This is a genomic window from Sediminibacterium sp. FW305-C-61 (assembly GCF_058231065.1).
The window spans coordinates 1-57671 of sequence record NZ_JBIQXR010000006.1 but is presented as its reverse complement, the minus strand read 5'-3'; the positions used below and the strand labels follow the sequence as shown (position 1 = coordinate 57671).

The following is a 57671-nucleotide window of genomic DNA, read 5'->3' as shown; positions in this document are numbered from 1 at the left end:
TACATAGGTTAGAAGAAGAGGGCTTACTTGAAACGGAAATAGAATCGGTAGGAAATAGAATGCGTAAATATTATTCATTGACAAAAGCGGGCAAAAAACAAACGGTGCAGGTTCAATCAGAGTTACAATCTTTTTTAGATAACCTGACCTTGATTTTTCAACCTAAAACTGTATAATGATGTTGTCTGACGAGCATATAAAAGAGCTATACGCTTATTGTGAGCGAAAGAGGATAATATATTATGATTTGCAGGTAGAGATAGTAGATCATGTTGCTAATGCAATAGAGGAAAAAATGAGTAATAACCCCTCCATCTCATTTAAAGAAGCTTTGGAAGAAGTGCATCGCTCATTTGGTATTTTTGGCCTGAGGGAAATGGTAGAGGAGAAAACAAATGCAATGCGCAAGCAATATGGAAAAATGCGTAGAAAACTTTTCTGGTCTTATTTTACTATGCCCAAAATTATATTTACTGTTTTTCTTGTAGTCGTAGCGATAAGCATAGAACGATTATTACCTGAAACTGTTTTACCTTATATGGTATTGGTAATAGGAATGATAATGGTTTTTTATATTTTCTGGTTCGAATTTGCCAAACGTAAATACAGGAAACAGCGGCTGAAAAAATTAATGATGACCGATACCCAATTTTTTGAGTATAGTTTTTTTCCTTTCTATTTTATGATTCAGATGGTTATAAGAGCTAATGAGAAAGGATTTTTATATTTTATCGATAAGGAAGTGGTGCATATATATGATTATTATTTTGTGATGCTGATATTCATTATCTATACCATCTCTATGTTAGTGCGTAAAGAAATGTTGGTTCATGTAAATGATTCGGCAAAGAAGCAATATCCTGCTGTGTTTGCACAATAAAATAAGCCACAGATTCACAGATTGTGATTTTTGGATGTCAGATGGCAGATGGCAGATTTGAGGTTGGCACTTTTGGAAAGTTCTTAAACCTTCAAAAAGTTTGAGTTTAGCGGGGTGAGATTTATTAAGCCACAGATTCACAGATTAATCGTTTATAATCTGTGGCTTAATAAAATCAACCTTAATTTTTCAGATCCAGTTTTATTTGTAATTCATCGAATTGTTGTGCATCAATAGTGCTTGGTGCATCCAGCATCACATCTCTGCCACTATTATTTTTTGGGAAGGCAATAAAATCGCGGATACTTTCACTTCCACCTAAGATGGCACAAAGGCGATCGAAGCCATAAGCAATACCACCATGAGGTGGGGCTCCGTATTCAAATGCACCCAGTAAGAAACCGAATTTATGTTGTGCTTCTTCTTCACTCATGCCCAGTGCTGCAAACATTTTCTCCTGTAACTCACGCTGATAAATACGGATAGAACCACCACCAATTTCATTACCATTCAACACCATATCATAGGCATTAGCTTTAATATTGGAATAGGGGTGTTCCAGGTATTTATCTGCATTTTCAATAACAGGATTGTTATTGATCATCGTAGCAATCTGATCAGGCTTAGGAGAAGTGAATGGATGGTGACGAGCTACCCATCTGTTTCCTTCTTCATCGTATTCAAATAAAGGGAAATCGAGCACCCATAATAATTTAAACTCATCGTCTTTGCGCATGCCCAGTCTTCTACCCATTTCAAGGCGTAATTCACTGGTAGCTTTCCTGGTTCTTTCTTCTCTTCCTGCGAGAATCAATACCAGATCGCCTGCTTTAGCACCGGCGGCATCTGCAATGGCTTTGAGTTTATCTTCGGTATAAAATTTGTCTACACTGCTTTTATAAGTACCGTCTGCATTGCATTTGATGTATACCAATCCCTGCATACCAATCTGTGGTCTTTTTACCCATTCGGTTAGCTCATCGGTTTGTTTACGGGTATATTCACTACAGCCTGGTGCTGCAATAGCCAATACGGTTTCTGCATTATCAAATACCCCAAAACCTGCGCCATTGATCAGTTCTCCGGTAGCATTTATTTTACCACCTTTCAGGAAAGCAGATTTCAGGTTGGCGATCTGCATGCCAAAACGGATATCTGGTTTATCATTACCATAGATCCACATGGCATCTTCCCAGCTCATGCGTTCTACTTTTTCTGTATAGTCGATATTTTTTACATCCTTGAATATACGTTTCACCATTCCTTCAAACATGTTCAAGATATCTTCCTGTTCTACAAAAGCCATTTCACAGTCTATCTGAGTAAACTCTGGCTGACGATCAGCACGAAGGTCTTCATCCCTGAAACATTTTACCACCTGATAATAGCGGTCGTATCCACTTACCATCAACAATTGTTTAAAGGTTTGTGGTGATTGAGGTAAGGCATAAAACTGCCCTGGATTCATTCTGGAAGGAACCACAAAATCTCTTGCACCTTCCGGGGTAGATTTAATCAGGAAAGGAGTTTCGATATCCATGAAATTATTTTCATGCAAATAATTTCTTGCAGAACGGTTTACTGCATAACGCAGTTCCAGGTTTTTCTTAATGGCATTCCTGCGCAGATCCAGGAAGCGGTATTTCATGCGAAGATCGTCGCCACCGTCGGTATCATCCTGTATGGTAAATGGTGGTACGGCAGATTTATTCAATATGGTAAAACTGCTGATATTAATTTCAATATCACCGGTAGGAATATTCGGATTCTTATTGCTACGTTCAGCAACAACACCTACAGCCTGCAGAACGAATTCGCGGCCTAATGGTTGTGCATCAAGTTCTGCATTCAATTCTTCTCCAAATAATAACTGCGTAATACCATAGCGGTCACGAAGGTCAACAAAAGTAATTGCGCCAAATTTTCGAACGGTTTGTACCCAACCGGCAAGGGTAACATTTTTCCCTGCGTCACCGGCCCTTAACTCTCCACATGTGTGTGTACGGAACATAAGAAATCTTTGATTTTTTGATTTGATGATCTGTGATTTGCAAAATGCGTTGTAAGGCATTCTTTTTCTACTGGCTCAAACAGAATCATTCACTGAACAAGGTCGCAAATATACTTTAAAAGGGGGAAGCCGCGCATACGGAAGTCTTGAAAAAACAGCGGTTTTATCTCATCTTTGTTGCATGCAGGCAACCAGAACACGTACGGCCCACCGGATAGCGGTGGCTATTTTCTTTTTTATGGCAGGTTTATGTTTCGCCAGTTGGGCCAGTCGGATACCCGATATCAAACTTAAATTGGGGCTGAGTGATGCTGGTTTAGGAGCAGTATTACTAGCCTTGCCTTCCGGTCTTATGCTGAGTTTGCCTTTATCGGGTTGGGCAGTAACCCGCTTTAGCAGTAAAACCATGATAACGATTGCTGCAGTTCTTTATCCGCTTATGCTGATACTGATAGGTGCAGTAACCTCCAGTTGGCAGCTCGCCGCGGTATTATTTTGTTTCGGTGTTTTTGGTAATATGTATAATATTTCGGCCAATACACAGGCAGTTGGGGTAGAGTTTTTATACCAACGATCTATCATGGCAACTTTCCACGGAATCTGGAGCCTAGCTGGTTTTTCAGGTGCAGCTATCGGTACATTCCTGATTGCCCAAGGCATTAATCCTTTGTATCATTTCATCATAATCTGTATTTCCTCATTGATAGTAGTGCTTATTGCACAGAGATATATTCTGCCAAATGATACCAAACCTGAAAATAAACAACCCATTTTTGCCCGACCAGATGCTACAATTCTTAAACTTGGTCTGATAGCATTTGGGTGTCTGGTATGTGAAGGAACCATGTTTGATTGGAGTGGTGTATACTTTCAGAAAGTAGTAGAAGCGCCAAAAGAAATGGTTACCCTCGGCTATACCGTTTTTATGGCTACAATGGCAACGGGTCGTTTCCTTGGCGATAGACTGGTAACCCGTTTTGGAATTCAAAGGATGTTGCAGGTTAGTGGTATTGTGATTAGTAGTGGTCTGGCGGTTGCCGTATTATTTCCCACAATTGTATTCGCAACTACTGGTTTTTTTCTGGTTGGACTAGGTGTATCTTCCGTTGTACCTCTGGTATATAGCACTGCGGGTAAATCTAAAACTATGGCGCCGGGCGTTGCACTGGCAGCAGTTTCTACCATTGGCTTTCTGGGTTTTTTGATAGGTCCCCCCCTGATAGGTTTTATTGCTGAACTAGCTGGACTACGATGGTCTTTTACCATCATTGCAATTATTGGATTTTCAACCACTATTACTGCAACGGTTATGAAATGGGAACGTTAATTAAAATGTAAAAGCCGATAAAAAACAGACAAAATCAAATTCTGGTAAAAGAATTGAATTACCTGTAGTGTAAGCAATTCATTCACCCTGAAAATGATTTTGTATGAAAAAACTGCTACTCTTAACTACACTTATTGTTTTCTTCACCAGTTGTACCAAATCGGTTGTTGATATTAGTCCAAGAACCATCTCCGGTACATGGGTAGTAACAGATGCTGCACGCAGCGATGGATATGGCTGGCAGTATTTCCGCTCTGGCTTAGAAGAGGGGGTATTCGATTTTTACCGTGATGGTAGTGCCGAATACGATGACGGTTATAACCTGATGCGTGGATCATGGCATATCCGCACGATAATTGGAGGTTATTACGATCAATACGGCAATTACTACGATCGTTCACATGATATATGGGAAGTAAATGTGTACGATAGATATACTGGTGCATCTGTTGACATGTACTTTGATGATATAGCCGTGTACAGCAATAGAATTGTTGCAACGAGTTATGATGGAAGATATATTACGAGGTATACGTTTAGGAGAATATAGCTTCAAGCCGCAAGCTACAAGCTACAAGCCTTGATGGGTGCTTATTTTAGACTTTCTGCCTTTAATGGAATTAAAGGGGGCTTGCGGCTTGCAGCTTGAAGCTTGCAGCTCTATCTCCTCACCATACCCGCAACCGACAAGGTGATTGTTTTTTTATTCAAGGATAAAGTCGATTGCTTTTTCTGTTGCTTAGGATTGTTAAAACAAATTAATAATAATGCTGCACCGGCAATCGCCACTACAAAAGGTTTCATCTTAGTTATGGTTGTATAATTTTTTTAAATGGATACAAGACTCCCTTACCGTCGCTGACGGCACCATTGGGTACTGATCATCATGTATAAGCGTATAGCTGTAGCTAATGCTTACATTAGATTCATCAGTGTTCTTTTCCGGAAATGGTGAACGGGAAAGTTTAGAAGATGAGAACTTCTGGTGGTTTCACGCGCTGACGGAAACGGGCAAACAGAAATTCAGTGTGGTGGTTCATATTACATGGGAGCGAGGCTCCATTTACTTTGATACAGTAAAGATATATGGAGGCTAAATATGCAGGAATATTAACCGGGATAAACGGTATCAGGACTTTCACAAGCGGTAAAGTACCTGTTATGAACGGCAAAATGAGTGCGCTGGCGGCAATATAGCTTGTTCAGCGGTTTATTTGCTACATAGTTTCATTTTCTTCCCTATGTTTAGGTCGCCAGATCAGGTAGTAGAATCCTAGTATGATTACACCAATCCCAAAAGGGATCAAAGCAAGGTGTTTATACGTATAATTATTCCAGAAAATCAATTCATCAAATCCAAGGAATTCACTAATCATCCAATATGAATTCGCACTGATCCAAACAGCTATGGCCAGATTATGACAAAGTTCAGAGACCATTTTTCTGGTACGCCAACTAATTACAATGGCAATAGTTAACGTAGGTACAATCATCGTAATACCAAGCACTTTAAATCCGAGGCACCAGGCAATATCTTTGAATAACCAGAAAACAATATGCAGGTTTTCCATTTTCCGATATTTCAATGGAATACTGTACTGTGGATTAGGTTTGGTTGACATGAGTGGGAGTTAGGTGTTAGGTATTAGGTATTAGGGGTTAGCCTTTAGCTGTTAGCAATTAGGTTATGCATATTGGATTGTGAAGGTAAAATCGAAAACACTTTCGACTTTATTCTTCCTAATACCTAACACCTAATACCTAACCCCTAATAGCTTCTCCAACCACAATATTAACTTTTTTCCCGACTTAAAATTTTACGGAAACGCTGAACATCAGCCGCTGGCATGATAGGGGTGTTTTGTGCCAGGTAATTGGAAAATTGATGTGCAAAATAGGGCGCCAGTGAACAGCCTTTTGTACCCATTCCATTGAATACCCCGACTGTAGTATGTACAGGATGCATACCCACAAACGGTCTTCGCTCCATATTGGCGGGTCTTTCAGAAGCAATATGATCTACAATATTGTAGGGTAGTTTTAGCCAGTGCTGCAATTGCATATCAACTTTTTGTCTGAAATCGGGGGATGGATTGGTATCCGTAAAATCCCATTCATAAGTAGAGCCAATCCACCATAAATTGTCTTTCCAGGGAACAAGGTTAATGCCTTGCTTGTAAATATTGGTTGCAGGTAAATCATTGATCTCTGCTATAATTGCCTGTCCCTTATTGGGGGCATAGGGTAACATCTGGAAATAAGGATTCTGAAATCCAGCAGCCCCTTCACAACAAATAATGGCATCGGCCTTAATGCCTTTGAAATTTATTCCTGTTTCAGAAACAATACAATCATTCCAATCGAAGGTATCTTCCATCAAGGCATTTTCTTCTTTCAAACGTTTCCGCCATCCGTGCATCAATGTATGCAGGTCGATAAGCCAGCATGGATTGATTTCACCCGCACCAAAACTGAAATTAAATAACCGGGAAAGTTCATCTAACTGTTCAGGTATACGCAAATAGGTCGTTTCTTCCGGTAACCGCTCCTTAAAAGCCAGCATCATTTGAGGGGTAGGATGGAAGTCTAGGATATTACACTGGCGAATCAGTGAAGCTCCAAGTTCCTTTTCCAATTCCTGGTAAGCAGCCACAGCAAAGGGCATGATAGTATCAATCTCCCAGGTACGCACAATCCTTCTACCCGTAACCGGATTGATCACACCGCTCGCTACTTTCGATGCAGTGTATGGTTTGTCTTCATCTACCACCATCACCGTCTTCCCCGCACGCAACAGGTTCCAGCTCAACATTGTTCCGCAAATGCCTTGTCCGATGATGAGATAGTCGATGGTCATGATGTCTGATGTCTGATGTCTGATGTCTGATGTCTGATGTCTGACATTTTTGGAAATGCAAGTTAATAAAGTTCCAGAAATGTCCTATAAATCCGACATCCGACATCAGCCATCCGACATCAGACATCACTCCTCCACACTAATTTTCATCCCACCCGAATTAGCTGTAAACTCTGGGGCATACATGCATTGGATGCTGGCATTTCCTGTGGTGAATATGCCGGTATGGGTGATGAATACAGGGTAATCAAAAACATAAGTGCCTTTGTACAGATTACTGATAAAGAAATTGGTGCTGGCATCTTTGGTGCTTTCGTAGTACCCAAGTCCGCCCTGCCATTTGTAACCACTCAGTACATTCACCGGCTCCATACTTGCTGCACGGGTATCTTTCAGGTGCAGGTATTCCATGTCGCGGTCAGTTTTTAGTATGAGGCGAATCACTACTTTGTCACCAGGTTTCAGGGCATCATTTTCTTTCACCGGATCAAGTGTTTTTCCCTTGTCACTATTGCGTTCAACAAATAATTGTTTGGTGATTGATAACGGAGTAGCAGAACGGGTAATCTTATCCATGTCTTCAAAATACTGCCAGTACACACTACCCCAGGATGGTCCCTGCGCTTGACTAGTGCCCTTGGTTTGAACGGTTACTTTTATATTTCCCATTTCCGGTTTTACCAATCTTCCTTCAATTCTTTGCTCGAAATATCCTGTGCCGGCTTCTGTTGTTTTATTTTGATTTGAATAGCTGGTATTTCCTAACTGAATGTTTACATATTTATCTGCATATAATAAATCAGAACCGGTCATTAATAGGGCATAGCAGGCTTCGGCCGTGGCTATGGTGGTATTCCAATGATTGGTTTGTTTATTCAGCAGCAACCAGTTACGGGCCTGGTCGATCGATTTATTACCATCCGACATAGGCTGCCCCTGTTGCAGTTCCTGTAAGAACTGAATCATGGTTGCCTGGTGCTCAATTGGCGTCTGATACCAGGAGTAAGTATACCTTTCTTTCCAGTACAAAGAAGCTTTACCTTTTTCCTGAACAGCATTTTCAAGTATGGCATTACGGATGTTTACATTCACATAGCGAATTTCATTGTTCCTGTAATAAACCAGACCAAGCAGCGCTCTGTTATAAATTGACTGGCGCTGAATCTGAAACTTGCCCCTATCGTAAAAAAATTGATAAGCCTCATTGTTTTTTGGTGGAGCGATGTCTCTGAAGAAACTACGCATGTAGAGGTATTGGATATGCAGGTTTGAAATGAGTGTTTGCGTGGTATCCAGTTTTGATTTTTTCCAGTACTGGTAATCTGTGTTAATGGTTGCATCAAGAAACTTCACAGCTTTTTCAATTATTGGTTTCAGTTGAATAGCGATGTCTGGTGTAAGCGCACCGATTCGTTTTAATTTACCAAGTCCTGTAACCACATAATTAGTCATATATCGATCGCCTGATCCACCTTTGAACCAACTGAAACTGCCGTCTGTTGATTGCATATCCTGCAGTTTTTTAATCAACTGGCTGGTTTGTTCATTTAAACGGAATACATCGAATAAACGAGCGATGTTTTGCTGTTGTTCGGTTTCACTTTGGGCAGCAAATACCCATGGAGTTTCTTCCAGCATAATCTGTTTGAGCGATTCATTTAACTGGAGCTTGCTTTTTGCTGTTGCTGTGTCTTTGCGCCATGCTTCAAATACCTTTTTAATTTTGGGATCTCTGTTAACGATATAATTGCCCAGTGTGTTTGCATAGAAGCGATTGAAGGTTTGTTCAACACATTCATAAGGGTATTCCATCAGATAAGGTAGGGCGCGTATGGCTTCCCAAATAGGATTCGATGTATACTGAATAGCAATGGCTTCGTGTGTAAGACTTGGACTATTAGCTTTTACCAGTTTTTCAAAATAGAATGATTGAGTGGTGTCTTTGGTTATTAAGATTGGCAAGCTCTCAGTAACCAACTGGCGATTGGTTAATACGGGCAGCATATTTTCTTCCCCATCACTATAGTTCTCTGCTCTCGCGGTAATGCGCCAGCTCAGCGTTTTGTTGAAGCTAAAAGGAACCTGGAAGGGGAATTTGATGGTAGTGCTTTGTCCTGCGCCAGCTGTAAAATATTGCACAGGGAATACATTCTGAAACCATCCGTCAACAGGGTTGCCCGTAGCAGCATCTATCAGTTCCAGTGTTGCCTGGCCCGATAATTCTTTTTCACTTAGGTTCGACAGTTTTGCACTGAACTCCAACTGGTCGCCTTCTCTTACAAAGCGAGGGGCATTGGCTTGTATCATCACTGTTTTTTGTGAAGTAACATAGCTGTTTGTAGTTCCGAATGCCAGTTCTTTTGTATGTGCCAGACTCATCCATTTCCATTTGGTGAGGGCATCGGGCATAGTAAAACTAAATTTATAAGTACCCAAAGAATCGGCATACAGGTGCGGGAAGAAGAAGGCCGTTTCATTAAAATTTTTGCGGATGGTTATTGGAGATAGCTCATCTGCTGTCGTAATCACAATGGCTCCATTGGCTCCGGCTGGTCCATACAATGCAGTTGCGGCTTCAGGACTTAATGCACTGGTCTGTAAAATTTTCTCTGGTGAAATCTGGGGAATGCCGCTAACAGGTTTTCCGTTAACAACATAAAGCACATTTAAGTCATTAGTGTTTGCTAAACTGCTATTTCCACGTATTTGCACACCGGAAGCTCTGCCGGCTAATACTGTTTCATATAATGGAGCAGGTGGGGGAGCATTAGTATCATTTCGAAAGCTTGCGGCTGCTGTAGAGCCTGCAATGGCCTTGCTCGATACCATATTGTATGAGTACCGGGCTGTTAACATCTGGTCAACATACTTCACCAGTTTATCTGAAATAACCGGTTTTCTCAATGTAATCCAGTTCCTGATATTTTCTTCCAGAAAATCATTGTAATGTTCTGCCAGCCGGTCAATGGTTGTATAGCTTGGAGGTAAATAATTCCATGACGGAGTATAATTCTCTGAAGCGCCAACCTGAATAAAGTTTCTTCCGGAAGAAAAAGTATTATTGAAATAATTGTTCTGCCAGATGCCAGGTGAAGTAAGTTGATGTGGCTTAAACTGGTCGAGCGATGCATCATACATGGTTGTCAATAACTCGGCGGCAACTTTGTTGTTATCTGAACCTTTAACCTCCACCGTCCATGTTTCTTCGCTTCCTGGTTCTGTTTTGTTTCTAAAACTACTGTATTGAACTTCCAGCGATTTATTCGTCCAGGGCACTTCAATATTTGTCTGGGTTATATACACACGGTTATGTAATACATAGGCTTCCGCAACTGCGAAGCCTCCTCTGTCTTTTTCAACAGGAATAAATTGGTTATTGGCAAAACCTGCTTTCCTGTTCTGATAGCCTATTAAAACAGGCTGATTTTTTCTTTCTGTTTTTTGTATTACATATACTTCATTAGCCGATGTGCCTACAGTATAAGCTGCAGTATCACCTGGAACCGCGGTTGTTTTTTCCAAATGAATTAACTGATAGCTTAGGTGTGGTATTTGATTTGAAGCAAGGTTCATTATACTCATATATTGAACTGCTTTTACCGTTTTACCATCTTTATCTTTGGTGCTTGCTTCAATTTTGTATTCTCCGGCCGGTAATGCCTGTTTTAGCATAAGGCCTGCGCTGTTCCCGGTATTGATGGATTCCTCTGACACTAATGACGCAATTGGCCATGTAGTTATTTCGGTTTCAGCAGCATATTCATCGTGAGGAAAGAGGCGTAAAAATTCCTGTTCTGTCATCAAAAACTGATCAGGTTTTTCCCATAACCTTTTTCTGACCAGTCTCTCAGGTGTTTTTAATGAAAATATTTGTACCTGTACGTTTGCGGGATCAGCTTCGCCGCTTAGGTTGGTGGTTTTAATACCAATTTGTTTGAGGTCTTTGCTGTCGGCTAAACGCGGGGAGTTGATGTCTAACTGCAATGATTGGTAACCCATTGTAATATCTGTATTCGCAGTTCTGGTCTCACCATTACCATCAGTAACGGTAGCCGACACGGAAAATGTAAACTGTGTGTTGGTGTTTTCATCTTCGTTTATGTCATCAGCATTAGCCTTAAAATGAACCTTGAAATTACCCGAAGCATCTGTAGTTAATGTTCCATTTGCAATTTCTCTTTTGTCATCACCTCTTGAAGGACCTCTCCGGTACCAGGGGTAAAATCTTCTGGTAAAACGGGTTATGCTGTAACGAACTTTTGCACCATCGATATTATTGCCCGCAAATGCCTTTGCATTACCTGTAAGTGTAATACTGTCGTTTAGCCGGTAACTGCCTTTTACTTTTTCAAAGTTTACCGAGTAAGTAGGGCGCTTATATTCTTCTACTGAAAAATAAGTGTAGCCATTTGGTATGCCGGTTGTATACAATCCAAAGCTACCTGTTAATGTTTTTGCAGGTAGTTTGAAACTGCCGCTGAATGATCCGTATTCATTTAAAACAAAACGTATGGAATCCAGTTTTTTTCTGTTAACATCACGCAGAATAATCCAGCCTGAATCTTTTGTAAGTACTTTACTATTACGTGTTTCATACGACTTTGTAACGCCAATACCTTTGAAGTATACGGTTTGTCCGGGGCGGTAGATAGACCTGTCGGTAAAAAAGAAAATGCGTCTTGCATCTTTTTCAAAACGTATCATTTCTTCTGTATTAGGGTCTATCACCACATCATCATTTGACGCAGAAGTGAAATATTCATATTCTCCGCTATTGAATTTTAACTGGTCATTCTTTGTTTCAAAATGATACCTGAAATACCCGCTGTTGTATTTTTCAACAAAACTGAAATGCCCGTTTTTATCCGTAAGTATTTTTAGTGCAGTTTTGAAATCGTATCTGCGTTTTACTCCATCATAGAATTGTTGTTGAACGGTTACGTTTACATTAGCCAAAGGCTTTCCTGTTTCACGGTGCACAACAAAAAAATCGCTGCCATTCTTTATATAGCTGATATTAGACACCATTACCGGGAGGTACCTGAGTTTACTCAGGCTATCGTTGAAGAATGGGTCATTAGAGCAAAGAATGGCATAATTGCCTGCTGCTAATCCAGGCAATGCTATTTCTGTACTGTGTAACTGATGATCATTAGTTTTGGGTAATGCGAAGGATAGTGTTTTAAAAATTTTATGCTTTACTATTTTTTTCCAAAACCCGTTTTCCCAAACACGGTCCATATTATTGAATGTATCATCAACACGGAGTATACGGATATATACACTATCCATATTCCGGTAATCAAGTTTTGCCCTGAAGGGTAGTTGTACACTATTTACCTGTTCGGCAGTAAGACTCATTTGCACCTGCTGAATCTGGGCCAATTGGTTATTCATAAGTTTTACACCATAAACACTGTCGTTATACTGATGAATAACAGACGCTATTATTTGTTTCGCCCTGATATATTCAAAACGATTGGTGGTATCGCCCGATGCTGAGTAATTATATGCTTTGTTGATATGAATCTGGGCCACCTGCGACCAGATTTCTGCCGTTGCATTATTAGCTGGGTACTGTTCTGCAAGCCATCGGTAATTTTTTTCGCGGAGTATTTCCTGTTTATCAATCTGGCTATTCAGACTAACCCAGTTTAATCTTTGCAGATCCAGGAATATAAGTAGACTTTTATCTGCATCCTGTATATGGTGCTTGAGTATTTGCTGGTAGAGTCTGAGGGTAATCCATACACCCGAGCTACTGTCGGTAGTAGTAAATGAATGTTGAATGAATTCGGGTAAAATAGCGAGCGCCTTTACATCTTTTAGAGTAAACCTATTAATAGGATTGATCTGATACAGGTCCGACAGCTTGAAAAACTCCATCGATTCATTTATCGCAAGATCATAGATGCTGGTGTTGGGAAATCTTTTAGTACCTCTTTTCAGAACAGCATCATAAGAGCTGATCGATACTCTTTTTAGTAAAGCATCCTGTTCAAGTACGGTGAAATATAATTTCGAAATAAACTGGTAAAAATTATCCAGTGACCAGGTGTCAATAGTTAACTGTTGATCATTTTCAACAGGGGTTCTGTCTAATATCTGGTAGCGTTTTTGTGAAAAATAGGATGCGGTTTTTTTAGCCAGTAATAGCTGAAGTACTGCTTTTGCAACCGGGTCTTTTGCAGTTTCAATTTCTTTTGTTAGCGCAGCTACTGCATCTTTGGTTGTTTTCTCTGTTGCACTGTTTTCAAGAGAGTACCGGTAAATAAGACATTTAATCTGTTGCGCCGGTAATTGTTGTTGAACGGCCTTTGTATATAGTGCATTTACCTTTTCTAACGCAGTTTTGGGAAGTCCTCTTTCCAGGATCAGGGTATCGATGGAGAACCACTCATTTAAAAAACTAGTATCGGTTTGTTGAGCCTGGGTTTTAAGGATAAAAGAACAGCTCAGTAAAAGGAGTAACAAACTTGATCGCATGCAATGGAATTTGGTCGAAAAATACGTTCTATTTATAGGAGATGCAAACATCATTCATATTCATAGCTAAAGTATTGGATTAACAAAAGTTTAGCCGAAAAAACGAAAGCTTGTGACTTTCGCCACAAGCTTTACCCCCAATTTGTAATTGTTTGAATACTCCTTTGAGTTTCTATAACAAGTGCAAATTGCAAACTTGTTTCCAATCGACCTATACCGTTTAGTTGGTATTTTATTTGGTAATGATTAAATAATAAGAAATATGAAATAAGGAATAAGGAATAAGAAAGGGTGGGGGGAACTTATTAATGTCCAAATCAATCTGCTATTAGCTAATGGACTATGGACCAATAGCGTTCTGTTAAATTTCGCGTGACTGCAATGCATAAAAAAGCCTGCTTGTAGGCAGGCTTTCTAAGATATAAAGTTACGACTTTTATTTTTTTAGGGCGGCGGCCATGGTTATGCCGATATCTGCTGGACTGGCCACTACATCAATGCCACATTCAGCCATGATTTTCATTTTTGCTGCTGCGGTATCATCGGCACCACCGATGATTGCACCTGCATGACCCATACGACGGCCTGGAGGGGCAGTTTGACCTGCGATAAAACCAACAACAGGTTTTGTTTTATTGTCTTTGATCCAACGAGCAGCATCCGCTTCCATGCTACCACCGATTTCACCAATCATAATGATACCATCAGTTTCAGGATCATTCATCAAAAGTTCAACGGCTTCTTTGGTTGGGGTGCCGATAATTGGGTCACCGCCAATACCAATAGCGGTGCTTATGCCTAAACCAGCTCTAACAACCTGGTCGGCCGCTTCATAAGTGAGGGTACCACTTTTTGAAACGATACCAATACGTCCTGGTTTGAAGATAAAACCTGGCATAATACCTACTTTGGCTTCTCCAGCAGTGATAACACCAGGGCAGTTAGGTCCGATCAGGCGGGTAGGTTTACCCAGCATATAATTTTTTACCCTTACCATATCCTGAACAGGAATACCTTCTGTAATACAAACAATCAGGCCAATTCCTGCATCCGTAGCTTCCATAATTGCATCGGCTGCAAAAGCAGGCGGTACAAAGATGATACTTACATCAGCACCTGCTGTTTTTACTGCATCTGCTACTGTATTGAAAACAGGACGATCGAGATGTGTGCTTCCGCCCTTACCAGGTGTTACACCACCAACCACATTGGTGCCGTATTCAATCATCTGCGTAGCGTGGAAAGTACCTTCTGTTCCGGTAAAGCCCTGAACAATAATCTTTGAGTTTTTATTCACTAATACTGCCATGGTAATGGATTCTTGTATGTTGAAATTTGGCGCAAAAATAGGAGAAAATGAACGGATGTTGCCTATTGAAGCAAAGTTTGTTCATTCTATTTCTATATTACCGCCCAGATGAATAGAAAGAAGAGTATTCAAAATTAAGGCTGGCCCAATAGCTTTGCCAGTCTGCATCCGGGTTTTCACTTAATCTTTCCATATAAACGGTGCTTACCATAAATGGACCAGAATAGCGTTTAGCACTGATTATTCCCCGGTTATTGGTGCGGTATTCCGTCATTTTTTTTATTCCCTGCTCATCTTTGTACCATATTTTAACCAGTTGATTTGCCAGCGTTTTTCCTTTAAAAAGCACTTTGAATCGTACCGTTAGTAAATTACCCCTTGGCTCAATTCCGGGTGGAGTATAAGGATTTTCAAAAGGGATTATGTCAAGTGGTAATTCGCAGGGTTTTGTACAGGCATCGGTTAAGGTTGACCCTACCTGAATAATGGTTTTTACAGATCGTTGATAAAATTCCCTCCCTTTTTTTCCCGTTTCCCCGTATTTAGAGCGGTAGGCAATTGCAGATTCCAGTCCATCTTCTTTTAAATAATCAGTAAACTTTTCTGCATCTAACTCAATTTTTGAATTGGTACTATTGAAAATAACCATGTGGGTACCTGCCATTTGCAATGGGATCCTGGCAGAATCGCCTTTTTGCATAGACAAACGGTCGGATAGGTCTGCTTTACTACCATCGGGGAGATAATGGATAAATTGTTTTATCCGCTCTTTATTTCCACCCCAGTTGTCACCCGTAAAGTTTTCACCTACCCGAAATCGGATCAATGCAATATCACGGATATTATAAAAGTATTTATCTGGTGCCAACCAGAATTCATGGGCAGAGAGCAGCGAAATTGCCAGGATAAAAAAGGCAGATAATACCAGTTTTTTCATGCTAGCAAGATAATCAATCGAAAGTGGAAAGAATGATGGATACGGTATTCTCTTGAAGGGGATGCCACTGAAAGCACTGTATACACAGAAGCATTATGGGTACTTAAATGACGAAAAATCTGCGATCTGCCATCTGACATCCTCAAATCTCCCCCAATTCCCTACTTTTGCGCCAGAAACAAAAGTTTATATGGCAACTACATCAGACATCAGCCGCGGCATGATTTTAAAGCTCGACGGCAGTTTATATTCAGTGGTAGAGTTTGGCGAAAACAAAACCGCACGTGCAGCAGCCAAAGTTTGGGCTAAGCTGAAAGGGGTGGACAATAAGCGTTCCATCGAAAAAACCTGGAACAGTGGTGAAACCATTTTTCCGGTACGGGTGGAGAAAAAAGCCTTTCAATACCTCTATAAAGACGAGAGCGGCTTTAACCTGATGAACAATGAAACCTTTGAGCAGATTGCATTGGCAGAAGAAATGATTGATGCTCCACAGTTCCTGAAAGATGGTTCTGAAGTGTTTGTTTTCATTAATACTGAAACCGATCAGCCAATTGGTGCTGAATTACCTGAAAAAATCGTGGTAAAAATCACCTATTGCGAGCCGGGTTTACGTGGTGATACCGCTACCCGTGCCCTGAAAGCCGCAACAGTAGAAACCGGAGCAACCGTAATGGTACCCCTTTTCGTTGAAGACGGTGAGCTGATCCGCGTAAATACCAAAACCGGAGATTACGTTGAACGCGTAAAGGAATAATTTGATATAATTTGAGTAAAAGGCACTTTTAGTGCCTTTTTTTGTGAATGGTCAACTGTGAATGGTCAATGGTGAATTGTGAATAGGGGGGTGTGTGGTCGTATAGCTAACTAATTATTATTCAATGTTCATGAGCAATCCCATTAACAATAATAATTGACCATTCACAATTGACCATTCACATGCATAGCGCAATGCCAAAAAAGATCAAAAAATCCCTGTTTTTACCAAAAAAAGGCTATTTTGCCCCCCAATTTGACTAAAACTAACCGATTTTACCCCAAAAATTGCCATTATGGACTTAAAGCAAATTCACGAGTTAATCAAGATCATCAATAAGAGTAATATTGGTGAAATCAGTATAGAAGACAAAGATGGTAAGGTTACAATCAAACAAAAAGAAGAAGCCCCTGTGACCGTTGCAGCGCCTGCTGCACAGGTTTACCATACAGCACCGGCTCCTGTTGCCGCACCTCAGCCAGCAGCTGCTCCTGCAGCACCAGCGGCACCAGCACCAAAGGCAGATAACCTGATCACCATAAAAAGCCCGATGATCGGAACATTCTATCGCCGCGCCTCACCAGATAAACCAGTACTGGCCGATGTAGGAACAGAGATATCTGCGGGAAAAGTGGTTTGTATCATCGAAGCCATGAAGCTTTTCAATGAAATTGAAAGTGAAGTAAGCGGCACAATCGTAAAAGTACTGGTAGATGATGCCAGTCCGGTTGAATACGATCAGCCGTTGTTCTTAGTAGAACCTAAATAATTTGAAAATGGCACAATTTGAAAATTTGAAAATGGGGTCGCTCCATTTTTGAGTTTTTAAATTTATCTGTTTGCCATCATTTTCAAATTTCCAAATTCTCAAATTTTCAAATTAACCCAATGTTCAAGAAAATATTGATTGCCAACAGGGGAGAGATCGCATTGCGCGTTATTCGCACCTGTCGTGAGATGGGCATTAAAACGGTAGCCGTATATTCTACTGCTGATAAAGATAGTTTGCATGTGAAATTTGCAGATGAAGCAGTTTGTATTGGCAAACCCCAGAGTGTAGATTCTTACCTGAATATCCCACATATTATGGCTGCTGCGGAAATTACCAATGCAGATGCTATTCATCCGGGATATGGGTTTCTGGCAGAGAATGCACGATTCTCTCAGATTTGTGCCGACCATGGTATTAAATTCATTGGACCTACTCCCGAGATGATTAATAAAATGGGAGATAAGATCACCGCAAAAGATACCATGATCAAAGCTGGCGTACCGGTTGTACCAGGTGGTGAGGGTTTATTGGAAAGTGTGGAAGAAGCCAAAAAGCTTGCAAAAGAAATTGGCTATCCTGTTATTCTGAAAGCAACAGCCGGTGGTGGTGGTAAAGGTATGCGTGTGGTAATGGAAGAAAGTGAAATTGAAAAAGCATATACCACCGCACGTACCGAAGCAGCCGCTGCATTTAAGAATGATGGAGTTTATATGGAGAAATTCGTGGAAGAACCACGACATATTGAAATTCAGGTAGCCGGAGACCAGTACGGTACCGTTTGCCACATGAGTGAGCGCGACTGTTCTATTCAACGCCGTCACCAGAAACTGGTAGAGGAATCACCATCACCTTTTATGACACCAGAGCTTCGTAAAAAAATGGGTGAAGCTGCCTGTAAAGCTGCTGCAGCCATTAATTATGAAAGTGTAGGTACCATAGAATTCCTGGTTGACAAACATCGCAATTTCTATTTCATGGAAATGAATACACGTATCCAGGTAGAACATTGTGTAACTGAAGAAGTAATCAACTTCGACCTCATCAAAGAACAAATTAAAATAGCGATGGGTGAGAAGATCAGTGGACGTAATTACGAACCTCAGATGCATGCGATCGAATGTCGTATTAATGCAGAAGATCCATACAATGATTTCAGACCTTCACCTGGTAAGATAACGGTGTTACATACACCTGGTGGACATGGCGTTCGCGTTGATAGTCATGTGTATGCCGGGTATGTTATTCCTCCTTATTATGATTCAATGATTGGTAAGTTGATTACCATCGCACAAACACGCGAAGAAGCAATTGATACCATGTATCGTGCATTAAGCGAGTATGTGATTGAAGGTGTAAAAACAACCATTCCATTCCATTTACAACTGATGCAGAATGAAGACTTCAGGAAAGGTAATTTTACGACTAAGTTCCTGGAGACATTTAAATTAAAGTAATTAGCTATTCTATAGAAAAATAAAACCCTGGCAATATTTGCCGGGGTTTTATTTTTTAAGCAATGATGTTATAGAAACTTCAGAAGAATCTGTCTATTTATGCTCATAGTCACCTTCAACTAACCTACTTGTCTTAACAAAAAAGGCCGTACCTAATGGTACAGCCTTATAACACCGTTTCAGTTTTAGTTATTTTTTTCTGCCACCGCCCGGACGGCCACCGCCTGGACGCATAGTCATTCCTTCAGCTACTTTTTTAGCCTGATCTTCTGTTAGACCAGCTTTTATAAGTCTTTTAGTCCTCAAATCACCAATCTCTTTCATTTTTGCCTGTCTTGTAGCATCGTCCATTTCACGAAAGTTTAAACCTTGCATGTAAGAACGATCTCCGTATACTGCAACTACAGAATCTGTTAGTGCTTCAGACAACCCGAGGTTAAGACCTTTAACCCTTTCTTTCATCATAGCAGCGCGCTGCTCAGGAGTCATTTGCTGGCCACCCTGTGCTGATGCAGCTACAGTGCAAACCAATCCGAATGACAGTAATACAATTACCTTTTTCATGTTTTTGTTGTTTAGTTTATAGACAGAAAGTTAAGGTTTTCGTTTATTCCAGGAAAATGAATATCGGTGAACGGGCGATTAGGGGCAGTGAGCAGTCAGAGGTGAATGGTGAATGGTGAATTGTCAATTTGTGGGTACTCACTATTCACCATTGACAATTCACAAAAAAGCCCCGTACCGCAGGTACAGGGCTTTTAACAAGTCAAAAAAGAACGATTATCTTAAAAACAACATCTCACGATATTTAGGCAGGGTCCATTTGTCGTCGTCTACCAGATGCTCCAGTTTGTCTACATGGTAGCGGATCTCGTCGAAATAGGTAGATTTAATGGACTCATAAGAAATAGCTTTTTCACGGCTGTCGGCGATATTGTTGGCCACTTTACGTGCTTCAACCATAAGGTTAACCTTGTCGTGAATTACCTGAATATGATCGCTTACTTCTTTCAGGATAGCCAGTTGACTTTTATAAGATGCTTCGCCCAAACCGGCTGCTTTCAATCCGTTTACATTTGTCAACAGATCGTTTTGGTAAGCAATAGCTGCAGGCAGGATATGGTTAATTGCGAGGTCGCCCATGATACGTGCTTCGATCTGTACTTTTTTGATGTACTTCTCCAGTTCAATCTCATGTCGGGCTTCCAGTTCTGTATGACTATAAACACCATTGCTTTCGAACAGTTTTTTCGCTTTTTCGGTAACCATTGCATCAAGCGCAACAGGTGTTGTTTTGAGGTTTGGTAAACCACGACGCTCCGCTTCTTTGTGCCACTCATCGCTATAACCATCACCTTCAAACAATACATTTTTGCTCTCCACAATATATTTCTGGATCACATGCATGATCGCGATTTCTTTTTTATCACCTTTCTCAATCAATGCATCAACATCTGCCTTGAATTTCTTCAGGGTATCTGCCATGATGGTATTGAGAACAGTCATAGAGATCGCACAGTTTGCAGATGAACCCACAGCACGGAACTCGAACTTATTACCGGTAAAGGCAAAAGGAGAGGTACGGTTACGATCGGTATTATCGAGCATCAATTCAGGAATGCTGCGGTGCAGGTCTAATTTAAGGATGGCTTCATCCTGCTCATCGAACTTAGTGCTAACCCTTGTTTCAATATCTGATAAAACTTTAGCCAGGTACTGACCCACGAATACAGAAATGATGGCAGGAGGTGCTTCATTCGCGCCTAAACGGTGGTCGTTAGGAGCAGAAGCAATAGCCGCACGCATAATATCTGAATAGTCATGAACCGCTTTGATGGTATTTACAAAGAAGGTCAGGAACATCAGGTTGGTCTTAGGCGTTTTGCCAGGAGCAAGCAGGTTAACACCTGTATCGGTGGCCATGCTCCAGTTATTGTGTTTACCACTACCGTTGATGCCGGCAAATGGTTTTTCGTGTAACAATACTACCAGTTTATGACGTTTGGCCACACGGCTCATAACATCCATTAACAGGGTATTGTGGTCAACCGCAATATTTACTTCTTCGAAGATAGGAGCACACTCAAATTGAGCAGGTGCAACTTCATTGTGACGTGTACGTAAAGGAATACCTAATTTATAGGACTCCTGCTCAAAATCGCGCATGAAAGCATATACACGCTCTGGGATAGAGCCGAAATAATGGTCTTCCAACTGCTGGCCTTTCGCAGGTGCAGCGCCATAAACTGTACGGCCACACTGTACCAGGTCAGGGCGGGCATTGGCCAATGATTCATCAATCACAAAGTATTCCTGTTCCCATCCAAGGGTAGGGGTTACTTTGGTAACATTCTTGTCGAAGAAATTACATACTTCAACGGCTGATTTATTCAATGCTTCCAATGCTTTCAGCAATGGAGCTTTATAGTCGAGTGACTCACCTGTATAAGAAACGAAAATGGTCGGAATACAAAGTGTTTTACCCTGACCTATTTCAATGATAAAAGCAGGAGAGGAAGGATCCCATGCAGTATAACCACGCGCTTCAAAAGTTGCACGTAAACCACCACTAGGGAAAGAAGATGCATCTGGTTCCTGTTGAATTAGGGCAGCGCCATCGAATTCTTCAATGGCTGTTCCATCACCTTTCAGGGTAAAAAATGAATCGTGTTTTTCTGCGGTGGTACCCGTCAAAGGCTGAAACCAGTGTGTATAGTGCGTAACACCTTTACTTTCTGCCCAGGCACGGATGCCATTGGCAATCTGGTTAGCAACGCTGCGGTCTATTTTCTTACCACCACGGATGCTGGTAACAAGACTTTTGTAAGCTTCATCGCTCAGGTATTCACGGGCAGTTTTAAGGGTGAAAACATTCGTTCCGAATATGCCGGTAATCTTGGCACTTGCCGGAATATTTGTCTCATTGTTGTTGATGCTGCTGATCGCATTAAAGCGTAAAGACATAGGGTAAGTTTTTTTTGACAGGGTAAAATTAAGGGTTAAATGCCCATAAAATTAACTTTTTGACAATCAGATGCATAAAAAATGGTGTTTTTGTGGAAAAATAAAAATATGTGATATTTTTTAATTTGAATGCTTTTTAGTTGTAGGGAACTGTTATTTTATTGATACACAATCGTTTATATTATTTTCTGAACTAAATTGCCCTTTTTTGTAATTAAAGCAACAATTCAGCAACTAATACTAAAACAGAATTATGAAGCAATTATTGGTCTTAATAAGTACCAGCCTATTCATGGCGTTTACACCCTTATCTGAAGATTGGAAAACAATTGATGTAGTTGAAAAAGTAAAACTGAGTATGCCATCAGAACCGCTCCCTGTAGACTCGAAGGGTGGTCCTCAGGAAATAAAAAAGTGTATCATGACAGATTCCACCGAATTGGCGCTGATACTGCTCGATTTTACGAAACTTGGTGTTACGGAAGAAATGCTGGAAGGATTAAAAGATACCGAGGACTTTAAAGAGCAGATTAAAGGTGGGTTTGTAGCAAACGGAGGGGAGATAAAATCTGAATCTGAAGGAAAATATGCGGATAAGCATTTGTATTTTCAGTTTAACCTGGAAGTTCCAAAGGATGATAAAAAAGTCTCAAATATAACCCGTATTGTATTTTATAAACATTACGCCATCATGCTGAGTTATATTCCCGGTAAACAAGGGAACGATAAGGCCCTGATGGATAAATTCTACAATTCATTGAGCATTAGCGAATAAAGTCAATTAATGAGTAAAAGAAGAATAGGGTGCTAATGGTTTATGATCCATAGTCCATAGTCCATAGTCCATAGTCCATAGTCCATAGTCCATGGTCCATGGTCCATGGTCCATGGTCTATGGACTATATTGCAACCGGTGATTTACGTAATAATGTTACAAAAGAAGCAGTCTCCCAAAGGCTGCTATTTTTTTGTAACATTCTGTCGGCTGTCCCGTTTTACGCTAAAACAAACAACGCCATGAAAAGATTATTGCTGGTTTTAACCGTATTGGTTTCCATTACAAGTACTGCCCAGTGGAACTGGTTTAAAGTAGAAGGAAATGGAGTATATAAAAAAGAAACCCGTGAAGTAGGTTCATTTACAGGCGTAGCATCTTCAGGTTCATGGGATGTTATGCTGGCCTATGGCAATAGTACCTCTATTGAAATAGAAGGAGATGAAAACCTCTTGCCTTATATCGAAACCAAGGTTGAAAACAACAAACTGAGTATTCGAGCCAAAAAAAATGGCAATATCCGGTCTAAGAATAAGATTGTTGTTTATGTAACCCTTAGTAAAATAACCGGATTATACCTCTCTGGTAGCGGTGATATGATCGGGAAAGGAAATTTTTCAAACCAGGGAACCACTAATATTGGTGTTTCCGGCTCCGGTAGTATAAGAGTGGATTTCAATAAATTTAATCGCATTGATGCCTCTGTTTCCGGCAGCGGTAGCGTAATCATGAAAGGCATTTCCGATGAAGTAGATGCCCGCATAAGCGGCAGCGGAAGTATTAACTGCAAAGAAGTGGTGAGCGACGATGCAACCGCACATATAAGTGGCAGTGGCAATATCCGCGTTCAGGCTAATAACTCGATAGATGCCCGTATCAGCGGCAGTGGTAATATATATTATATCGGCGGCGCAAAAAATGTTCGCACACATAAAGCGGGTAGTGGTAGGATTGTGAAGGGGTGAGGTGTTAGGTATTAGGTGCTGGGTTGCAGGTATGGTAATGCTATATAAAAGATTACTACCTAATACCTAACACCTAGTACCTAGTACCCAGTACCCAGCACCTAATCCCTCCAAACTTTTCTCCCCATCCCTCATTTCTTGCCACGCAGTTTTCTTACCTTCGCTGCATCATGGAAATCACCGTTCAAACCGCCGAGAAGCTGCGACTTACAGCAGAAGAATTCGAACTCATCAAACAAAAATTAGGCAGAACCCCCAACTTCACTGAACTATGTGCTTTCAGTGGCATGTGGAGTGAACACTGCAGTTACAAAAACTCCATCAAGTGGCTTAAAACCCTGCCCCGCGACGGTGGCAGAATGCTGGTAGCAGCCGGAGAAGAAAATGCAGGTTTGATGGATATGGGCAATGGCTTCGGCGTTGTTTTTAAAATTGAAAGTCATAACCACCCCAGTGCCATTGAACCATTTCAGGGCGCAGCAACAGGTGTAGGTGGTATACAGCGCGATATTTTTACCATGGGCGCCCGTCCAATAGCATCTCTTAATAGTCTCCGTTTCGGTAACCTGAAAGATAAAAAAACACAACGCCTTTTAAGTGGGGTAGTGCATGGTATCGGACATTATGGAAACTGTTTTGGTGTACCAACCGTTGGAGGTGAAGTTTACTTTGAAGATTGTTACCATACCAATCCTTTAGTGAATGCCATGAGTGTAGGTATCATGAAAGCAGGAGATATGATCAGTGCAACAGCAGCCGGTATTGGTAACCCTGTATTTTTTGTGGGCAGTGCAACCGGAAAAGATGGTATTGGTGGTGCTTCCTTCGCATCTGCTGATATTACTTCTGAAAGTGCAGAAGAATTACCGGCTGTGCAGGTAGGTGACCCTTTCCAGGAAAAGAAATTATTGGAAGCCTGTCTGGAACTTATCGACACAGGAGCTGTGGTAGGAATGCAGGATATGGGGGCCGCAGGTATTATCTGTTCTACTGCCGAAATGAGTGCAAAAGGTGGTGTGGGAATGCGTATCGATCTGGAGAAAGTACCTACACGTCAGCAAAACATGAAAGCATGGGAACTCTTATTAAGTGAGAGCCAGGAAAGAATGCTGATCGTAGTTGAAAAAGGAAAAGAAGCTGCCGTATTAAAAGTGTTTGAGAAATGGGATCTTTCAGCAAGTAATATTGGTGAAGTAACAGGCGACGGTCTCCTTAAATTTTATATGCACGGTGAACTCGAAGCTGAAATACCCGCACATGAATTGGTACTCGGTGGCGGTGCACCACAATATACCCGCGAATACCGCGAACCTAAATATTTTGAAAAGATCAAAGCCTTTGATATCAACAGTATTGATGATGTTACAGATATTAAAGCAACCGCAACACAACTGGTTCAGATTCCTAACATAGCTTCCAAACGTTGGGTATATACCCAGTACGATAGCATGGTTGGCGCTGCCAATACTTCCACCAATGCACCCAGCGATGCTACGGTAGTGTTGGCTAAAGGAACAGGTAAAGGACTAGCTGTTACAGTGGATTGTAACAGTAAATATGTTTTTGCTGATCCATACACTGGAGGAATGATTGCTGTTGCGGAAGCCGCAAGAAATATTGTTTGTAGCGGTGGAGAACCTATCGGTGTTACCAACTGTTTGAATTTTGGTAATCCTTATGACCCTGAAGTTTACTACCAGTTTGTAAAAGCTGTAACCGGTATGGGTGATGCCTGCCGCAAATTTAATACACCCGTAACAGGCGGTAACGTTAGCTTCTATAACCAAAATCCGGATGGTCCGGTTTATCCGACACCGACTATAGGCATGGTAGGTATTGTAGATGATGTGGATGCTCGTATGACCCTTGACTTTAAAAACGAAGGTGACATCATTGTACTCATCGGCAAACAACAAAATGATATTGGTTCTTCAGAATACCTGCATAAGTTGAAAAATGTAGCGTTCTCACCAGCACCATATTTTAACCTTGATGAAGAATTTAATGTACAACAACTCGTTGCTGCATTAATTAAAAATAAAGAGGTGGTTAGTGCACATGATATCAGTGAAGGCGGACTAGCCATTAACCTGCTGGAAAGTGGTTTTAATCGCGGACTAGGTTTTTCTGTTACGGCAGAGTCTGATTTACGCAAAGATGCATACTGGTTTGGTGAGGCACAAGGCAGGGTAGTTGTTTCCTGTACACAGGAGCAACTAAGTAAGCTGGAAGCAACTGCAAAAGCTGCAGGAATTCAAACAACAATATTGGGTAAAGTAACCAGTGGGTCTATAGAAGTAAATGGCGAATCATGGGGAACTATTGATAGTTGGAAAAACCTGTATGATACTGCCATCGAAAACCTGATCAATCAGTAATATGCCGGAAAACGAGGCTTATATTATAGTAACTGGGGCTGCCGGATTTATTGGTTCCCGCATGGTGGAGCACCTCAATACACTTGAATATAGAAACCTGGTACTGGTTGATGATTTCGGAGTAGAAATTAAAAGAAAGAACTGGGAACAAAAAGGGTATGCCCACTTGGTTGAACGATATAACCTGTTCGATTGGCTGCAACTACATGAACCTGCCATTGAATGTTTTATACACCTTGGTGCAAGAACCGATACCACTGAATTTGATTATGCCATACATGAAGAATTAAATGTAGCCTACTCAAAATCGGTTTGGGATTATTGCACCCTTCATCAGATTCCGCTGATCTATGCATCTTCTGCTGCAACTTATGGTGCAGGTGAACTAGGGTATAACGATGACCATGACATAGTTGAAAAATTGCAACCACTGAACCCCTACGGCATCAGCAAAAATGAATTCGATAAATGGGCATTGGTTCAGGAAAAAACACCTCCTTGTTGGGCAGGACTAAAATTCTTTAATGTTTATGGTCCTGATGAGTACCATAAGGGTAGAATGGCCAGTGTTATATGGCATGCATTTAACCAGATTAAAAATGTGGGTTATGTGAAGTTGTTCAAAAGCCATCGTCCCGATTTTAAGGATGGAGAACAGTTACGCGATTTTGTGTACGTGAAAGATGTGGTGAAGGTAATTGAGTGGATGAGGGAAACCATGGTAGAAGGAAGATGGTCTAACCAACTGAATGGATTATATAATTTAGGAACCGGCAAGGCCAGAACTTTTACAGATTTGGTAAATGCTACTTTCGCTGGCCTGGATAAAGATCCATCCATTGAATTCATTGATATGCCGGAAGATATCCGCGACAAATACCAGTATTTTACAGAAGCTAACATGCAGAAGCTTCGCAAAGCTGGCTATACCGATTCTTTTTACTCACTGGAAGCCGGTGTTGACGATTACGTCAGAAATTATCTGAGAACTTTAGGGTAAATTTGAGTAGCGCGCTGCGCTGAGCTTCGCGGTCCATAGTCCATGGTCCATAGACCATAGCAGGAATGTTTTTCAATACCATGGACCATCGACTATGGACTATGGACCGCGAAGCTCAGCGCAGCATTAAAGCAACCGATATGAACAAAAAAATTGCCATCATTGGAGGTGGTAACCTTGGTGCGGCTATGGCCGAAGGATTGATTAAAAGTGGGTTTATTCAACCTGAGCACCTGATTGTTACCAAAAGAAATACCCACACACTCCAACACCTTAAAGAACAGGGTGCATTGGTTAGTAATAACAATGTAGAGGCAGTGCAATATGCCGACTGGATATTGCTGGCCGTTAAACCCTTCCAGTTAAAAGAAGTATTGAGTCAGGTGCTACCCTATCTTCAACCTGAAAAACATGTTTTGGTAAGTGTGGTAACAGGTGCCTGGGTGAATGATATAAGAGAAGTAGTAGGAGATACTATACCCATTTTCCGTGCTATGCCCAATACTGCTATTGCGATTCAGGAAAGCATGACTTGCATATATGCATCCGCGACTACAGAAGAGCAGGTATTATATGTAACTGCCTTATTCAATCAGTTGGGAAAATCTGTTTTTATAGAAGAGAAATTAATGGATGCTGCCACAGTGCTGGGTGCATGTGGAACTGCTTTTGCAATGCGATACATCCGGGCAAATATCCAGGGAGGTATTGAAATAGGATTCAGCGCAGCAACTGCATCGCTGATTGCCGCACAAACAGTAAAAGGTGCTGCGGAATTATTGTTACAGAAAAATACCCACCCCGAACAAGAGATAGATAAAGTAACCACCCCCAAAGGCTGCACCATCGCCGGCCTCAATGAAATGGAACACCAAGGGTTTAGCTCTTCACTTATACGTGGGGTTGTTACAAGCTATAAAAAGATTGTAAACGATATGTAAACAGAGAAATACGAAATAAGGAATAAGAAATAAGGAATATGAAATAAGGAATAAGAAAGTAGGTTATTACTTATCCAATACTTTCTCTGTTTCTTATTTCTTATTCCTTATTTCTCTGTTCTTACAACCTTTCTTTCAAAAACGCCAGCGCTTTCGCGTGGGCATCTGTAGCGGCTTCTTTGTTGAATACCGGGTTGCTTGGGTTGGCAAAGCCGTGGCCTGCATCGTATTTATAGGCAGTTAGTTTTTTTCCTGCGGCCTGCATATCGGCTTCGAATTTGTTGACTACTTCTGGTGAAGGACTGCGGTCTTTGTTGCCAAAGAAACCTATGACATCGCAGTTGAGTGTTTTTAATTTATCGAGGTTATTCTCCGGACGACCGTAGTACATAACACAACCTGCAGCTTGTTTGCCAGCCAATAAACTGCTTTGTAAACTCCACATACCACCAAAGCACCAACCTACGGTAAATATTTTTGCGTCGCCGCCAACATAAGCAATAGCACCTTTGATGATGGCTTCGAGTCTTTCAGTTTTAGCACCCTGAATCAGTTTCATGGCACTGTCGGCAGTTGCGGCAATTTTACCATCGTAAAGGTCTAGGGCAATAACATTTACATCTTCTCCCAGATCTGTGTAAAATGTTTCGCTTTCTTTTTTAATGTAATCATTCAATCCCCACCATTCCTGGATCACAAAAAGCCATTTGTTAGATTTTTTCTTGCTGCGGATTTCATAACCCATGGCAGTAGTGCCATCAGAAGCTTTAAAGCTTACAGGTTTACCGGAAGCATCGGCCAGTTTAAATGCTAATGGATTGTCGTGCATCATGGCAAATGACTTGGTAGAAGCTTCTGCTTTAAACTGATCCATGATCTCAGCGGTAAAACAACTGACATAACAATCAGGTGTTAATGGAGCAGGTACAGGGGTTTTATAGCTGTATCCCAGAAATGCAGCAGTACAAAAAGCTGCGATGGTCAGAATGAATAATTTTTTCATAGCAAATTTTTATGAATAAAGATGTACACTTCAAGTTAACACATTCGGGCTGGAATCGTTCAATCCGCCGCTGGCGTTTTTTTAAATCAGTTTTTTTGCTGTACCTTTGTATGACCTCTGAATTTTTTTACCGCTCATTTACAAGGTCAATATTTTTTTGCGTTATCTGGTTGTATATCAATACAATGGGTATCGTTTTTTTATTGTTATATACAACCTTCGTTAAGTTGTTTGTACCTTATCAATAATAAAATAATACGATGAGCAAACAGGCGATAAACGAATAAACAATAGCATAACATGGCCAAGTACATTTTTGTTACCGGAGGGGTAACGAGCAGTTTAGGAAAAGGAATTATAGCAGCTTCACTTGCCAAATTATTACAGGCAAGAGGACTGAGGGCAACCATCCAGAAATTTGACCCCTATATCAATGTTGATCCGGGTACACTTAACCCTTATGAACATGGAGAATGTTACGTAACAGAAGATGGTGCAGAAACAGATCTTGACTTGGGTCACTACGAACGATTCCTGAATATTTATACCTCACAGGCCAATAATGTTACCACCGGACGTATTTATCAAACAGTTATCAATAAGGAAAGAGCAGGTGACTTTTTGGGAAAAACAGTACAGGTTGTTCCTCATATTACCGATGAGATTAAACGCAGAATGCTATTGCTGGGAGAAGATAATAAATACGATATCATTATCACAGAAATAGGCGGAACAGTAGGTGATATCGAAAGCTTACCTTTTATTGAAGCAGTACGTCAACTACAATGGGAATTACCGGAAGAAGATGTAATGGTTGTACACCTTACCCTTATTCCATATCTCCGCGCTGCCAAAGAATTAAAAACAAAACCTACACAGCACAGCGTTAAAATGCTGAGTGAAACCGGTGTGCATCCGGATATCATTGTATGCAGAACAGAAGAGCCATTGAATGACGATATCAAAAGAAAAATTGCACTCTTCTGTAACGTAAAAACAGAAGCCGTTATCGAAGCGATGGATGCATCAACCATTTATGAAGTGCCATTGCTGATGCTGCGTGAAAAGCTTGATCTTATTTGCCTGAAAAAATTAAATATTACCAGTTACAGCGAACCAAACCTGGATAAATGGAAAGGCTTTCTTGATAAACTGAAATATCCGAAAAGCAAAGTTACTGTCGGACTTATCGGGAAATATATTGAACTGCAGGATGCTTATAAATCTATCCTGGAAAGCTTTGTACATGCCGGTGCAATGAATGAAGTAAAAGTTCAGGTGGTGAATGTTCATAGCGAATATATTACACCGGAAAATGTAGCAGAGAAACTGGAAGGATTGGATGGACTATTAGTAGCTCCCGGATTTGGACACCGTGGTATAGAAGGAAAAATAACTGCTGTGCAATACGCCCGCGAACATGGATTGCCATTCTTTGGTATTTGTCTTGGTATGCAAATGGCCGTAATTGAGTTTGCGAGAAATATCCTTGGGCTCAAAGATGCGCACTCAACTGAAATGGATACAACTACAGCCAATGCCGTTATCAATATGATGGAAGAACAGAAAAAGATCAAAATGATGGGCGGAACCATGCGTTTAGGTGCATACCCATGCGAAATAAAACCTGGAAGTCTGGCACACACTATTTACGGAGAAACAAATATAACTGAGCGTCACAGGCATCGCTATGAATTCAACAACGATTATTTCGATCAGTTTGAAGCAAAAGGAATGATTGCCAGTGGCCGTAATCCTGAAACAGGACTGGTAGAAATTATGGAAATACCAGCACATCCATTTTTTATCGGTGTACAATATCACCCGGAACTGAAAAGTACCGTAGAAAAACCAGCACCACTTTTCGTGCATTTCATCGGAGCTGCTAAAAAATACCAGGAACAAAAAACAGCCACAAGGAAAACAAGTCTGCAGAGTTAGGGGAAAAAAACAGCTTCTAGCCACTGGCTGCTAGCTACTAGGTTTTTTTGCTATTAATTTAAGCATCCACAAGCATAGATATGGGAATTAAATATTTATTTAAGTAGAATTTTTACAAAACAAACTAGCAAGCCTTGTCATTTATTCAAATAATAGCAGAAAACTTAGAACAAGCACCAATCAAGGCTCGCAGCTAGAGGCTAGAAGCTAGCAGCCTATTTTCAATTTATAATATTATCAAGACCCGGAATCTCCGGGTCTTTTTGTCTCCCTCAACTGAAACCTGTATTTTCAGCATCCAATAAACGCACCATCAATATGAGAACAAAACTTTTCGGAACGGTATGCTTTTTATTTGCAGTGCTGCTTAATACAGGTAAAGCCCAACCACCTACTGGTACGCATTGGTCGAAAGATGGAACAGGTTATTTTGCTGTGGAAAATGGAAATATTGTGCTAACTCAATTACCTACTTTTTCCAAAACAACGATCGTCGCAAAAGAGCTACTCACACCCGCCGGTTCAACCACTCCTTTATCCGTAAGGAATTTCTTTTTCTCTCCAGATAACCAGCAGGTGATGATATATACCAATACCAAAAAAGTTTGGAGATATGATACGAAGGGAGATTATTGGTTATTGGACCTTAACTCCAAACAGTTAAAACAACTTGGAAAAGGTAGGCCAGTGTCTTCCCTAATGTTTACCAAGTTCTCACCCGATGGTAAAAAAATTGCTTATGTAAGTGAATATAATATCTACTGTGAAGACCTGAAATCAGGAGTAGTAACTGCATTAACAAAAAATGGAAACAGAAAACTCATCAATGGTACATTCGATTGGGTATATGAGGAAGAGTTTGGTTGCAGGGATGGTTTCAGGTGGAGCCCCGACAGCAAAAATGTTGCTTTCTGGCAAATTGATGCTGCCGCTACCAAAGATTACCTGATGCTGAATACCACTGATTCTATTTATTCATTTGCTGTTCCTGTTGAATATCCTTCTGCAGGAGAGCCGCCTTCCCCTTATAAAATAGGCGTGGTAAACATCAACAACCTTTCACAAAAGTGGATGAAAATTCCGACCGATCCTGTATTGCAGTCTTATGTTCCAAGGATGGAATGGAGCAATAATCAGGAACTCATCATCCAACACATGAACCGTAAACAAAACCAGACCGATATTATGCTTTGTAATATCTCAACCGGTGCTTCCAAATCTATTTACCATGAAGCAGACGAAGCCTGGATCAGCACGATGGGTGAATGGGATAGTGATTATGATTATGGTGGATGGGATTGGTTGAATAATGGAAAAGAATTTTTATGGGCATCAGAGAAAGATGGTTGGAGACATCTCTATCGCCTATCTATAGATGGTAAATCGGAAACCCTGATTACAAAAGGCAATTATGATGTAATTGATCTCCAGGCAATAGATGAAAAAACAGGGTATGTTTATTTTGCTGCCTCACCTGATAATGCAACCCAGAAATATTTATACCGTACTAAGTTAGACGGTTCCGTTGCACCCGAAAGATTAACACCCGCTAATCAACCCGGTACACACAACTATGTGGTATCACCCACTGGTGCTTATGCACAACATAGTTTCTCGAATTATTATACACCTAATGCAAGGGAATGGGTTGCACTTGATGGACATAAACCAATAGATGGCAATAAAGTAAATGATGCTATTGCCAAATCGAATAAAGCATCTTCCAATGTTGAATTCTTCAAAGTAAAAACCATTGATGGTGTTGAAATGGACGGATGGATGGTGAAGCCACGTCAGTTTGATCCTTCAAAAAAATATCCGGTGGTGTTTTTTGTATACACTGAACCAGCCGGTGCCAATGCCAAGGATCAATATGGTGCAGGAAGTAACAGACTTTATGCGGGAAATATGGCTGAAGATGGATATATCTATATCACCGTTGACAATAGAGGAACGCCAGTACCAAAAGGAAAAGAATGGCGCAAAAGCATTTACCGCAAAGTTGGTCTTGTGAATATCCGCGACCAGGCCATGGCAGCAAAAGAAATATTCAAATGGGGTTTTATCGATACCAGTCGTGTTGCAGTTTGGGGATGGAGCGGAGGTGGCTCAGCCACACTTAACCTGATGTTCCAATATCCTGAAATATATAAAACAGGTATTTCTATTGCCGCTGTAGCCAATCAGTTAACCTACGATAATATTTACCAGGAAAGGTATATGGGACTTCCACAGGAAAACAGGCAAGATTTTATCAATGGTTCACCCATAACCCATGCAAAAAATCTGCGAGGAAATCTCTTATACATTCATGGAACAGGAGACGATAATGTGCATTATAACAATGCTGAAATGCTGATCAATGAATTGGTAGCAAATGGCAAACAGTTTCAGCTGATGAGTTACCCCAATCGCTCACACGGAATCTCAGAAGGCAAAGGAACCACACAACACCTGTCCCGTCTATACACCAACTTCTTAAAACAATACTGTCCGCCGGGAGGGAGATGAGAAATGAGGAATGAGGAATAAGAAATAAGAAATAAGGAATAAGAAAGTGGTTTTTATTTTACTTTACTTTCTCTGTTCCTTATTTCTTATTTCTTATTCCTCATTTCCTATTCTTCTTGCTTCAACAACAAGTTCTTCTTCATCTCGTTCCAGGTTGATTTGAGTGAATTGCCTGGTTCGTTTTTCCAGTTTGTCATGGTATGTTTTATATGCTCATTCCGAACTTTGTTTGCTTCCTCTATACCGGATTTAATAAATTCACTGTCTTGTTCGAAAACTGTCTGGTTATGTAATTCTTTCAGCGCTAACTCCCGTTCATGATTTTTTTGGGTGAGTGTTTTTTCGAGTGATTCACGTAAACGAACTTTTTCATCGTAGCTGCCATCGGGGAGTAGTGTTTTGGCAATTACGGGCATTAATTCAATCAGCATCAATATTGCTACCAATAAATAATACCTGAAAGCAACAGCAGTATTATTGCTTACGAGATGATTCAAAGCTTCAATACGTGTAATAAAACCATTATTCAATAAGACTTCGAAGTTGGCTTGCTCCTGTAGTATGTTTTTTTCAAATATCAATAGCTGGCTGTCTATCCGTTGAATTTGAGGTGTTAATTGTTCTTTTAAGACAATATAATTAGCATCAAGTTGCTGGTATTCTCTTTGTTTGGCCTGGGCAATATCTTTCAAACCAATTTTCCTGCTTCCGCCTGTACCATCCGTTTCGCTGATGAAGCGGTCCCTCGCCGCACTTACTTCTGCGTAGCGGTTATCAAGTTGCAACTGAAGTGCAGCTTTCTGATCTGTCAGTTCCTTTTTGCCTGTTGCATATACAGAGTCCTGACTAATCCTTTTATTCTTTTTCCGTTGTTCATTATCAATGGATACCTGCACTTTAATTTCTTTATCGAAGAGATACAGCAATGCAGGTTGCGCCATGAATAACCCGATGGTTAATGCCAGTAGTATTCTGAAAACCAAAGGGAATGCTTTCCTTTTATTGTTTTTGGCTATCCCTTTTATGAGGGCTCTGTCGATCGATAAAATGATGCCCCCCATGAATAATCCCAATAACAGCGATGCTATTACAGAGCTGGTTACAGTGCTGAAAAAATAGGTCCATGCAAGGGTTGCAAAGAGCCAGGTGCCTAAAACAGTCATGCCCACAATTGCATAACGGTTTCTGTCTATTACACAATTTGTAATCAATTCTTCTTCTGCGGTAGACAGCCACCATAAGAATTTTCTCCATCGGGTAGGGGTATAGGTCTCCTTTTCGGAAATTACCTGTGTTTTTTCCTGCATACAAAGGGTTTAAAAAGAAAAATGGGTAGAAGTTGGAAAATTCGCCTTTGGTTGAGTGGGAACAGGTATAAAGAAACAATGATTTTGCCGTTTTTGTAATATTTTGGCCGTTTTTGTATCTAATTTAACGCATCAAAACTTAGGGTACCAATCTTTCCCCGCAAATATTACCTTTGCCCCTCAATAAAATATAGTATGAAGACGGACAAGAATACGGTCATTGGCTTTGTTTTACTGGGTGTATTGTTTTTTATGTACTTCTGGTACAGCAATAAACAACAGACTGCCATCCTTGAAACAAAGAAAAAACAGGAGGATTCACTCGCCCGTGTCAACGCTGCAAAACGCCCCGTGGTAGATACTGCCACAATGCAATTGGACGCTGCAAGAAGAGATTCAGCAGACCGGGCTGCTTTGGCAGGAAATTTCACTACGGCTGCTAATGGAACAGAATCACTGGTTACAGTTGAGAATAATGTGATGAAAGTGGTATTGACCAATAAAGGCGGTCAGGTGAAATCAGTAGAGCTTAAAAATTATAAAAAAGCCGATAGTAATAAAGTTGTGCTGACTGATAAAGCGAATATGGGCTACAGTATCAATACCGGCTCCAACCAGTCTGCCAATACAGGTGAATTGTTCTTTACTGCAGAACCCGTTACGCGCAGTGCTGATGGCTCGCAGGTAGTAACTTTTATACTTGCTGCCGAAAATGGACAAAAAGTTGTGCACCAGTATACCATTAAGCAGGATGCTTATATGATCGACTGGAACGTTGCATTAACAGGAGCAGATAAGTTGTTGAGCCAGGGATTGCTGAACATCAAATGGAACATCGAAACATCACAAATGGAACGTTCTGCTGAATATGAACGTCAGATGTCGAATATCTGTTTCTCTGAAAACAATGAATTTGATTATATCTCTGCCAATAATGAAAAGAAATTTGAGGCGTCGGTACAGTGGGTGAGTGTGGTACAGCAGTTTTTCAATAGCACTTTGATTGCTAAGAATGGCTTTAACAGTGGCCAGGTACAATGGCAACGTAAAACCGATTCAACCAATTCCCTGGCTACCGCAGAGACCAACCTGCAGATGAAATTGCCTGTATCGGCTTCTGTATCGGTTCCTTTTCAGTTGTATTATGGTCCGAGTGATTATGCTATCCTGAAAAAGCAGGCTCCGGAAATGGATCGTATCGTTAACCTGGGTAGGGATATGTATTCATTCGTGCGTCCGATCAACAAATACATCATTATGCCGGTATTTGATTTCTTTGCCGGTTTCGTTTCCAATTTCGGTTGGGTGGTATTATTGTTAACCTTATTTATCCGTTTGGTAACTTCTCCACTGACTTATAGCAGTTATCTGAGTGGTGCTAAAATGAAAGCATTAAGACCGGAACTCGATATATTACGTGGTAAGTTCGGCGATGATAAACAGGGCTTCGCAATGGAGCAGATGAAACTATTTAGGGAAGCTGGCGTAAATCCATTGGGTGGCTGTATTCCTGCATTATTACAGATTCCCATATTCTTCGCGCTTTATAGCTTCTTTAATGCTAATATTTCGCTGAGGGGACAATCATTCCTTTGGAGTGATGATCTTTCTTCTTATGATGTGATTGCTACGCTGCCATTCTCCATACCATTAGGTTTTGGTGATCATATCAGTTTGTTTACCATTACAGCGGTTGTAACAAGTTTCCTGATCTCTATTTATAATATGAGTATGACTCCAACGCAGGATAACCCTATGTTGAAGTATATGCCCTATATTTTCCCATTCATGCTGTTGTTCATTTTCAACAGGTTGCCATCGGCATTAACCTGGTATTATACAGTATCGAACTTAGTAACCCTTGGACTTCAGTTTGTGATTCAGAATTATATCATTAACCACGATCAGATTCTGGCTAAAATAGACGAGAAACGCAAGGCGCCTAAGAAAAAGAGCAAATGGCAGGAGCGTTATGAGCAAATGATGGAAAGCCAGAAAAAATTACAGGATCTAAAGGAAAAAAACCAGAAGCGTAAATAAGCCATGGTTTTGTTAAATCAATATTTTTTGAAAGCCCTGCACCTGTTGCGGGGCTTTTTTATTAACATTGGCACGGAATTGTATCTATTTATACAAATGACCCGTATGAAAAAACTGGTAATATTTACTTATTTGCTGTTCATCTCAACCTTAATGTTTGCACAGCAGCGTGTTGTGGCAGAATGTACGGTAGTGTATAATATAACCCTCGACGATCAGGCCACCGATGCAGCAGCAGCAGCAACACTTCGTGCTACTACTAAAACAGTTTATATAAAAGGGGTAAATAGCCGAACCGATTTGGTGAGTCCTTCTTTCTCACAATCTGTTATTTATAATAAACAAACATCTACTGCAACGATCTTACGTCATATCGGGGCCAATAAGTTTTTAACCAAGCTGGATCAGCAAAAATGGATTGCAGAACATGCCAGATACGACAATATGAAACTGATTAAATCTGACGAAACCAAAACCATCCTGGGATATGAGTGTAAGAAAATGATACTGGAATTAAGCGATGGTACGGGTCTAACAGTGTATTATGCAAATAATATCGCTCCGTCTGTAAAAGAATTTGAATACCAGTTTAAAGATATTCCTGGTTTGGTTCTTGAATATGAAGCAACAGAAGGCGAGGGGAAGAAAATAAAGTATACCGCATCTCAAATTAATTTTAATCCTGTAGCGGCATCAAGGTTTGATATACCAACAAGCGGGTACAGAATACTTAACTAATCAAAGGAGAATCAATAATAAAACAGGAAACAGATTAACGCTGCGCAGGTGCAGGCGTTTTAAACTTTGGAACCTTTACTTTGAATTTGTAAGGGTATACGTAAGAAGTGTTGCCATTATTATAACGAACAAGCGAAGTAACTTCCATTCCATTAGAAGTAGCTTGTTGATTTAATGGCTGAGTACCATTCTTAAGGTGCAGTGAATATTTCAATGATGCGTAAGAAACCGCTTTAGAAGAAAGGTGGTTCAGATTCTTCAGGCTATAAGTAGCGTCTTTTGCCTTCTTTTCTGTAATACCCGTAAAAGTAAACGCAGCAAATGCCAATTGCGCACCCAGTACAAACAGGGCTGCAATCGCTAATTTTCTGGTATGTTTACGGACGATCATTTTGACAAAGATAAATATTTATTAAATAAAAAAACAATTTACACAATATTAAGTTAACGTTTAGTTGTAAAAAAAGTTACGGAAAACTTTGAAAAAAGGTTTTTTTAGCCTATTTTAGGTAAACCCATTGAAGATGAGAGATAATCCGTACCGCGAAGACAGAGAAGCCCTCAAAGAACTCCTCCAACAGTATCAAAACCTCAAACAAGGCCGGCAACACAGCTTTATTGAAGAAGATGCTTTCGAACGTATTATAGATTATTACGATGAGAAAGACGATATCAATGAAGCACTTGACGCTGCTGAGATGGGATTGGAGCAATATCCGTACTCATCGCAACTGATGATCAAAAAGGCCGATTTATTACTCGCCTCCAGAAAGTACAAAGAAGCATTGGAAGTACTGGAAAATGCCGAATTATACGATAGCAGCGATATCAACCTCTACATATTAAAAACAGATGCATATTTGGCCCTCGACCAGCAGCCCAGGGCCGTGGAGCTTTTAGAAGCCGCCCTGGAATTATTCGAAGGGGAAGAAAGGCTTGATTTATTGTTTGAACTGGCAGATGTGTACGATGATTATGAAGAGTTTGATAAAGTTTTTGATTGCCTGAAGCTGATATTGGAAGAAGACCCATCCAATGAAGAAGCATTGTATAAAATCTGCTTCTGGACCGATTTCACCGGAAGGAACGAGGAAAGCATACGTTTACACCAGCGCATAATAGAAGATCACCCCTTTAGTGAATTGGCCTGGTTTAACCTTGCCGCAGCCTATCAGGGATTAAAACTCTATGAAAAGGCAATTGACGCCTACCAATATGCGGTGGCAATCGACGAAAAATTTGATTACGCCTATCGCAATATGGGCGATGCCTATTTACGACTGCGTAAATACAAGGAAGCAATTGAAGTACTTGAAAAAGTATTAGAGCTTACACGCCCCGAAGATGTGATTTACGAAGCAATCGGTCATTGCTACCACCGCATGGGTAATTATGCCCAGGCAAGATTTCATTATAAGAAAGCGGTGCATTTGAATCCGGACGACAGTAAACTGCATTACAAAATTGCGGTTACCTATATGCTGGAAGAGCAGTGGGCCAGTGCAGTGAAACAGTTGGAAAATGCCATGCGCATTCATAGATCTGTTCCGGAATACAACCTGGCAATGGGTGAATGCAAAATGAACCTCCACCACTACAAAGATGCGATCCAGTATTTCGGTACTGTGGTCAGACATAAAACCCGAAATGTAGCCGGATGGGAAGCCCTGATTCGTTGCCTGATCAAAGCCGGGTTTAATGAAGAAGCCATTGAGCAAAGTCAGGCGGCACTAAAAGCAACCGACGGTAAACCGCTATTTCTTTTTTACCAGAGTGCCCTGCTCTTTATGATGGGAAAATCCAAAGATGCATTACTGAAATTAGAAGAAGGAATGGAGAAGGCGCCCAAACTGGTAAAGAAATTCATTGAATTAAATCCTGCTATACTCCAAAATAACCAGGTTGTAGATATTGTGGCCCGTTATAAAAAGGGGAAAAAAATATAAACAATTTGCTGCTTTCCTGCTAAACGTGAAAAGGTCGCCTGCAAAATGCGCTGATTAACTTATTTTTGCGTGCGTAAAACAACCTACATGAATTTTAACCTTTCACAGATTCCTGTCAGAACACAACAACCTCGTACTTCCGGTTTAACAATGGTAATGGATAAAGGACTTAGTATTAATGAGGTCCATAATTTCATGAGTGTGGGTGGTCCGCATGTTGATATTGTAAAGCTTGGGTTTGGTACTTCTTTCGTTACCCCTAATCTTCGCCAGAAAATTGAAGCATACCAGTCGTATAATATTCCAATTTATTTTGGTGGAACTCTTTTTGAAGCTTTCCTGATTCGTAATCAGTTTGAAGATTATATCAATGTTTGTAAAGACTATGGTATTCAATACATGGAAGTAAGCGATGGCTCTATCAGTATCCCGCATGCTGAAAAATGTGGTTATATTGAAAAGTTAACCAAACACGGTACAGTATTAAGTGAAGTTGGTAGTAAAGATGCCGCACATATTATCCCTCCTTATAAATGGATTGAATTAATGCGGGCAGAACTTGAAGCTGGCTCATCTTATGTTATTGCAGAAGCAAGAGAAGCAGGTAATGTGGGTATTTACAGAGGAAGCGGAGAAGTTCGTGAAGGACTTGTTCAGGAAATTCTGACACAGATACCAGAAGAGAAAATTATTTGGGAAGCACCGCAGAAAGCACAACAATTATATTTCCTTGAGCTTATTGGTTGCAATGTAAACCTTGGAAATATTGCCCCCAACGAAATACTTGCATTGGAAGCAATGCGTGTAGGCTTGCGAGGCGATACTTTTGAGCTTTATCTCAATAAAGCCTAAGATGAAACGCTACGGTCTTATCGGGTATCCGCTCAGTCATTCCTTTTCACAAAAATATTTCACGGAAAAATTTTTAAAGGAATCGATTGAGGATGCACTCTATGAGAATTATTCCATTCCCGATATTAATGAATTAACGGGCATTTTAAAGGCCAATACAGACCTTTGTGGGTTTAATGTTACTATTCCCTATAAGAAAGCAATACTTGCTTTTCTCAAGTCTTGGTCGCCAGTAGTAGAAACGATGGGAGCATGTAATTGTGTGCGTATTGAAAATGGCGTTCTTACCGGGCATAACACCGATGTGGTTGGATTTGAAAAATCTTTAGAACCCTTCCTGAAACCCCACCATACCAAGGCATTGATACTTGGAACAGGCGGGGCAGCAGCAGCAGTGGCTTATGTTTTTAACAAGCGGGGCATTCAATTCAAATACGTATCAAGACAATCTTCTGACCTGGCCATTTCATATCAGGAGCTTGATGAAGCAACCATGCAGGAATACACATTAATCATCAATACAACGCCACTGGGCATGTCTCCCAATATCAATGAATGTCCGCCAATACCTTATTCTTTTATCGGAGCCGCGCATCATTGCTTCGACCTAATCTATAATCCTTCAGAAACATTATTCCTCCAAAAATCCAAAGACGCCGGGGCTACCATTCAAAATGGCGCAGAAATGCTGGTAATCCAAGCGGAAGAAAGTTGGAGAATTTGGAACGAAGGGAAAGGGAGGTGAATTTCCAATATCCAATAATCAATAACCAATATTCAATATCGAAGTGAATTGATTAGAATTCAAAATTCAAAAGTCAGAATTCAAAAATCAAAGATCAAAAAATCAAAGATCATCATTCTACCCTTAATGTGGTTTTGAGTTTAATTTCTCGGGAGGAGGAGCCAATCATTATGCTGAATGTGCCTGGTTCAATTACTTTTTTTAGTTCATTATTTAGTAATGAAAGATGCTCGGGTAATATTTTAAATTGAACTTTCCTGCTTTCTCCCGCTTTCAGGTGAATGCGCTCAAATCCTTTTAATTGCATAACCGGTTGCGCAACAGAAGACAGTTTATCCCGAATATATAATTGCACCACTTCATCACCTGCCAGATTACCGGTATTATGAACCATACAGGAAACGGTTGTGCTGTCTCCATTTTTCAATAAACTTTTTTCAATGTTTAAATCAGTATACTCAAAACTGGTATAACTCAACCCAAATCCAAACGGGAATAGGGGAAGTCCACTAAGGTTATTATAATCATCGCCACGACCAGTGGGAGCATGGTTATAGACCAAGGGCAACTGTGCTTCTGAAATTGGAAAACTGATGGGTAATTTTCCTGAAGGGTTATAGGCTCCAGTTAGCACATCAGCAATGGCATATCCACCTTGTTCTCCGGGATACCAGGCGTCGATAATGCCATCTACTTTATCGATCCAATCAGTCATGTTAATGGCACTGCCGCCAATTAAAACAACAATTATTTTTTTGCCTGTTTTTGTGAGTGCATTGATCAATGCTTCCTGGTGACCAGGCAATTTTAACGAGGCCCGGTCGCGAAATTCGCCTTCTTCTATGCCGGCAGTTACAATAACTATATCTGATGCTTTGGCAGAAGCAAGAGCTTCATTTATGGCGACCTCATGATTATCCGGTGAATTTACATTCCAGCGTAACTGGATATGCGCATTTCCATTGGTTTCTCTGAATTCAATTCTTATCGGATAATCTTGCTGCTTTTTAAGATTAATTGAATACATCCTGGTATGATAGCTTTGTTTCTCCCACTGATCAATTACCAGTTTGTCATCGATATATAAACGAAAGCCATCATTTCCTTCTATGCCAATTTTAAAATTTCCGGTTACCGGTGCACGTAGAATTCCCTTCCACCTGACACTATAAAAATCATTCTCTAAACGTGCATCAGGGCCATATAAGGTCCAGTGAAAATTGATTTGCTTATCTGTTCTTTCCAGAACAGGTACACCTGAAACGGAGACATTGTTATAATATTCGGCTTGAAGTCCAGGTAAAATATTGTTCCCGGATTTATGGAACAAAACATTTTCAGGAATTAGGGGATATGGTTCATCGGTTCTCGGAACTCCTTCTTTATACCTGATAATCGTGTTAGGTAATAATGCCTGTAATCCTTTTAAAATATTAATCTTATTATTACCCGCACCACTGTATCCGCCAAGTCGTGCTTCAACTGCATCTTTTCCGATCAGGGCAATTGAACGGATATCTTTCGAAAGAGGTAGTGCTTTATTTTTATTCTGCAGTAATACAATAGATTCAAGTGCGGCTTTCCTGGCCAGTTGGCTATGCGTTTTTTGAAAACTGGTATCAGTCGCCGCATTTTCATCTACATACGGTTGCTCAAAAAGTCCCAGTTCAAATTTAGCTTTCAAAACCCTTGAAACGGCATCATCGATCTTTTCCTTGGAAATACGGCCATCCAAAAATGGAGGTATGAAAAGTTTGTAATGATCTATTTGTGTTTGAAATATTACATCAAGACCATTTTCAATCGCTTGTCTGCCTGCGTCATCATAATCAGAAGCTGTATAGTGAAGTACATTGGCGCCGCCTACCGCACTGGCATCTGAAATTACAAACCCTTTAAAGCCCCATTTTGATTTAAGCGTTTCTGTAAGTAGTTTTTTATTTGCGGTAGCTGGTGAACCATCAACAGAGTTATAGGCCGTCATAACAGACCTTGCGCCAGCTTTTTGGATGGCATTGATAAACGGGGGATAATGTACTTCCTGTAATAGGCGGTCGTTGTAATAAATAGGGTAGCTGTCTCTGCCACCATCTCCCACATTGGCAATAAAATGTTTAGGGGTGGTGATGATTTGTCGTTGCTCAAATGATTGAATAAAAGCAACTCCCATTGCAGAACTTAGAAAAGGATCTTCACCATAGGTTTCTTCTGTTCGTCCCCATCTAACATCTGCAGCAATATTAATTACCGGGGATAATACCTGTCTGATTCCCCTTACACTTGCTTCTTTTGCTATCGCTGCCGAAACTTCGCTCATAAGGCCTGTATTCCAGGACGCAGCTAAGCCAATACTTTGAGGGAAAACAGTAGCGCCTTCTCTTACAAGCCCGTGAAGCGCTTCATCAAAAGGTATCATCGGTATGCCCAGTCTTGTTTGTTCTACAAAAAACTTTTGCAGGGCATTTATTTTTTTTGCCAGACTAACTGCATTTTCTCGTGTATTGTATTGCAGCATTTGTTGTGATGCATTACCGTCTGAACCAGCACTCACCTGAAATCCGAATAATCCATGTTTAAATTTATCTTCTTCTCCTTTTTTGATTTCGCCTGGTATCATAAAAAGTTGAAAGAACTTCTCTTCTTTGGTCATCCTCGAGAGCAGGTCTTTTACCCTTTCAGCAATTGGGAGAGATTTATTTTTATAAGGCAGCATGTTTTGTGCAATGCTAACGACACAGGTAATCAATGCAGCGAACAGTATAATGATTATTCGAAACTGCTTCATTTTACAAAACTTAAAATTGAGTAAGCTTGGTTATGGCCGCTTCTGGGATACTGGTTTTCTTTTTGGCGGTATAATCATAACAAATCATGCCTGTTTTGGCTTTAGCAGCAATAACCCATCCTTCTGTTGTTGCCACTTCAATTTTGTAATAGAGGTCGAAACCAAGTTTGTCGAGATCTGCGGCTACAACACCGATGCGGATACGATCGAGATGGTTTAATTCTTTTTTGTATTCAAGTGCCACATCTGCCATAATAAGTCCGGTGCCTTCAAAAGATAGTTCCTGGTATCCAAGTGATAAAAGATATTGCTGTCGGGCTTCATGGATCAGCGATAAAAATACATCATTGCCTACATGACCTCCATAATTCAGATCAGTGATACGGATTACCAGTTCTGTTGTGAACGAAAATATAGGAGGTAGAGTTAATTTTATTCTGTTCATTGGTCTTGTTGGTTTAAAAAATCCACCAATTGTACAATGGCTTTTTTGCGATGACTGAATTGGTTCTTTTCATCCATACTCATAGTTGCAAAACTATCTGTAGCGCCGTCGGGTATAAATACAGGATCATATCCAAATCCTTCTTTGCCGGTTTGTATCAAAGCAATGTTGCCTTTACAGATTCCTTCAAACTGGTATTCATGATTGTTCCAAATCAGCGATACGACAGTTCGGAATTGGGCAGATCTGTCGGAATGATTTTTTAGGTTCAAAAGTAATTTGTCGATATTGGCCTGAAAGTTTTTGTCATCACCCGCATAACGTGCACTTTTTACACCAGGTTCGCCATTGAGTGCAAAAACTTCAAGTCCGGTATCTTCACTAAATACATTTTTTCCCGTTAACCGATGTATGGTGGCAGATTTTTCTGTTGCATTGGCTTCGAGGGTTGGATGAGGCTCGGGAATATCTATGTCGATGCCAGCTTCTTTAAGACTAATGACTTGCACTTGTTTGCCAATCACATGATTGATTTCATCAACTTTATGCTGATTATTTGTGGCAAAAATGAGTATGGGTTTATTCATCACAGGTTGAACATATTTTTAAGGCTGAGCCAAAGTTTACTTTTTTCAAGCTTAGCTTCTTTGGTGTCAGCGGTCATCAATTCAAGAGAGGGAGCGAATAGCATGGAGCAGTTATCATACGCCTGTACCTGGTAGTTGGGTAGGTCAAAAGGTAACTGCAAATCAGCAGCAGCAATATCGAAAACCATCAGGTATTTTGGATGGAGCCAGCTTTTAATCGCAGTCAAATCGAGTGGGGTGTTCAAATGATTTACAATGGCAACATCACCCAGGTTCAGTTTGCAGGCTGATAAAATGGCAGACAAAAACTGCAGGGAATGGTCATTTAGGTAAACCGCAGTGGCATCTTTGACTAAAATGCTAATATTTTTACGGTTATCCCCTAAAAATTCATGTTTTATTGGGGCAACCGGCTCTTTTTTTTTCGGTAAATTGCCTTCGCTTAAAGCCGCTTCAATAACCACCAGATGTGATTTATACAGATCGGAAAGCACGAAATCGGGAAGTTGTGTTTTTGATGGATTCATTCCACTAAAAATATTAACGATTGTTAGTTTTTAATTTTTTTGTTTCTTTGCGCCAAATATAGAACTATGACAGCAGCACTAGACATAAACGTTACGAAAGTTGAGACCAGTAAGTTACTCGATATGACGTTGGAAAATATTCCTTTTGGGAAATATTTCACGGATCACATGCTTGAGGCTGATTATGAGAACGGTGAGTGGAAAAATGTAGAAATAAAACCATACCAGCCTTTGCTGATGGAGCCATCAGTTGCTGCCCTGCATTATGGTCAGGCTATTTTTGAAGGCATCAAGGCTTACAAAGACCAGGATGGTAATGTTGCCATTTTCCGCCCACAGGATAATTTTAAAAGATTCAATATTTCTGCTGAGCGTATGCAGATGCCTACCGTACCTGAAGAAATTTTCATGGAAGGTATGCGTATGTTGATTGATATAGACAGGAACTGGGTTCCATCAATGAAGGACCATTCATTGTATATCCGTCCATTTATGTTTTCATCTGATCCTGTAATTGGTGTAAAACCTTCTGATACTTATAAGTTCATGATAATATTGAGTCCTACCGGACCATATTACACCGCCCCGATGAAAATTTATGTAGAAGAAAAATACACACGTGCTGCACCGGGTGGGGTAGGCTTCTCTAAAAATGCCGGTAACTATGGGGCAAGTATGCTTGCTACAGCGCAAGCTAAAAAAGCAGGCTATGATCAGGTTCTTTGGACAGATGCTTTTGAACACCGTTACTTGCAGGAAGTAGGTACCATGAATGTATTCTTCATCATTGGAAATACTGCGGTAACTCCTTCACTTGAAGAAGGAACGATATTGGCTGGTGTAACCAGGGATAGTGCGATGGAAGTGCTTAAAGACATGGGCTTTGAGGTTATTGAGAAAAAAATCAGTATTGAAGACCTGATGGATGCGCATCGTGCCGGATTATTGTACGAAGTATTCGGAACAGGCACTGCAGCAACTATTTCAATGATTAAAGAATTGCGTTATAAGGATTATGTAATGCATTTTGATACAGATAAATGGAAAACTGCTCCTGAATTAAAAGCCAGGTTAACCGATATCCGCGAAGGAAAGGTAGCAGATACCCATGGCTGGATGTATCGTGTTTAATACGATTTATTTCATTTGAACTTTTAAGGGTGTGGACCGTAGACCATGGTCCATAGTCAATAGTCCATGGTCAATTCTCCATGGACTATTGACTATGGTCTATGGACCTTCACGCTAACTTTGATACCCATTAAAGTTTAATAAAAGTTTTAGCAATTACCAGTTTCCCTGAATGTACTTCAACAAGGTAAGTACCTCTTAATAAACCGGAAAGTGAAACCTGCTCTGTAAAACTTAGCTGTTCTCCCATAGCTCGGCTGATCAATACCTGTCCTTGTAAGGTTTTTACCAGAATGGTTGTCAGGCTTTTTTTTCGTCCCTGGAAAACCAGTGTAAGCATATTGTAGGAGGGAACCGGATATAGTTGTAATTGCAAAGGTTCTTCAATTGGTTCTGGTGGTATGGGTGATCTTATAACAAACCTGTTGCTGCCAAAGCTTGCCGTATCGGATGTTATATCAAAATCATAAGATTTGTTTTTAGTAATACTCATTTTCCTTCCTGTAAAATGATCATGTAATTCAAGTTGAATGCCTGGCTTTAACCAGGTCCTTGAAAATTTTAAACTAAACTGTTTCGGTGGATTAGTATGAATGCATAGTGGTATATAGGTTCGGTTTGTCATCCATCTTGCATCTATAGCAAGGGGTATGCTGTCTGCGCTAAGTGTATAAAGGTTTGCACCAGGGTTGGCTATTTTTTCCGCATCTGCTGCATCAAATCTTGTTCGGGCTATATCAGTATCAAGTAACAAAACCTGGTCATAAATAATGCTATCATGCATAAGTAATATTTCCATTTGATAAGTGTTTTCGATGATATCAGCTAAAGAATCAGGAATTGGGGATACCATTTTAGATTGTTCAGGATAGGTTAGCCAAATGGGTTGATCAGGTATTGTTTTTATGATATATCCTTCAAACTTTTTAATTCGATTGTTGGCATTAAAAGCTTTTGTACGGTATGCTCCATTTTCTGCCATACTGGTATCCCAAATCCAATAATAGTTACCAATGCCTTCAGACCTGATGATATTTTTTGAATGTATATCAGCCAACAATGGGTTGCCAGTAAAAATAAAATTACTGTCTGGTGATGCAGGATATTCAACAGTTACATCACCTGTTTCCAGACGACCTTTAAAAAGCAAGGAAATAGGTGCTGCTTCATTTTTTATGGTTCCGGGAATAGATAAAATAATGCCTTGTTGTTTTGCCCATTTTGTTCCTTGAAAAGCTGGATTTGACTGTATTTTTTGCCATGATAATAATGGAAGTCCATCCGGTGATTGTTGTATTCCACCCAATGTATAAACATTATCTGCAGGGAAAGTAGTAGAGGTGAAAATAGTTTGTTCATTTTCAAATATCACTCGGTTTGTATCCTTAGGATAAATAGGTAAATCTGATTGAAATGGATGATGCAGAAATTGCTCGCGATCCCTGCCATTAATTAAATGATGGTATTGAATGTCGCCCTTAAGAATAGTGCCAGGCGCATTTGGATAATTGGAAGCGTTATTGGATAAGATAAGTTTGTTATTGGTATTTAATTGACCTTTTTGAATGGATAAATAATCTGTGACATTGATTGTATCAATGATTTCCAATTCTGTTCCTTTTGCGATAAGTCTGGCTACAGATTTATTTAGGAAAGATCCAGTTTTCAATGCTTGTTTTTCTTTTGAACTTGTTATAAGCGTTCCGGATCTTGCGTCTATATTATTGTTTCCAGTGATATTGTTTCTCAAAACCAACGTGCCATTTATTTGTAACGCTGTATTCGGTGCTGCGAATATTGAACCTGCAAATGCACTATCCGTAATTTTTACAGATCGATGAGTAGCTGTCTCGGATAAATAAACATCGGTTAGCTGATCTGGTACCAAAGCACCACACCAGTTAGCGCCATGATGCCAACTGTCTGAACTGCTGCCCAACCATAATCCCTTGTTTTTTACCTGAATCAGTACTTCCGCAGAACTATCCACACATCCGCCAGAATATGCTATCCGTCTGTATCTCATGCTTTGCTGGAGATTTAATGGGAAATAACTGGCTTGGTTAAATTGACCACTGGCTGTGACAAAAGATTTATTTATACCTGTATCTGCTGATTCCCATTTGAATTCAAAAACGCCATTTCCACCTTCGGTATTACCAGTTAGCGGAACTGCAGAAAAACCAGCACAAATAACCTGACCAGATGCAATACGATTTACGTTGATAGGCTCATTAACCTGTAGGAATATTTTTTTCCTGCTGGAATTTATACCATCTGAAACCTGGATAATACATTCATCAGTTCTGGCGAAAAATGCGGAAGAAGAATAACTTATTGTTGGTAAGCTATTATTGTTGGAAGTCCATTTACTACTTGCTGGAAGTCCAGAAATAATTCCGGTTGAAGGGGCTTTTACCAAACTCCATTCAATGTTTTCTCCCAATTCAATATTTGCTGCCTGTAAGATGGAAATCATTGAGGTAACTCCTTTTGAACATACCTGTACAATATTAGAGCTATCCATAAAAAGCGGCACAATTCCATCAACAATAATATTACTCAAGCTTCCTATATTTCTCAACACAGGCAATAAATCATTCCCACTACTATCGGTAATGCCAGCACAATTCATTAATATCGATGAAATGCTGATACCTTTTTTATCTGAAACACCAGGTGGAACAATCCAGTAAAATTTTAACGGGTTTTGTGTTCCAGCAATATAGAGGGCTTTATAGATGTTGGAAGCTGCGCTGATTTGAATGCCGAATCCATGGATATTCGATGGGATAATGAGTGGCTTTGAAATGAATACAGAAAAAGAAATGGTGTCGCCCATTCCATAATTTTTTGCAGCAGGTGTGATCACATTATTTACTATAGGAGCAACTGCATCGACGCGATGTTGACTAAAAACACCCGCATTGGGAATTTGATTGATCAATTGGTTGCCTGCTAAATCTAAAATTATGGCGTTGTTTAGTGTGATGGTGTTACTGATTCTGATACCGTCCATATCTAGCTCATCAGGTTGGATGATGTAGCAAAATTCGAGTGATTGGGAGTAGGATCGGTAGAGGTATGGATTTTTCACCCTGGTTCCGATAGTAATGGACAGCAATGGGCTACCTAATGAACTATCTATTTTTATTGCTTCGGTAAAAAGTATTTGTAAGAATAAACTGTCCCCAGATTTATACATCATTTTTTCTGGCAAAACAATTCGCTCTATTTTGGGTTTCGTTAAATCAATAGGGTCGTTATCATAATTGATGATGAATATAGAATCGATATTTTCATTTCCTGCTTGATCACGGATGCGAATTGTTGCGGATAAATTTTCTGAAGCATTTATTTCACGACTTCCTGAATTTGTTTTGACTACACAATATGATTTCCAACAACTATCGTTCAACCTTGTAAACAATTGGAGTGGGTATCCTGCTAAATTTCCGTTAATAAGTTCTAATGAATTTTTTTCTGGAACTAAGTTTATTGTTAATTGTATGGTGTCTCCTGCCTTGTAAGGTTTGTTGTCATAGGTGATTGATTTAATGAATGGTTTTGTTTTGTCTATTATTGTCTGATTGGCAGCAAAAGGTGCATTGAAAACTACTGGTTGATATGTATTATTCTTTAAAAAAACGGGCGTAATTATGCCGTCGGAATTCCCGGTTGATATAGCAATCAGCCAGGAGTAGCTTTCATTTGTAAGGCTAACAATTGTTGCATCCGAATTTGTATTTTCAGATAATTGAAAATCTCCGGCGCTGATATTTTGAAGAGAATCTTTGAAGTAAATGCGATAGTAAACTGTATCAAGATTAGTGATGGCATTCCCCGTTCTTTCAAAAGATTGCACAATGGTTGGTGTATGCCATAAAATGTTTTTTCCATAGGTGATTCCGGCTTCGTTTGTACCATAAGCCTGAAAATAAATCGCTGTTCCCGTAGGTAATTGAAAAATAGTATCATTAAAATTCACGAAGGAGCCAGTGTGTGGTATACATGTTTTTTCATTAAAGAGCGAGTCTCGTCCCCAACAGAAACCAGATGCTATAATTGGACTACCACCATTGGCAATTATAGTGCCGTGAATAATGCAATCTTTTTCATTTAATGGTGTGATTGAATCTGTAGTAATAATTGGCAAATCCACGGTTGTTGTAAAGGAGTCGATGCTACTGAGTAAAGTTCCAGATTGGTTGATGGCTTTTAAAAGGAAATAATATTTCGTTTTAGGAAGCAATCCTAGGATAGGATTTGTAACTAAAACAGGTCCGGTTCCTGCATTAATCAATGAGTGAATTGAAATAGGTGTTGTAAAATGTATGGAAGTATCTAACAATAATTCCAAGTTGGTAGCAGCTAATTGATCATCGATAATTGCTTTTATAATTCCTGATCGACTTGAAATCGAATCAACCTGAATTGCTCCGATAGTTGGTGGCCCGATTTCCTGTGTTGCTTTGAAACTAAAATCATCGATAGCCATTGCATCATCTGAGCCTGTTTCGTCGGCATCTGACCATTGAAATACTAAATACTGACCTGGAAGCCATCGTATGTCTGTAATGGTGTTTGAAATGAGGTTTTGATTAATGGGTAATTGCCCATTTAATGTGGCAGAACCGGAACTGGTATGAATGGAGCTGAGGTTCAGGTTTGGGAGAAACTTAATGCTATCCAGATGGAGGTTTGAAGAATCACTTTGGATAAAACCACATTTCCAGGTATTGATATTGCCTGAACCTCCTTTTCTCCATTGTGAAGCGAGGAACTGGATGGTTAAGTGATTCAGTATTATTCCGGTTTCGTTTTTGAGTATGATACCAAATCCATAAATACCAGTTCCGGAAGCCAATGTGCCCAGGGCTCTGTTAATGTTACCCGAAGGACCAAAACTATACACACCACTTCCCGTGGATGAGCCGGTACTGGTTGAAAAATTTGTATTTGATTGGGAGCCTGTCATCTGTCTGATAAACCATCCTTCTAACCCAGTTAAAAGAAGTGGTGAATCGGCTAATGAAAAAGGACCTTTGCCTATGAGGCTGATGCTTCCGGTTACAGGAAGTGTATTAAATGACTGTTGAAGGGTTAAGGAGGTATCGTTATAGCCCAAAGGGGTAGGCAATTGTTGGCCTCTTAATACAGAGGAAAATAACAATAGATAAAATAGGTGAAATATTTGCTTTGGCATATCCTGAACTTTGCGGGATAAACCTAGGTCATGACAATCAGCGGAAGTAAGGCTTGAGATGAACAGCGTAATAATTCATCAGATTTAGGCGGTTATTACCTGTTAGAGGCCATTGCGGGTATGTACATTTAGCATTTGAACAGGTACAAACCATTGCTGTCCGGTGAAAATTGGCTTCAAGCTGCAGGCCGCAAGCTACAAGCCTTGATGGGTACTTATTTTAGATTTTCTGCTTTTAATGGAATTTAAGAGGGGGCGAAAATATAAAGTCAGTTGCTTAAAGAAATATTTGGTTGCCCTAAATGCACAATCAGCTATTAATAGAACACAGGTCTTCATACGCGACACATATAGCTCGCGGTTAAATTTCCCCAGACAACAATGGGTACAATCTCGCACCAGAGCATAAATTTTCAGTTTAGCAAAGGCTTAAGGCTTAACATTTTCCAATATTGAGTATTCAGGATAAATATCAACATGAGCTGGTAAAGGGTTTTCAAAGTATTAAATGATGGTCAGATAAACACAAATAACACTAATGCATTGTGTTACACAGAAATATTATTCATTATAAATATCTATCATGCCCCAGTTAAATGCGGTCTTTTAAAGGGTGGGGTTTGATGGGAGTTATATCGGGATAGGATGGGGGTGTGATGGGGGTTTATTTACTGTCTTCTATTGAAAAACTTTACAGTTGGTGTTATAAAGAGTTTACTGAATAGTTGAGGTTATTTTTAATGGAATAACAGGGTTTAAGCACGGCTATTTGTGTATTTTTTGAGCGATTTTTGCCCTATAAATGGCTTAAATAAGGATATTATCCACAGTCTCCAGTAAAAATTTCGAAAACTTTTTGAATTTTCAGATGCAGCCATTACCTTTGCCGTCCGAAATTTTAAACGGTAAATAATGCCTACAATACAGCAATTAGTTAGAAAAGGTCGCGAAATTATCAGGGCCAAAAGTAAATCAAGGGCTTTGGATGCTTGTCCACAACGTCGTGGAGTTTGCACAAGGGTATACACAACTACTCCAAAGAAACCAAACTCAGCTCTGCGTAAGGTAGCGAAAGTGCGTCTGACCAATAAAGTAGAAGTTATCGCATATATTCCGGGTGAAGGACATAACTTACAGGAGCACTCAATTGTACTGATCCGTGGAGGTCGTGTTAAGGATCTTCCGGGAGTACGTTACCACATTGTTCGTGGTAGCCTGGATACTGCCGGTGTAAAAGATCGTAAGAAGAGCCGTTCTAAATACGGAACTAAGAAAGAAAAGGCAAAAAAATAACCTAATATTCTGTTAATCAGCTAATTACAATACGTCATGCGTAAAGCACAAGCCAAAAAATTACCCTTAGCACCAGATGGTCGTTTCAATGATAAACTGGTAACCCGTTTTATTAACAACCTGATGTGGCAGGGTAAGAAAAGTACTGCAATCAACATTTTTTATGATGCAGTAGACAAGGTAACCAAGATGACTGGTGAAGATGGTTATGAGACCTGGAAAAAGGCCATTGCTAATGTAACTCCTGCTGTTGAGGTTAGAAGCCGCCGTATCGGTGGTGCAACTTTCCAGATTCCTTCTGAAGTTCGTGCAGACCGTAAAATTTCTCTGAGCATGAAATGGTTGATTCGTTACAGCCGTGAGCGTAATGGTCGTACCATGGCAGATAAGCTGGCGAATGAGATCGTAGCGGCCAGTAAGGGAGAGGGTGCAGCTTTTAAAAAGAAAGAAGATACCCACAGAATGGCTGAAGCAAATAAAGCCTTCTCTCACTTTAAAGTATAAATAAACTTTATTTTATATAAAAGCCCCAATTTGGGGCTTTTTTTATGAGATTATAATTAGCTTAAAATATCATAAGTAGTTTTTTCACTACACATCATAGTCTATCTTTGTACAACAATATCCAATCCTACAAAGTACCACGTTTTAATCCGCGCCTTGAATCCTAATGAGTTTAAACACTCAACCTACCCTTAATCCAGTCCTAGAAAAGCTGTGATTACTGTATTAAATAATTGATTTTCAATTATTAGCAACAAAAAATCCTATTCTCTGAAGACAGCGTTTTAACACAACGCCGAATCTTGTAAGTCTTAATCCGCTTACACCAGGTCCAATCCTTTGAAACCAAACCGATCCAATCCATCCACGTCTCTTTGATCTGTCCGGTCATGCCAGTTTATCCAAAAACAGCCCCGTACAGATGACAAACGGTCGTTATCCTCTGCAAGCCATGCTGATCAGAAAGCATTCAATTTCTGAGCAAACAAGCAAACTAATCCGGAAATCAACAAAAGATGAAACTGATTCAAAAAATGCAAGCGTTTATTTTGGCTACCCTATTGGTGTCAGGCGCTTTGTTTTTTGCTGGTTGTGGTAAAGAAACTGTTACTCCTAAATCTGAACATGAGCAACTTTTTGATTACCTCACTGGCACTGGTAATAAGCAATGGTTTCTAAAAGCGGTGTATGTAAATGGCGTAATTCAGCCTCTTACTGATGCCCAGAAAAAGTATTACAAAACCTATACAAGAACGCAAACACCCTTTTTCGCCACATTTCTTGATGATGATGGAAACAGAGGAGATGCATTTCTGTTAAGTGTAATTCAGTTAAAAGAGTCAATCAACAATGGCCCATTAGGGGCTTTGACAAGGGATTATGTGATCCGTGAGTTAAAAGAGAAATCAATGGACCTGGAGATTACTGCTCCTGCAGGACAACCAGCGCAGATCGTGAGAGAAGTTTACTATGCCAATTAAGAAACTAGCATATATCATCGTTGCTTTAATGGTACTTGCCAGTGTTTCTGGTAAGGCTCAGATGAGTATTAGTTTCCTTAGTTCGAATGGAGGAATTATAAGTACCCCATCTATGAACTTGGGTGGTACTTCTAAATGTCTGGTAATTGGTGGCTCGGCCGCTTCTTTGAATGTGGCAAATAACGGAACCGGGGCTTTTGACCCGTCTTGTAAAGAAAAGCCTCCTGTTGCAGACACTATGAAGTTCTCTTTGTCGTTAAATATGTATCCAAATCCTACTCGTGGTTCGACTACGCTGAAAGCATCAGGTGATTTTGATGAGAATCTGTTTTGTGTAGTTAAAGTGATTGCTTTAGACGGGAAAATACTATTTGGCGAGCGGATCCAGATGAGTAAGATTAAAGCAGGCTTTAAAATCAATGGAGATAGATGGGCTGCTGGTACTTATGTGGTAACCGTTGAGTTGATGAACAAGCGTTATAGCTTGCAATTAAGCAAATTATAATCGTTGAAACGGGGCTAAATATGGTATTTTTGTAAGATAGGTTTCGTATTTTACAATATTACCCTAACATATTGGAAGACATTGACATATCCTATGAAAAACCAGTTTTTAAAAGTCTTGTCCTCTGAAAAACCAAAAAAGGTTAAAAGCCGTATCCTATGGGAAACCATTAAGTAAAACTTATTTGGAAACCATACAATTTAATCGTGTATGAAAAACACAACCATCAAACTGGGTATTCTATTACTGTTTGTCTTTATGGCAGAGAGTCTGATTGCCCAACCGCCACCATTTTGGTTTTTGCAAAGTGTTGCAAAAGACAACCAGGGAAATCCTGCACGCAATAGAACTATTCATTTGCGCCTTGGGATATATCATGGAACTCCGGTGAACGGAACTTTGGTATATGAGGAATCGCAGCAGGTGCAATCTGATAATGATGGTGTATTCGGATATACCATGGGAAAGGGGATCCGAACCAATAACCCGACCTTAAAAGATAGTTTGAATAAGATTGATTGGGGTAATGGTCCATATTTTGTAAATACAAAAATTGCGATTGCTCCATCAATTGCTGCTCCATGGTGGATACCTGCCAATAATTATGTTGATATAGGTACCTCACAAATTATGAGTGTGCCTTATGCTATGTATGCAGGTAATGCAAGTGTAACGAATGTGAATACAAATATTTCTCCTGGGCCACCAAATACATTTTTAACAACGGATAGTCTTGGAAATGTAAACTGGACTGTACCTCAGGCCGCACAGGTAAATGTTACACAAGTCACAAATGTAACTTCAAGTTTGGATCAAATTGCAGGAGCTAATGCTAGAATCAAACCCAATACGACTACTGTTATTGAGTTAGATGTTCCAAATGCAAAAGTAGGAGATCCTATTTTAATTACTGCACTTGATGATTATATTGATTGGACCGTTTATGGTGCATGGTGTAAGACCGACGGAAAGGTGAATATTCGGTTTGGTAATTTTACTGCAAATGAAGTAACGGTATTAGGGAGTAAATATAAAATAGTCCTTGTAAAATAATTTAAGTGAGTATTAGTCAACGCATAGTGAGAAAATTTGCATCGATTCCAAAGGGGCTATTAATTTTATTAGTAGTCTTATTATCATTGGTGTCTACCAAAACTAATGCTCAGATCTTTGGTGATAACCTTGGTAATCACCGTGCGGATACTACTTTGAATATGAACGGCAACCTGATATTGAATGCGAGAGGGGTTGCTATTGGAACAAGTGTTATTTTGAACAGGCATATTGCTTTACAAATCGATGGTTTAGATAAAGCATTGTTGTTACCTCGTATAACAGATACTTTGGCTATTCCATATGACAGTGCTAGAAATGGTATGCTTGTTTATAGTCTGGCAGACGAAAAATTTTATGTAAGACAAAGGGGCGTATGGACCAGCTTTGGTAGTTCTAATGGAACATCCGGAGTGGTTACTTTTAACGGATACGCTGGCGCTATTACCATGAGCGGTGATTCAAGTGTTACTGTAACTACCGTAAATGGTACCGACTGGACAATCGGAACTAAATATTTAACGCCAATTTGGAATGCTAACCGATTGATGTCGCGTTTGATCTCTGGAAATGCACCTTCAAACGGGCAGGTTTATGTTTTCAATTCAAGTAATAATACATGGGAACCGAGGAATGTCGGTACGTTAACAGCTCCTACATTTAATGGCTTAAGAACAGATTCTATTGTTACAACTTTTGGTGGAGTTCTCCGAAAGATTCCTTCGTCAAGTATATTATTTGTTGAAGATACTTCGGTAATGTTGAGTGGTTATGTTAGGGAAAACAGGTTCCTGGATTCTCTTGCTGCTATACGTGCTAGTATGGCGCAGTTGAAAGTGAATATTGACACACTTCCTAATCTTGTTGTAACCGGAACTATCACTGGAGGCACTTTTAGCGGAACATTATCCCCATCTTCTCAGGCAAGTATCACTAATCTTGCAAATGTAAATTCGATTACGGCTACGAATGCCAATATTACAAATGCTAAGATTACCAACCTGACTGGTTTAGCAAACTTAAGTGCAACAGGAACTATACAAGCCGGAACATTAAGTTCAACAAATGCGAACATTTCGAATATTTCTGGTCTTACTAATCTAAGTGTTACCAATACTATACAGGCCGGTAGTGTAAGTGCAACAAATATTACAGGAAGTTCAGGCATTTTCGATAATATCACTGTAACTGGTAATATAGTTGGGGGAACGATCAGTGCTACTTTAAATAACGGCACGCAGAATACCATTACTAATCTGGCGAATATCCAGAACTTAACGGCGAGTGGCACGATCAGTACAAATACGATCAGTGCAACTACTGCGAATATTACGAACCTTACAGGTGTATCTAATTTTAGTGTAACAAATACGATTCAGGCAGGAACTGTAAGTGCAACGAATGCAAATATTTCAAACTTAAGTGGCTTAAGTAATTTAAGTGTAACTGGTACTGCTCAGATTGGTACCGTAAGTGCGACTAATGTAAATGGTGGTAATGGAACATTTGATAATATTACTGTAACTGGTAACATCGTAGGCGGCACGATCAGCGCTACTTTAAATATCGGCACGCAGAATACCATTACTAATCTGGCGAATATCCAGAACTTAACTGCAAGTGGCACGATTAGTACAAATACGATCAGTGCTACAACAGCTAATATCACTAACCTGACAGGCTTAACTAATTTAAGTGCAACAGGAACGATTGAAGCGGGAACTGTAAGTGCAACCAATGCAACGATCAGTAACTTAAG

43 protein-coding genes (1 of these 43 running past the window's edge) are annotated in these 57671 nt (G+C 40.1%); 26 read left to right on the top strand and 17 right to left on the bottom strand.

Annotation, left to right across the window (positions count from 1 at the left end):
• Together ACH30E_RS14845 and ACH30E_RS14840 are read left to right on the top strand one after the other, a co-directional pair.
• Positions 1-176, top strand: partial view of a PadR family transcriptional regulator gene (locus ACH30E_RS14845; protein WP_294997127.1) — the 3' portion only. It extends 157 nt beyond the left edge of the window; 176 of the gene's 333 nt are visible here — the last part of the coding sequence; its start codon lies beyond the left edge, outside the window; its stop codon occupies positions 174-176.
• The gene (locus ACH30E_RS14840) at positions 176-880 is read left to right on the top strand and encodes a hypothetical protein (protein WP_490825451.1); all 705 of its coding nucleotides are present in this window, start codon (positions 176-178) and stop codon (positions 878-880) included. Before ACH30E_RS14845 ends, ACH30E_RS14840 begins: the two co-directional genes overlap by 1 nt.
• Positions 881-1061: 181 nt before the next feature.
• On the opposite strand, the gene aspS is transcribed toward ACH30E_RS14840, so the two are convergent.
• Positions 1062-2891 (bottom strand): aspartate--tRNA ligase, encoded by a 1830-nt coding sequence (aspS, locus tag ACH30E_RS14835; protein ID WP_294997123.1) that lies wholly within the window; start codon positions 2889-2891, stop codon positions 1062-1064.
• A gap of 181 nt (positions 2892-3072) precedes the next feature.
• On the opposite strand from aspS, the gene ACH30E_RS14830 reads away from it, so the two are divergent.
• Both ACH30E_RS14830 and ACH30E_RS14825 read left to right on the top strand, forming a co-directional pair.
• Positions 3073-4218: an MFS transporter gene (locus tag ACH30E_RS14830; protein WP_294997121.1), complete on the top strand. Its 1146-nt coding sequence runs from the start codon at positions 3073-3075 to the stop codon at positions 4216-4218.
• Positions 4219-4321: 103 nt separating this feature from the next.
• Entirely contained in the window at positions 4322-4768 is a 447-nt protein-coding gene (locus ACH30E_RS14825) for a hypothetical protein (RefSeq protein WP_490825450.1), read from the top strand.
• Positions 4769-4878: 110 nt separating this feature from the next.
• Here ACH30E_RS14825 and ACH30E_RS14820 read toward each other — a convergent pair whose 3' ends face one another.
• The 6 genes from ACH30E_RS14820 to ACH30E_RS14795 form a co-directional block, all read right to left on the bottom strand.
• On the bottom strand, positions 4879-5022 hold the full coding sequence (locus tag ACH30E_RS14820) for a hypothetical protein (protein WP_294997117.1): 144 nt from the start codon (positions 5020-5022) through the stop codon (positions 4879-4881).
• 413 nt (positions 5023-5435) lie between these two features.
• Entirely contained in the window at positions 5436-5840 is a 405-nt protein-coding gene (locus ACH30E_RS14815) for a hypothetical protein (RefSeq protein WP_490825449.1), read from the bottom strand.
• Between the two features lie 170 nt (positions 5841-6010).
• Positions 6011-7075, bottom strand: coding sequence for an NAD(P)/FAD-dependent oxidoreductase (locus ACH30E_RS14810; protein WP_490825448.1), 1065 nt, complete (start codon positions 7073-7075; stop codon positions 6011-6013).
• 126 nt (positions 7076-7201) lie between these two features.
• Complete coding sequence (locus ACH30E_RS14805) at positions 7202-13561, bottom strand: alpha-2-macroglobulin family protein (protein ID WP_490825447.1); 6360 nt, start codon at positions 13559-13561, stop codon at positions 7202-7204.
• Positions 13562-13997: 436 nt separating this feature from the next.
• On the bottom strand, positions 13998-14870 hold the full coding sequence (sucD, locus tag ACH30E_RS14800; protein WP_294996543.1) for a succinate--CoA ligase subunit alpha: 873 nt from the start codon (positions 14868-14870) through the stop codon (positions 13998-14000).
• Between the two features lie 97 nt (positions 14871-14967).
• Positions 14968-15807 carry a DUF4198 domain-containing protein gene (locus ACH30E_RS14795; protein ID WP_490825446.1) on the bottom strand — a complete coding sequence of 280 codons (840 nt, stop codon included), beginning with the start codon at positions 15805-15807 and terminating at the stop codon, positions 14968-14970.
• Between the two features lie 190 nt (positions 15808-15997).
• Between ACH30E_RS14795 and efp the strand changes: the two genes are divergently transcribed.
• From efp to accC, 3 genes are all read left to right on the top strand, one after another.
• The gene (efp, locus tag ACH30E_RS14790) at positions 15998-16564 is read left to right on the top strand and encodes an elongation factor P (RefSeq protein ID WP_133475090.1); all 567 of its coding nucleotides are present in this window, start codon (positions 15998-16000) and stop codon (positions 16562-16564) included.
• 295 nt (positions 16565-16859) lie between these two features.
• Positions 16860-17333, top strand: coding sequence for an acetyl-CoA carboxylase biotin carboxyl carrier protein (gene accB, locus ACH30E_RS14785; RefSeq protein WP_294996535.1), 474 nt, complete (start codon positions 16860-16862; stop codon positions 17331-17333).
• A gap of 119 nt (positions 17334-17452) precedes the next feature.
• Positions 17453-18790 (top strand): acetyl-CoA carboxylase biotin carboxylase subunit, encoded by a 1338-nt coding sequence (gene accC / locus ACH30E_RS14780; protein WP_294996531.1) that lies wholly within the window; start codon positions 17453-17455, stop codon positions 18788-18790.
• A 189-nt stretch (positions 18791-18979) separates the two neighbouring features.
• On the opposite strand, the gene ACH30E_RS14775 is transcribed toward accC, so the two are convergent.
• Positions 18980-19354: a hypothetical protein gene (locus ACH30E_RS14775; protein WP_294996527.1), complete on the bottom strand. Its 375-nt coding sequence runs from the start codon at positions 19352-19354 to the stop codon at positions 18980-18982.
• Between the two features lie 216 nt (positions 19355-19570).
• On the bottom strand, positions 19571-21754 hold the full coding sequence (locus ACH30E_RS14770) for a glutamine synthetase III family protein (protein WP_490825445.1): 2184 nt from the start codon (positions 21752-21754) through the stop codon (positions 19571-19573).
• A gap of 253 nt (positions 21755-22007) precedes the next feature.
• Here ACH30E_RS14770 and ACH30E_RS14765 point away from each other — a divergent pair, with 253 nt between their 5' ends.
• The 5 genes from ACH30E_RS14765 (at position 22008) to proC (ending at position 27813) form a co-directional block, all read left to right on the top strand.
• Positions 22008-22529, top strand: a complete 522-nt coding sequence (locus tag ACH30E_RS14765; RefSeq protein WP_294996522.1) for a hypothetical protein — start codon at positions 22008-22010, stop codon at positions 22527-22529.
• A 242-nt stretch (positions 22530-22771) separates the two neighbouring features.
• A complete protein-coding gene (locus ACH30E_RS14760; RefSeq protein ID WP_294996519.1) occupies positions 22772-23494 on the top strand; it encodes a head GIN domain-containing protein in 723 nt (240 codons plus the stop codon).
• 170 nt (positions 23495-23664) lie between these two features.
• Positions 23665-25872, top strand: a complete 2208-nt coding sequence (gene purL / locus ACH30E_RS14755) for a phosphoribosylformylglycinamidine synthase subunit PurL (RefSeq protein ID WP_490825444.1) — start codon at positions 23665-23667, stop codon at positions 25870-25872.
• A 1-nt stretch (position 25873) separates the two neighbouring features.
• A complete protein-coding gene (rfaD, locus tag ACH30E_RS14750) occupies positions 25874-26872 on the top strand; it encodes an ADP-glyceromanno-heptose 6-epimerase (protein WP_490825443.1) in 999 nt (332 codons plus the stop codon).
• Positions 26873-27012: 140 nt separating this feature from the next.
• On the top strand, positions 27013-27813 hold the full coding sequence (gene proC / locus ACH30E_RS14745; protein ID WP_490825442.1) for a pyrroline-5-carboxylate reductase: 801 nt from the start codon (positions 27013-27015) through the stop codon (positions 27811-27813).
• 121 nt (positions 27814-27934) lie between these two features.
• Here proC and ACH30E_RS14740 read toward each other — a convergent pair whose 3' ends face one another.
• Positions 27935-28816, bottom strand: coding sequence for a dienelactone hydrolase family protein (locus ACH30E_RS14740; protein ID WP_490825441.1), 882 nt, complete (start codon positions 28814-28816; stop codon positions 27935-27937).
• Between the two features lie 300 nt (positions 28817-29116).
• On the opposite strand from ACH30E_RS14740, the gene pyrG reads away from it, so the two are divergent.
• Positions 29117-30757: a CTP synthase gene (gene pyrG, locus ACH30E_RS14735; protein WP_490825440.1), complete on the top strand. Its 1641-nt coding sequence runs from the start codon at positions 29117-29119 to the stop codon at positions 30755-30757.
• A gap of 318 nt (positions 30758-31075) precedes the next feature.
• Positions 31076-33268 (top strand): S9 family peptidase, encoded by a 2193-nt coding sequence (locus ACH30E_RS14730; RefSeq protein ID WP_490825439.1) that lies wholly within the window; start codon positions 31076-31078, stop codon positions 33266-33268.
• A 107-nt stretch (positions 33269-33375) separates the two neighbouring features.
• On the opposite strand, the gene ACH30E_RS14725 is transcribed toward ACH30E_RS14730, so the two are convergent.
• Positions 33376-34575 (bottom strand): DUF4407 domain-containing protein, encoded by a 1200-nt coding sequence (locus ACH30E_RS14725; protein WP_490825438.1) that lies wholly within the window; start codon positions 34573-34575, stop codon positions 33376-33378.
• Between the two features lie 195 nt (positions 34576-34770).
• Between ACH30E_RS14725 and yidC the strand changes: the two genes are divergently transcribed.
• Positions 34771-36615 carry a membrane protein insertase YidC gene (yidC, locus tag ACH30E_RS14720; RefSeq protein ID WP_490825437.1) on the top strand — a complete coding sequence of 615 codons (1845 nt, stop codon included), beginning with the start codon at positions 34771-34773 and terminating at the stop codon, positions 36613-36615.
• 105 nt (positions 36616-36720) lie between these two features.
• The gene (locus ACH30E_RS14715; RefSeq protein WP_490825436.1) at positions 36721-37353 is read left to right on the top strand and encodes a hypothetical protein; all 633 of its coding nucleotides are present in this window, start codon (positions 36721-36723) and stop codon (positions 37351-37353) included.
• Between the two features lie 34 nt (positions 37354-37387).
• Here the strand turns inward: ACH30E_RS14715 and ACH30E_RS14710 are convergent, their stop codons facing one another.
• Positions 37388-37744, bottom strand: a complete 357-nt coding sequence (locus ACH30E_RS14710; protein WP_294996492.1) for a hypothetical protein — start codon at positions 37742-37744, stop codon at positions 37388-37390.
• Between the two features lie 133 nt (positions 37745-37877).
• Between ACH30E_RS14710 and ACH30E_RS14705 the strand changes: the two genes are divergently transcribed.
• From ACH30E_RS14705 to ACH30E_RS14695, 3 genes are all read left to right on the top strand, one after another.
• Positions 37878-39299, top strand: a complete 1422-nt coding sequence (locus ACH30E_RS14705) for a tetratricopeptide repeat protein (protein ID WP_490825435.1) — start codon at positions 37878-37880, stop codon at positions 39297-39299.
• Positions 39300-39386: 87 nt separating this feature from the next.
• Positions 39387-40151, top strand: a complete 765-nt coding sequence (locus tag ACH30E_RS14700; protein ID WP_294996486.1) for a phosphosulfolactate synthase — start codon at positions 39387-39389, stop codon at positions 40149-40151.
• A 1-nt stretch (position 40152) separates the two neighbouring features.
• The gene (locus ACH30E_RS14695; RefSeq protein ID WP_490825434.1) at positions 40153-40896 is read left to right on the top strand and encodes a shikimate dehydrogenase family protein; all 744 of its coding nucleotides are present in this window, start codon (positions 40153-40155) and stop codon (positions 40894-40896) included.
• A 112-nt stretch (positions 40897-41008) separates the two neighbouring features.
• Here the strand turns inward: ACH30E_RS14695 and ACH30E_RS14690 are convergent, their stop codons facing one another.
• Genes ACH30E_RS14690 through ACH30E_RS14675 form a run of 4 tightly spaced genes read right to left on the bottom strand, consistent with a single transcriptional unit; the run spans position 41009 to position 45240 of the window.
• Positions 41009-43681 carry a glycoside hydrolase family 3 protein gene (locus ACH30E_RS14690; protein WP_490825433.1) on the bottom strand — a complete coding sequence of 891 codons (2673 nt, stop codon included), beginning with the start codon at positions 43679-43681 and terminating at the stop codon, positions 41009-41011.
• Positions 43682-43691: 10 nt separating this feature from the next.
• The gene (locus tag ACH30E_RS14685) at positions 43692-44126 is read right to left on the bottom strand and encodes an acyl-CoA thioesterase (protein ID WP_490825432.1); all 435 of its coding nucleotides are present in this window, start codon (positions 44124-44126) and stop codon (positions 43692-43694) included.
• Positions 44123-44713 (bottom strand): RdgB/HAM1 family non-canonical purine NTP pyrophosphatase, encoded by a 591-nt coding sequence (rdgB, locus tag ACH30E_RS14680; RefSeq protein ID WP_490825431.1) that lies wholly within the window; start codon positions 44711-44713, stop codon positions 44123-44125. Before rdgB ends, ACH30E_RS14685 begins: the two co-directional genes overlap by 4 nt.
• Positions 44713-45240, bottom strand: a complete 528-nt coding sequence (locus ACH30E_RS14675) for a hypothetical protein (protein WP_490825430.1) — start codon at positions 45238-45240, stop codon at positions 44713-44715. The genes rdgB and ACH30E_RS14675 overlap by 1 nt, the downstream gene beginning before the upstream one ends.
• A gap of 66 nt (positions 45241-45306) precedes the next feature.
• On the opposite strand from ACH30E_RS14675, the gene ACH30E_RS14670 reads away from it, so the two are divergent.
• Entirely contained in the window at positions 45307-46371 is a 1065-nt protein-coding gene (locus tag ACH30E_RS14670; protein ID WP_294996473.1) for a branched-chain amino acid aminotransferase, read from the top strand.
• A 130-nt stretch (positions 46372-46501) separates the two neighbouring features.
• Here ACH30E_RS14670 and ACH30E_RS14665 read toward each other — a convergent pair whose 3' ends face one another.
• Positions 46502-51577, bottom strand: a complete 5076-nt coding sequence (locus ACH30E_RS14665; protein WP_490825429.1) for a T9SS type A sorting domain-containing protein — start codon at positions 51575-51577, stop codon at positions 46502-46504.
• A 912-nt stretch (positions 51578-52489) separates the two neighbouring features.
• Between ACH30E_RS14665 and rpsL the strand changes: the two genes are divergently transcribed.
• The 6 genes from rpsL to ACH30E_RS14635 form a co-directional block, all read left to right on the top strand.
• Positions 52490-52870, top strand: coding sequence for a 30S ribosomal protein S12 (gene rpsL, locus ACH30E_RS14660; protein WP_026767866.1), 381 nt, complete (start codon positions 52490-52492; stop codon positions 52868-52870).
• Positions 52871-52906: 36 nt separating this feature from the next.
• The gene (rpsG, locus tag ACH30E_RS14655; protein ID WP_133475846.1) at positions 52907-53374 is read left to right on the top strand and encodes a 30S ribosomal protein S7; all 468 of its coding nucleotides are present in this window, start codon (positions 52907-52909) and stop codon (positions 53372-53374) included.
• Between the two features lie 515 nt (positions 53375-53889).
• Positions 53890-54354 carry a hypothetical protein gene (locus ACH30E_RS14650; protein WP_294996467.1) on the top strand — a complete coding sequence of 155 codons (465 nt, stop codon included), beginning with the start codon at positions 53890-53892 and terminating at the stop codon, positions 54352-54354.
• Positions 54344-54859, top strand: a complete 516-nt coding sequence (locus tag ACH30E_RS14645; protein ID WP_490825428.1) for a T9SS type A sorting domain-containing protein — start codon at positions 54344-54346, stop codon at positions 54857-54859. Before ACH30E_RS14650 ends, ACH30E_RS14645 begins: the two co-directional genes overlap by 11 nt.
• Before the next feature lie 210 nt (positions 54860-55069).
• On the top strand, positions 55070-55912 hold the full coding sequence (locus tag ACH30E_RS14640; protein ID WP_490825427.1) for a hypothetical protein: 843 nt from the start codon (positions 55070-55072) through the stop codon (positions 55910-55912).
• Positions 55913-55917: 5 nt separating this feature from the next.
• On the top strand, positions 55918-57671 hold a 1754-nt coding region (locus tag ACH30E_RS14635; protein ID WP_490847352.1), incomplete at its 3' end, for a beta strand repeat-containing protein.

What these genes read in the sequence shown, in the direction of transcription:
- ACH30E_RS14840 (WP_490825451.1), top strand. Translation starts at nt 176, where the DNA reads ATGATGTTGTCTGACGAGCATATAAAAGAGCTATACGCTTATTGTGAG.
- aspS (WP_294997123.1), bottom strand. Translation starts at nt 2,891, where the DNA reads ATGTTCCGTACACACACATGTGGAGAGTTAAGGGCCGGTGACGCAGGG.
- ACH30E_RS14830 (WP_294997121.1), top strand. Translation starts at nt 3,073, where the DNA reads ATGCAGGCAACCAGAACACGTACGGCCCACCGGATAGCGGTGGCTATT.
- ACH30E_RS14825 (WP_490825450.1), top strand. Translation starts at nt 4,322, where the DNA reads ATGAAAAAACTGCTACTCTTAACTACACTTATTGTTTTCTTCACCAGT.
- ACH30E_RS14820 (WP_294997117.1), bottom strand. Translation starts at nt 5,022, where the DNA reads ATGAAACCTTTTGTAGTGGCGATTGCCGGTGCAGCATTATTATTAATT.
- ACH30E_RS14815 (WP_490825449.1), bottom strand. Translation starts at nt 5,840, where the DNA reads ATGTCAACCAAACCTAATCCACAGTACAGTATTCCATTGAAATATCGG.
- ACH30E_RS14810 (WP_490825448.1), bottom strand. Translation starts at nt 7,075, where the DNA reads ATGACCATCGACTATCTCATCATCGGACAAGGCATTTGCGGAACAATG.
- ACH30E_RS14805 (WP_490825447.1), bottom strand. Translation starts at nt 13,561, where the DNA reads ATGCGATCAAGTTTGTTACTCCTTTTACTGAGCTGTTCTTTTATCCTT.
- sucD (WP_294996543.1), bottom strand. Translation starts at nt 14,870, where the DNA reads ATGGCAGTATTAGTGAATAAAAACTCAAAGATTATTGTTCAGGGCTTT.
- ACH30E_RS14795 (WP_490825446.1), bottom strand. Translation starts at nt 15,807, where the DNA reads ATGAAAAAACTGGTATTATCTGCCTTTTTTATCCTGGCAATTTCGCTG.
- efp (WP_133475090.1), top strand. Translation starts at nt 15,998, where the DNA reads ATGGCAACTACATCAGACATCAGCCGCGGCATGATTTTAAAGCTCGAC.
- accB (WP_294996535.1), top strand. Translation starts at nt 16,860, where the DNA reads ATGGACTTAAAGCAAATTCACGAGTTAATCAAGATCATCAATAAGAGT.
- accC (WP_294996531.1), top strand. Translation starts at nt 17,453, where the DNA reads ATGTTCAAGAAAATATTGATTGCCAACAGGGGAGAGATCGCATTGCGC.
- ACH30E_RS14775 (WP_294996527.1), bottom strand. Translation starts at nt 19,354, where the DNA reads ATGAAAAAGGTAATTGTATTACTGTCATTCGGATTGGTTTGCACTGTA.
- ACH30E_RS14770 (WP_490825445.1), bottom strand. Translation starts at nt 21,754, where the DNA reads ATGTCTTTACGCTTTAATGCGATCAGCAGCATCAACAACAATGAGACA.
- ACH30E_RS14765 (WP_294996522.1), top strand. Translation starts at nt 22,008, where the DNA reads ATGAAGCAATTATTGGTCTTAATAAGTACCAGCCTATTCATGGCGTTT.
- ACH30E_RS14760 (WP_294996519.1), top strand. Translation starts at nt 22,772, where the DNA reads ATGAAAAGATTATTGCTGGTTTTAACCGTATTGGTTTCCATTACAAGT.
- purL (WP_490825444.1), top strand. Translation starts at nt 23,665, where the DNA reads ATGGAAATCACCGTTCAAACCGCCGAGAAGCTGCGACTTACAGCAGAA.
- rfaD (WP_490825443.1), top strand. Translation starts at nt 25,874, where the DNA reads ATGCCGGAAAACGAGGCTTATATTATAGTAACTGGGGCTGCCGGATTT.
- proC (WP_490825442.1), top strand. Translation starts at nt 27,013, where the DNA reads ATGAACAAAAAAATTGCCATCATTGGAGGTGGTAACCTTGGTGCGGCT.
- ACH30E_RS14740 (WP_490825441.1), bottom strand. Translation starts at nt 28,816, where the DNA reads ATGAAAAAATTATTCATTCTGACCATCGCAGCTTTTTGTACTGCTGCA.
- pyrG (WP_490825440.1), top strand. Translation starts at nt 29,117, where the DNA reads ATGGCCAAGTACATTTTTGTTACCGGAGGGGTAACGAGCAGTTTAGGA.
- ACH30E_RS14730 (WP_490825439.1), top strand. Translation starts at nt 31,076, where the DNA reads ATGAGAACAAAACTTTTCGGAACGGTATGCTTTTTATTTGCAGTGCTG.
- ACH30E_RS14725 (WP_490825438.1), bottom strand. Translation starts at nt 34,575, where the DNA reads ATGCAGGAAAAAACACAGGTAATTTCCGAAAAGGAGACCTATACCCCT.
- yidC (WP_490825437.1), top strand. Translation starts at nt 34,771, where the DNA reads ATGAAGACGGACAAGAATACGGTCATTGGCTTTGTTTTACTGGGTGTA.
- ACH30E_RS14715 (WP_490825436.1), top strand. Translation starts at nt 36,721, where the DNA reads ATGAAAAAACTGGTAATATTTACTTATTTGCTGTTCATCTCAACCTTA.
- ACH30E_RS14710 (WP_294996492.1), bottom strand. Translation starts at nt 37,744, where the DNA reads ATGATCGTCCGTAAACATACCAGAAAATTAGCGATTGCAGCCCTGTTT.
- ACH30E_RS14705 (WP_490825435.1), top strand. Translation starts at nt 37,878, where the DNA reads ATGAGAGATAATCCGTACCGCGAAGACAGAGAAGCCCTCAAAGAACTC.
- ACH30E_RS14700 (WP_294996486.1), top strand. Translation starts at nt 39,387, where the DNA reads ATGAATTTTAACCTTTCACAGATTCCTGTCAGAACACAACAACCTCGT.
- ACH30E_RS14695 (WP_490825434.1), top strand. Translation starts at nt 40,153, where the DNA reads ATGAAACGCTACGGTCTTATCGGGTATCCGCTCAGTCATTCCTTTTCA.
- ACH30E_RS14690 (WP_490825433.1), bottom strand. Translation starts at nt 43,681, where the DNA reads ATGAAGCAGTTTCGAATAATCATTATACTGTTCGCTGCATTGATTACC.
- ACH30E_RS14685 (WP_490825432.1), bottom strand. Translation starts at nt 44,126, where the DNA reads ATGAACAGAATAAAATTAACTCTACCTCCTATATTTTCGTTCACAACA.
- rdgB (WP_490825431.1), bottom strand. Translation starts at nt 44,713, where the DNA reads ATGAATAAACCCATACTCATTTTTGCCACAAATAATCAGCATAAAGTT.
- ACH30E_RS14675 (WP_490825430.1), bottom strand. Translation starts at nt 45,240, where the DNA reads ATGAATCCATCAAAAACACAACTTCCCGATTTCGTGCTTTCCGATCTG.
- ACH30E_RS14670 (WP_294996473.1), top strand. Translation starts at nt 45,307, where the DNA reads ATGACAGCAGCACTAGACATAAACGTTACGAAAGTTGAGACCAGTAAG.
- ACH30E_RS14665 (WP_490825429.1), bottom strand. Translation starts at nt 51,577, where the DNA reads ATGCCAAAGCAAATATTTCACCTATTTTATCTATTGTTATTTTCCTCT.
- rpsL (WP_026767866.1), top strand. Translation starts at nt 52,490, where the DNA reads ATGCCTACAATACAGCAATTAGTTAGAAAAGGTCGCGAAATTATCAGG.
- rpsG (WP_133475846.1), top strand. Translation starts at nt 52,907, where the DNA reads ATGCGTAAAGCACAAGCCAAAAAATTACCCTTAGCACCAGATGGTCGT.
- ACH30E_RS14650 (WP_294996467.1), top strand. Translation starts at nt 53,890, where the DNA reads ATGAAACTGATTCAAAAAATGCAAGCGTTTATTTTGGCTACCCTATTG.
- ACH30E_RS14645 (WP_490825428.1), top strand. Translation starts at nt 54,344, where the DNA reads ATGCCAATTAAGAAACTAGCATATATCATCGTTGCTTTAATGGTACTT.
- ACH30E_RS14640 (WP_490825427.1), top strand. Translation starts at nt 55,070, where the DNA reads ATGAAAAACACAACCATCAAACTGGGTATTCTATTACTGTTTGTCTTT.